The sequence below is a fragment of the Pseudomonadota bacterium genome (genome assembly GCA_039193195.1).
Taxonomy (GTDB): domain Bacteria; phylum Pseudomonadota; class Gammaproteobacteria; order Steroidobacterales; family JBCBZW01; genus JBCBZW01.
Genome location: JBCCWS010000028.1, coordinates 1 through 56,487 on the forward strand (window position 1 = coordinate 1; position 56,487 = coordinate 56,487).

Below are 56,487 nucleotides of genomic sequence, written 5' to 3' on the forward strand. Positions count from 1 at the left end.
GCCCGATCGTGACGACCGGCTCGATGTCGCTCACCGCCTACCTGCTCCACATCGTGATCGTCGTCGGCGTGTTCGACTACATCATCGCCCCGATGGGCTGGTCGGTCGGCGAGCAGGAACTCGTGTTCTTCGGGCTCGTCAGCCTGATGATCGGCGCCTGTGTCGCCTTCGCGGCGTGGAACCGGGTGGGTCCGGCCGAGCGGATCATGAAGCGCCTTGCCACCCCGAAGCGCTGACCGGCCCGGCCGGGGGGCCTCGCCCGGCGGGGCCCGCGAGTGTCTGTGGGTGGGCCGGGGGGGGCACCCGCCCCGCGGCCCGAACCACGACTGGTTCACAGTTTCCTCAGTCACTATGTCCATATCCGGTACCGGGTCGCCGCTTGTAGATGGCCCGTGTTGCTAGAGTTCGCCGAAGTCCTTTTCGTTCTCGAACAACAGAGAGAGCCTATGAGTACCGCAACCGACCACGTGGCTGAGCTAGCTAAAGTTCAAGAAGAGAAGAAGCGGTTCCGCATTTGGTTCGAGTCCGCCATGATGATGGTGGACAATACGCCAGCCCCACTAATGTGGGCGAATGCGGAGCAGGATTTCACCGTGTCCTATATGAACACGGCAGGTCGCAAGAGCCTCCAGGGGCTTAGCGAGCACACGGGCGTCTCGCCCAAGGACATGGACGGCGCGCCCCTTTCACGGTTGTTCGGTCCCCAGTCGGCGAAGTTGCCCAATCTGCATGATGCCAACCAGTTGCCATGGCAGACCCGAGTGGTGTTCGGCACGCAGACCCTGGACTTCCAGGTCCGCGCAATCCTGGATCGCAAGGAGCAGTACTGCGGCGCCATGATCACCTGGTCCGACGTGACCGATCGGGTGAACCTCATCCAGAGCTTCGAGCATGACGTGTATGGGGTAGCCAACGAGATCGGGCGCTCGGCCGATCAACTCATGTCGAGCGCGGAGATCGTGCGAAGCGGATCTCAGGAATCGGCTCAGGGGGCCAATCAGGTCTCAAGCGGGATCACCTCCGTGACTTCGCATCTGAATGACTTGACCACCGCCGGAGAGACCTTGGTCACCGCCCTATCGGAGATCGGCCGGCGCGGGAAGGAATCGAGTGACGCGTCCCAGCTCATCGCCCAGCAGGCGGGCAACGCCGATGAGAAGGTGCGGGTGCTCGCCGAGGGTACGTCGCAGATCGGTGAGGTTCTGCGCCTGATCACTGAGATCGCCAACCAGACCAATCTGCTGGCGCTAAATGCCACCATTGAGGCTGCCCGTGCGGGCGAAGCCGGCCGCGGATTCGCAGTGGTGGCAAAGGAGGTGAAGTCGCTATCGAACAAGACCTCGGAAGCCATTTCGAATATCGAGCATCAGATCCGCGGGATCGAGACCGCCACCACTGGTGCCGTAGCGGCCCTCGGGGAGATCCGCGAGTCTATTGGCTCAGTGACTGATACGGGCGAGCAAATCGGCTCGGCCGTCGAGGAACAGACCGACGCTACAGATCAGATTCAGCGCTTGATCAGCGAAATTCGGCGCCTCATGCAGGACGTATCTCGTCACACGCAGGGTGCTACCCAGCGCATCACCAGTGCGGGGGAGGCCTCGGAGAGCCTCCATGTGGACGTTGGTGACCTGCGTGAGGTCTCCAATCGTCTTCGCTCGCAGGTGGAGAACTTCCTGGCAGCCATTCGTGGTGGTGAAGGCTAGCTGCGCAAGGCTACGGACCGAGCTAGAGCGCGCTCGTGAGCCCTCGCGGCATTGGCCGCGGGGGCTTTTTCGTATGCGGGGATCTTGTTCGGTTCGCCGATGGATCGTTGAGGCTCAGAAAAGCAAAACGCCGAGGTCCCCGACGGCCCTCGGCGTTTGCCAGCCTTGACTAAGGGAAGGTCAGCTCACGAAGAACGACACATTCCCCATGCCGTAGCGCGGCACGTCCACCTTCAGGTGGGCGGCGTTGCCCGCGCTTACAATCTCATTGGCCGCGTCGTCCAGCGCTTCACCGGGAGGGTGGATGCCGCCGAGCTTGAGGTGCGGAGTTTTCTCATCCATCAGCAGGCGGGTGCAGAGGTTCATGACCTCGTAGAGATTGTCCACCATCGGCTTGCTGAGGTTGCCATCGGCGATGGCATCTTCGGCGCCGGCCTTGGGGATCAGCGATAGGGCCGAGCCGGCGAAGGCGCCGAACTGCGTATCGCACGCGCTGACGGCAACTAGCTTTCCTTCGTCGTCGACGAAGGTGGCCAGGTAGCCAACGGTCGGATCGACAGGTGATCCCTCGAAGATCTCCGTATCCTCGCCGAAGACCATGCCGAGCATCTCGGTGGTGGACTCGTTAGTCGGAACTAGGAAGTTTGGCACGTTACATTTCCTCGCTTTCGTCAGGCGATGATGCCCGTTAGGGCGTCTTTGAAACTATCCGGAGTGAAGGGCTTGGCGATTAGGAATGTGGCGCCCGCTTCGCTAGCACGGGCGCGCATCTCGCCGCTCGCCTCAGTGGTCACGAAGCCGAAGGTCAGGCCGAGGCCGTGCCCACCTTCCTCCTCACGCTCTTCCTTCAATTTCTCCAACAGCTCAATTCCGGTCATGTTGGGCATATTCCAGTCGGAGAGCACCACATCCGGCTTATCTTCGCCGATCGCGTTGTAGGCCTTGGCGCCGTCTTCGGCTTGGGCGATGTCGTGTCCGCCAAAGCCAGCCTGGCGCAGGCATCGAACCACCATCAGGCGCATTGCGATGCTGTCGTCCACAACCAGAATCTTCATTGTCGAGTCTCCTATCGGGGTGGTTGTCGTGCCTCAGGGCCGCACGAGCAGAGCGTTCTAGGTGATGAGCGAGCCTCGCCAGCGCGTCACCATCTGCAAGGGTGTCGGCTGTGCGCTGAGCAACTTGAGGCCAGACAGTCGATCGGGTCGAGGAACCGAGGGGGACTTGCTTCGGGTCGCCCGGTTGTGCCGATCAGCGCACAGATTCCTTACGCGTCAGAGGATTCCATACGCTCGTGCCTCGAATTACGCGCCGACGGGTCGATAGGATTTACCAGCGATCCGAGAACGCGCGGCTGCGAACGCTAAGGCGAAGCAGTTAGGTGCCCCCGACAGCTACCAGGAAATGAGGACCGATGGCCATCACCAACGAAGCAGCAACGGAGTCTGTCGCCGAGTCGACCACCAACCAGTATCTCACCTTCATGCTCGATGGCGCCGAGTACGGCGTGGACATATTGCGCGTGCAAGAGATCAAGGGGTGGGATACGGCAACCCGGATCCCCAACACGCCGGAATTCGTCATGGGCGTGATCAATCTGCGTGGCACTGTGGTGCCCGTCATCGATCTGCGTCGCCGCTTCCAGCTCGACCCGCTCGAGTACAGCAATACGACGGTGGTGGTGATCGTGAAGGTCCAGTCAGACGCCAAGCGCGAGCACACTTTTGGGTTCGTCGTAGACGCGGTCTCTGAGGTGTACTCCGTGCCTCACGAGAACATCAAACCGCCCCCTGAAGTCGGCACCTCGGTAAACATCGACTTCGTCAAGGGTCTGGTGACCGTGGATGAGAAAATGTTGATCCTGCTGGATATCGATAATCTGGTCGACTCGCACATGCAAGTGGATGAGGAAGAAACGGTTCACTAAGAAGCGCAATAGCAAGGGAACATCAAGCTAGCTAGGTGAGGGGCCGAAACAAGGGCGCACTAGACGCTCGCCCGCGGCCTCTTGACACGACACACGCAGGTACAGGAATTAGACGACGTGGCTAAGATTCTTGCGGTTGACGACTCGCCCTCCATTAGGCAGATGGTGACGTTGGTGTTGAAGTCTGGCGGTCACGATGTGGTGACTGCTGAGAACGGCGTGGAGGCACTCGAGTTCGCTCAGGACGAGGACGTGAACCTCGTGGTGACCGACGTCCACATGCCAGAGATGAACGGGATCACGCTGATCTCTCGCTTGCGAGAACTCGGCGGCTACCGTTTCACGCCCATCTTGGTGTTGACCACCGAGTCGAGTGCCGAGATGAAAGCCAAGGGGAAGTCCGCCGGGGCTACCGGCTGGATCGTAAAGCCCTTCAGTCCCGACTCGTTGCTCGCAACGGTCGACAAAGTGCTGTCTTGACCCCTAGGAGATAAGTCGCATGTCCGACTTCGACATGTCCGAAATCACGGACATTTTCTTCGAAGAAAGTGTGGAAGGGCTCGAGGTACTCGAAGCCGGACTCCTACGCCTAGAGCCAGGCGAACCCGATGCCGACACGGTCAACGAAGTGTTTCGCGCAGCGCATTCGATCAAGGGTGGCGCGGGTACCTTCGGCTTCGAGGCGATCGCCGAGTTCACCCATCACATGGAGACGCTCCTGGACCAGATGCGATCCGGTGAGCGCAATGTGACCGAACCGGTGGTGGCCCTTCTTCTTAAGTCAGTGGACTGCCTGCGTGACATGTTGGGCGCAGCGAAGGAAGGTGCTGCTCACGATACGGGCCGCGTAAGCGATCTGCAGCAGAAGCTGGAGGCAGAAGTCGCGGCCCTGGGGCAAGAAGGCGGCGATGGCGCGAGCGGAGGTGGTGAGGCCGCATCGGTCGATGGCACGCCCGCGGCCGCCGGTGAATCCAGCGCGAGCGCACCGGCAAACGTGGCCGCACAGGCTAGCGCGTCAGGCGATGCTTCGGCCACAGCTGGCGCAGCGTCCGGAGCCCAGAGCGCCGCCGACGCCAGCGACGATGCTGTTGACGGCCGACGGGACGTCACGATCAAATTCGCTCCTCACCCCAACATGATGTCCACGGGAAACTGTGTCCTGAGCCTGACGCGCGACCTTGCCGCGCTGGGCGCGGTCACCCCCTCCGTCGCCCTCGACAAGCTCCCAGCCTTCGGCGAACTGAATCCCGAGGTTTGCTACTTGGACTGGACGTTCGTGGTGCGCACGACGGCTAGCCTGCAGCAGCTGCGTGACGTCTTCGACTGGGTGGAGCTGAGCGCCGATATCGCTATCAGTGAGGGCGCGGTTGTGGGCGAGGTCGAGGCGCGAGGCGAGCAAGCGTCAGGTGGCGCGGCAAAGAGCGCTGCCCAAGGCCCGGCGATGGCGAGTGCGAACGCGGCGCCATCCTACGCCAGCAATCCCGTCTCCCCTGCGCCGGCGAGTGCCGGTGCCGCTGCCGCGCCCACGGCGTCTGCCGCCGCCAAGGCCGATGCAGCGCCGGCGAAAGCCTCTCCTCCGCCAGCGAAAGCTGCCGCAGCAGCAGGTGGTGGCGCTAAGGGCACCGCGGACGCACCGAAGAAGGCCGGCGGTGGTGGTGGCGGTGGCGGCGAATCCACGTCGATCCGCGTCAGTATCGATAAAATTGACAACTTGTTGAATCTAGTCGGTGAGCTCGTAATTACCCAGTCGATGCTGCGACGCTACGGTGCGGACGCTGACGACTCCCTCGGGGGGCTCAAAGACAGCCTGGCCCAGCTCGAGCGGCATACGCGCGAGCTCCAAGAGAGCGTGATGCAGATTCGCATGCTGCCCATCCGCTTCTGTTTCAGTCGTTTCCCACGCTTGGTGCGCGACCTCAGCGCTCAGCTCGGCAAGAAGATCGATCTGAAGCTCACCGGCCAGCAGACCGAACTCGACAAGACCGTCTTGGAGAAGATCGGCGATCCCCTGGTGCACCTCGTTCGCAACTCTCTCGACCACGGCATCGAACCGGTCGAGAAGCGTCGCGAGGCAGGCAAGCCGGAGACCGGTACGATCGAGCTGAGTGCCTTCCACGAGGGCGGCAACATCGTCATCCGTATCTCGGACGATGGCCAGGGCCTCGATCCAGAGAAGATCCTGGCCAAGGCGCGCTCGCGCGGCCTGGTCGGGGCGGATGAGCAGGTCTCCGATGAGCGCGCCATCCAGCTGATCTTCCAACCGGGGTTCTCTACCGCGGAGACCGTGAGCGACGTATCCGGTCGCGGCGTTGGCATGGACGTTGTGCGTCGGAACATCAAGGACCTCGGCGGGCGTGTCGAAGTGCATTCCGAAGTGGGCGTGGGCACGGTGTTTACGATTCGCCTGCCGCTCACCCTTGCGATCCTCGACGGCCAGCTGGTGCGCATTGGTGAGGAGACCTTCGTCCTGTCCCTGCTCTCTATCGTAGAGACGGTGCAGGTGCGGTCCGACGAGATCAACGAGTTTGCAGGCAAGCGCCGGGTATATCAGACGCGAGGCGAGTTCATCCCCGTCACCAGCTTCGATGATGCCTTCTACCGAACGCGATCCGACGTTCCCGATCAGGGACTGCTCGTGATCGTAGAGGCAGACGGGCAGCGGGTCGGCCTATTCGTGGACGAACTCCTGGAGCAGCAGCAGGTGGTGATCAAGAGCCTGGAGGAGAACTACCGCCAGGTGGAAGGTCTGTCCGGCGCTACGATTCTCGGCGACGGCACCGTCGCCCTGATCCTCGACGTGCCGGGCTTCGTGCACCGGTTCTACAACCGCGGCGAGGCACGCGGCGGCCGCGCGGCGGCCTAAGGCCGAGCGCACTAGGCGCGCAACGGTACCGACACAGGCTACGGGGAGAGGAGTCAGTACGATGGCAGAACAGGCAGCGGTTGTTGAGAATCTAGAGGGTGACGCTATCCAGGTGAATCTGCCTGGGCAGCTGACCATCGCCGGCAGCTCATCGCTTCACGAGGAACTCGCTCGCATCGTCGAGAGCACCGATGTGGTCACGCTCAACGCCAGCCATGTCGAGAAGGTCGATACGGCAGGTATTCAGTTGATTGCCGCCTTCGCCCACGAGCGTAGTGACCAGTCGCTGATTACCGAGCTTCGGCATCGCCCCGATCGGTTGACGGAAGCGCTAGCTATGCTGGGGCTCACGGCTGTCTTTTCCTGAGCGGGAATCGAGCGTGACCGAATCGACAAACGGGGTCGACCCCGAAGGCGTTAGCGTTTGCGATGACGCGGACGACACGGGTGGCGACCATCAACAGGCGATTCGGGCCTTGCTTGATCTGCAGCGCGCGCAACTCGAAGCGCTGCGCGAAGACGCCCAAGCGCGTCTGAATGAGCTTGCCGATGCGTTCAAGGTGATGGGGGCTGCTCTCGAACAGCACGGCGACGCAGATGCCGAGGCAAGGCTCAGTTCCGATGTGATCGTGAAGACCCTGCAGTTCGCCGACAACCAGTCGCAGCGCCTTGAGCATCTTATCCGCGCGATGGATCAGATGGGCTCGCTCGTCGCGTCTGCGGGAGCCGATTGTGGCGCCTCTTGGGTCGCCCTGCGTTCGGGTATGCGGGCGGACTATACGATGGCACGGGAGTGCGAGGTGTTCGATAGCTTGTTCGGGGCACCGCGCGATGCATCCGCTACATCATCCGCGGAGTCTGCCGAGTCGAGTATCGAGTTGTTCTAGCGAAGGAGCGCTACGCCGCCATGGCGTGGCCGCTCTGGCCAGGGTGAGAGGGGAGAGGCTTGAGCGCGAAATCTATGGGTAATTTGGCAGAGGATCCCTCGGCAGTTCGCCGACACTACTCGCCAAAGCATGACCGCGAGGTGGTGAACATCCAAGCCGGTGACTGCTACGTGACCGATACGGATGAGGGCATCACGACCGTTCTGGGCTCGTGTATTGCGGCATGCGTGCGCTCGCCCAGCCTAGGGATCGGCGGTATGAATCACTTTATGCTGCCCGCTTCGAACAGCGGTGGTCAGGCACAGGACCCTGGCTTTGCGATGCGCTATGGCGCCTACGCCATGGAGTACCTGATAAACGAGATACTTCGCCGCGGGGGCGACCGCGCCAGCCTTGAAGTCAAGCTCTTCGGCGGCGCGAGTGTGATGGCCTCCCTATCGGACGTAGGTGAGCGCAACATCGCGTTCGCCAGAGACTTTCTTAAGACCGAGGGGTTTAAGGTCAGCTCGGAGGATCTCGGCGATGTCAATCCGCGCCGGGTGATGTACTTCCCTGCCACGGGCAAGGCAATGGTGAAGCGACTGCAGGAGGTCTCCACTACTGAGATTGCTTCGCGTGAGCAAGAACACATGCGCGCGATTGCAAGTCCTCCGAAGCAACAGAGCACGCCCGACATTGAACTGTTCTAGGGAGAACCCGATGCGCGTCGTAATCGTCGATGACAGCCAGAGCATGCGTCATCTACTGAAGCAGCTGATCTCCCAGGACAGCGAGCTCGAAGTGGTCGGTATGGCGGAGGATCCCTACGAGGCCCGCGATATGATCAAGGCGACCAATCCGGATGTGATCACGCTGGATGTCGAGATGCCGAAGATGGACGGGCTCAGCTTTCTGCGCAACATCATGCGCCTGAGACCCATGCCCGTGGTGCTGGTGAGCTCGCTGGTCGGGCGCAACATCCAAGTGGCTGTGGAGGCCTTGGAGACTGGTGCTGTGGATGTGCTGACCAAGCCCTCCGGCGGGGTCACCCCTCAGTTCGGCGAGCAGCTACGGGAGAAGCTGCGTATCGCCGGCAGTCGCACCGTGGATCAACTCAAATGTGGAGCGGTCGCGTCCTCAACTGCAGCCCCCTTGCGCTCCACAGCGGTTGGTGAAGGCAGCAGCGGCGCTGTGGACCGCGTGATCGCCATAGGTTCTTCCACCGGTGGCACCTCGGCAGTGAAGGAGATCTTGCGCGAACTTCCCGGTGATCTCCCACCTATCATGATCTCTCAGCACATTCCCGAGAAGTTCTCCAAGGCCTTCGCGGACAGCGCGAATCGCTTGACGGCGCTTACGGTCATCGAGGCGCACGACGGCGACCCGGTAAAGCGCGGACACGTCTACATCGCCCCCGGCGGCTATCACCTCTCACTGGCGCGTGAGGGGGCAGGCTACGTCTGTCGCGTGATCTCCGGAGAACGCGTCAATGGGCATCGACCGTCCGTGGGCGTGATGTTCGATTCGGTAACGGAAGTGATGGGTCGGCGCCAGCTCGGCGTCATTTTGACGGGTATGGGCAACGATGGCGCCCATGCCATGGTGCGCCAGCGGGAGGCGGGTGCGTTCACGATCGCGCAGGACGAGGCGAGTAGTGTCGTGTGGGGCATGCCCGGCGAAGCGCACAAGCTCGGCGGGGCGTGCGAGACCCTGCCGCTGGCGGAGATTGCCAGCGCCGTCGTCGCCTGGTGCGATCGTCCCCTGAGCAAGTCCCGCGAGGCCAAACTGGCCGCCAACGGAGCATAAGTCATGGCAGCATCACCAGCCCAAAGCGGGCAAGACGACAACTTCGACTTCACCGATCAGCACTTCGAGACCATCCGTGAGGTCGTGACGTCCTCGATCGGTGTGCAGCTGCCCGATATCAAGCGCCAGCTCGCTTACTCGCGTTTCGCTAAGCGAATGCGCAAGATAGGCGTGAGTAGCTTCGATCAGTACATCGCCCTGCTGAAGGACCCTACCAGCGGTGAGATGGATGCACTCCCGAGTATCATCACCACTAACATGACCTCGTTCTTCCGCGAGCGTCATCACTTCGACTACCTTGCCGAAACCGTGCTGCCGGCACTGCGTGATCAAAAGCGCGTTCGCATCTGGTGCTCAGCGTCCTCCACGGGCGAAGAACCCTACTCGATCGCCAGCGTGGTGATGGACGTGTTGGGCGGGCCGTCTCGCACGATCCGCAACGACGTCAAGATTCTCGCCACAGACATCGACACGCAGGTGCTAGACCACGCCAAGGCGGGTATCTACCAGGAATCCAAGGTGCCGGCGGACTTCCGCAGTCGTTGGACACAAAAGCTGTCCAATGGCACCTACCAGATCGTTCCGGAGCTGCGCGAGCTGTTGACCTTCAAACGCCTGAACCTGCTTGGTGACTGGCCGATGAAAGGACCCTTCGATGTGATCTTCAATCGCAACGTCGTCATCTACTTCGACCTCGAGACCAAATCACGGGTGTTCCAGCGCCAATCAGACTTGCAGCGCCCTGGCGACACACTGATGATCGGTCACTCCGAGCAGTTGACTGGCCCAGCCGATCGCTACGAGCGCTTGGGGCATACGATCTACAAGCGCATCTGATCGCTCGGGCGGAGCGAGCGGGCCGTCAGATGGGCGACCCCGGCGGGATCGGATGACGCGGTCCCACAGCGACCTCGCTCGGGCGCTCCAGGAAGCGAGTGAGCTCAGCCTCGAGCTCCTGGCGATAGGGAGAGTCCTTCGCCGACGCCCACCGCTTGAGATCGCGCAGCGTGGTCATGACCGTGGTTCGCACGGGCTGGGATGCCGACCCATCGACGCTCAGGCGCTGTAGCTCGCGCACGAAGGTCCACGCGATCTCGCGTGCGGTCACATCCGCAGCCGACACACCGCTCCCCGTCACTTGGATCCGACGCTCGGCGATGCGCGCTAGCAGCGCGGGGAGTCCCGGTAGGGCAGGGTTCTGCGCATGTTGGAGGAGCATGCGTTCGGCGCGCTTAGCGTCCAGAAGCAGGGTGGCGGTCAATTGGGCGGCGGCCCTAACCGGGGCTTGCGGATCGAACACGCGCCCCGTGCGATGGGTGAAGTACTCGCGTGTGCGCGCTGACTCGCTCTCGGGGGGATGCATCAGGTGACGGATGTGATCGCCCACCTGAAGCGCATCGACGCTACTCGCATCGAGCACCGCCTCGATCGCGCGCAGCTGGCGTTCGCCACTCACCGGGCTTGGGCTCGGGACCGACTCCTCGCGTAAGCCGTAGCCGTAGTGGGTGCCGCCGATGAGCTTGGCCGCGGCTTCAAGCTGATAGCGGTGCAGCAGGTACACGGGCACCAGGCGCGCTTCGGCTTCGTACAAGGGACGATCCGGCCGCAGCACGGCAGCGGAGAAATCCTGTAGCGCTAAGGCGCGAATGCGCATTAGCTCATCTAGGCGGGACAGTGGGTCTGCGCCGTTGTCCCACAGGTGTGCGCCGGGGGCAGCGGCCGAAGGACTGCGCGCATCGGCGTCCGATAGGTAGGCGAGCTCAGCCCCTGACTCGATGATCTGGCGTAGTCCCCCGGCTTCCTGTGCCGCGGGGAAACTGCGATAGAGGTAGTCGATCGCGTGCAGGTCCCAGCGGCCGGCGCCGACCGAGTACGCCTTGGTGATGTCGATCTTGCCGCGCCCGTTGAGTCGTATGTAAGGGTGAGGATAGTCCATGACTGATGCATCGCCCTGGCCGCTCGCCGCGAAGTTGTGGGCGAGGCCGAGCGTATGCCCCACCTCGTGTGCGGCGAGCTGACGTAGGCGCGCCAGGGCCAGCTCACGAGCCGCCGCGCCGCCGTCACCACCTTCACCGAAGGGAGTTGTTAGGGCTTCGGCGATCAGTTGATCCTGGCGTACGCGCTGCGACCCGAGGGTGACATGCCCCTTGACGATTTCGCCGGTGCGTGGGTCGATCACGCCCCACCCGTAGGACCAACCGCGCGTTGCCCGATGCACCCACTGGATCACGTTGTAACGGATATCCAGGGGGCTCGCGCCCTCGGGGAGCAGCTCCACCCGGAAACCGTCCGGGTAACCCGCCTGGGCGAAGGCCTCGGCCCACCAGCCGGCGCCCTCCATGAGGGCAGAGCGAATGGGCTCCGGTGCACCCCGGTCGACGTAGTAGACAATCGGGTCGAGAGTGCGGCCGCTTAGGGAGTCACGCTGCAGACGATGGCGGGCCACGATCTGCTGGCGCAGGGGGCGATCCAAGGGCGCGGCGAAGTCGTAGAACACCCTTGAGTAGCCTCCCGATCGAGGGTGATAGGTACGGGCGCGAAAGTTGCCTTCGGGGGCGGCGATGAAATCGTGGCGGATGCGAACGCTCAGGGCGTGCGGCGTCGGCGTGACGTCACTCAAAAAGTCCCCCGCGTCGCTGCCGGAGAAGGTGAGCAGAGCCTCCACCATCGTGTTCTTGGGAAAGGACGCCAGCGCATCGCCCAACACCAGGCTGCGCCCCCGATCGAGCTTGTAGTTGCCCTGGCCGGTTGCTCGAAGGCGGTCGACGATGCCGTGTACGTCGGCCGTCGCGAATGCTGTGAGGTCAGCTAGCACGCGGCGTTCGTCGCGGGCCTTGATCGGTAGGGACGCGAGCACGGAGCTGGCGAAGGCTTCCGCCACGGCGCGGCGTTCATCCGCGTTATCCGAGCGCGCGCGGTACGTGAGGTTCGGCTGCACCACGAGCACGCGATCACCGTGCACCTGGAGCTGCACGTAGCGCGTGTTGCCTATTTGCCCCCGGTCAAGGCCGATGTCATTGGAACCCACGCCGGCTGCGAGGTAGTTCACGTACAGCGCATCGGTGCCCTCGGCAGGTACTGCGATGTACAGGGCGTGCTGCTGCGCAGAGAAGTACAGGTCGAGGAAGCCGGCGTGGTGAGCGAAGCCCGAGGTGAGCTCTTCGATCGAGGGCGTCTCGTCCGCCAGCGCCGCACAGGCGGCCATCAATGAAAGTGCCAGCGTGGCAAGCTGGGCGCGTGCCCGCAGCGGAAGCGGTTGCTGCTGCGGGACGCTGAACGAACGGTACAGCATCACTATCCTTAGGCAGAGTCGGGGGGTCATGCGACCCCTCGACACTAGCAGATAGCGATCGCGGACGCGGCAGGGAACGATGTCTCCTGGTGATCCTGGCGTGTCCGTGCGCGTGAGGCGAGTACGCGATCGAGGGCGGCATCGATGTCGCGCAGGAGGTCTTGCACGTCCTCGATACCTGCCGAGAGGCGAAGCAGGGAATCGCCGATGCCCGCTGCGCGGCGCGCCTCCGGCGCCATCGCTGCATGGGTCATGGTGGCGGGGTGAGCTACCAGGCTCTCCACTCCGCCGAGCGACTCGGCAAGGGAGAAATACTCGAGCCCGTCCAGGAAGACCTGCACCTCGTCGGTGCCGCCGACCAGCTCCACGCTGAGCATGCCGCCACCTGCTCGTTGTTGGCGTGCCGCGATCTCGTGGCCGGGGTGTTCTTCGAGGCCAGGGTAGTAAACCGCCTGGACGGCGCGGTGGCCCACGAGATGTCGGGCGATCGCCGTCGCGTTCTCAACGTGCAGGCGCATGCGTGCGTTGAGGGTTCGCAGCCCGCGCAGGGTCAGGTACCCATCGAAGGGGGAGCCGGTCAACCCAAGACAGTTGGCCCACCAAGCGAGATGCTCGTGCAGCTCGGTGTTGGCGGCGATCGCAGCCCCACCCACCACATCACTGTGGCCGTTGATGTACTTCGTGGTGGAGTGCACAACGATATCTGCGCCGAGCAGGATTGGGTTCTGCAGAGCCGGCGAGAGGAAGGTGTTGTCAGCCACTACCAGCGCGTCGCACGCCGCGTGCGCCTGCTGGCAGATGCGCTCGATGTCGACGATTCGCAGCAGCGGATTGCTCGGCGTCTCGACCAGCACCATGCGAGGCTCGCGTGCTAGGCCGTGCGCGAGTTCATCCGCATCACCCTGGTTGATGAAAGCAACCTCGAAGTGACCCTTGCGGCTCAAGGTGTCGAGGAGGCGATAGGTGCCGCCGTAGCAGTCGATGGGCGCAAGCAGCAGGTCACCGGGCTGCAGGAGGCTGCACACCAAGTGGATAGCGGCCATGCCGGAGCTCGTGATGGTGGCGCCGGCGCCGTGTTCTAGGCGCGCGAGCGCGACGCCGAGCTGGTCACGGGTGGGGTTGCCCGATCGCGTGTAGTCGTACTCGCGCTTCTGATCGTAGCCCTCGAAGGTGTAGTTCGAGGACAGGTAAAGAGGGGGAATCACCGCGCCGTGCGCAGTATCTTCGCAGATGCCCGTGCGGACGGCGGCGGTGCTAGGCCTAGCGTTCATGATCGCTCCTTCGAAGCAGGGCATTGGGCGCGTGCCTCGCGCGCCACCATGCCGGGGTGTCCGATACCAGGGGGGAAAGCGGACGTTCGCGCTGACGGAGTTGCCAGAGGGCGGGGCGCGGGGCCGCGAGCTGATCAGCCAGACCCTCCGCGCTGGCGCCGTTGTGACGGGAGCCCTGGGCAACGCGCCAGAGAAAGCAACGCCAGGTCATGCGCGCGCCAGTACGCGCCTGAGCTAGGGTCGAAGGGCCTTTACGTTGGGTCACACGGCGCTCCAAATCAGTCAGCAAGACTCGAGATCCTTGGAGGATTCGTGACCCGACACTGAGAGGTTGGGAGCGTGCCCGCTGCGGCGAACGCCTGGTGCAGGGCTTCCCTCATCTCTCGGTGGGACGGATCCCCCGTAGGATTTGGCACCGCTTCGGATTCGCATCCGATGGTTGCCCCGGCGTCTTCGGGCCTGTCCCTCAGCCGGTCTCGATGAGTGGAATCAGGGTAAGCGTAGGTTGTGCCGCGCGTCAATCCCACGCTCGCGACGCGGGTCACACCCCCGCGAGCTCGCCGGCATCGAGCTCTGGCATGCCAGCAATAAGGCGCCCGATGGCAGTCAAATGGCCCGCGCTTCAGAAAATCTGCCGGCTTAGGCCATTCGGGCCGTGCGACAGTGCGCGATCGGGGCTGGCCGATCGACGGGCCTGCTACGCCGAGGCAAGCGCCAGCATTATGGCGAGTGGTGAGCTGGTGGGTATCGATGCCTCATCCAGCCAGCGCGCGACTGCGAGCGCACGGCATCAATTCGGTACTTTCGCCGAACATACTGGAATAAAGCCCCCAATGCGGGTGCCTTCGTTACTGGATGTCCACCGCTGGCTGAGCGCCCCTGTTTCGCTCCACGGGCTCTCGCAGCCTCGCTTACGTGCCGCTGCGCAGGGCCGCATCACCGAGGTATCCCGATCGATCGCACCTACCTCGAACTGTGGATTTGCGCCTCAGGTTCGGGCCCTGGGCATTCACGTGCTGCGTGCGAGTGTCGATGTGGCAGGGCGGCGACGTCTTCCACAGGCGGCAGGGGGAAGGCAGCTGGGTTACCATCTGCGCTCTGGTACGGCTGGGGCGGTTCGGAGATTGGCCGTCGCGGGCGATGGGGATGCCGTCTCGCTCGAGCTTACCAGGCATACACAACTATATCGGGGTAGCCGAAATAATGACTCGTTCCAACTCTCTCGCAGCAGGCCTTTGGGCCGCCCTTGCGTTGACGCTGTCGGCTTCGACCGCGTTCGCGCACGGTGATTTGAAGCCGCGCTTCGTCGCGGTCGGTGGTGTGGACAGTGGCGACTGCACGGACGCAAGCGCACCTTGTGGCTCCATCATGTACGCCATCAAGAACGCCAGTAAGGGCGACTTCGTGGCGCTCTCTAAGGGCACTTACGAGTTCGATCCGAAGGAAGCGATCCTCCTGGTCAGCGATGTGGTGCCTGTCGTCGGCGGCTACCGCCAAGCGGATGGGTTCCTCAATCGCGACGTCGCCAGTCCCGACACCTACGTGATCGGTGCACCGGCGCGTATGCGCGAGCGACTCGCCGAGCGCGGTATCTCGCTGATCGCCGACCGCAAGGGCCTGTCGCCTAAGTTCTCGAAGTTCGAAGCGCAGATAAACGCCGTGGCCAACGCGCCGGCACGCGTGGACTGCGTGGGCGGTCGCGTCGGCCCCTTCGAGTGCGACAACATCAACCTGCTCGGCCTCAAGCAGCTCAGCACCTTCAGCACCAATCCGAGCGCGGCCAACGATATCTGGGGATTCGTTGATCTAAACAACGGTCGTGAGTACGCCTTGATCGGCCTGCGCAACGCGATGGCAGTGGTGGACATCACCCGTCCCCGGCGCCCGCGTGAGGTGGGCAGCATCTCCGGCGCCAGCACGACCTGGCGTGACATCAAGGTGGTACAGTCCTTCGACGAGAACGAAGGCCGCTGGAAGGGCTACGCTTACGTCGTGTCCGACGCGACCAGCGATGGTCTGCAGATCATCGACCTGTCCGGCCTGCCCTTCAGCATCTCGCTGGCGAACACCTACCGCGAGTTCAACAGCGCCCACAACATCTACATCAGCAACGTGGACTACACCACGGGCGAGATCTTCGAAGGTCAGACACCCTACGCGTACATCCTCGGCTCCAACCGCAACGGTGGGGCTTTCCGCGCGCTGGATCTGAGCGATCCCGTGAACCCCGTGGAAGTGACGCCGCCGCCGGCCGGATCGCGCTACGTGCACGACGCGTCGAGCATCACCCTGCAGGGTGAGGACGCTCAGCGCTGTGGCCCCGGCCGCACCGTGTGCGAGGTGTTTATCGACTACAACGAGAGCACCGTCGATCTGTGGGACACCACGGACAAGGCCAACCCGGTGCTGCTCAGCCAGACCTCCTATCCGCAGGTGGGCTACACGCACTCCGGGTGGTGGTCGAAGAATGCGGACTTCGTGCTGATTCAGGACGAACTCGATGAGAGCTTCTTCGGTCTGAACACCACCCTGCGTATCCTCGATATCCGCGATCTCACCAACCCGACCCTAGCCGGCGAGTGGGTGGGTCCGACCCGAGCCATCGATCACAACGGCTTCGTGAAGGGCGATCGCTACTACATGTCCAACTACCGTCGTGGGCTGACGATCCTCGATATCAGCAATCCCGCTGAGCCCACCGAGATCGGCTTCTTCGACACGTTCCCGGACAGTGACAGCGCGTCCTTCAATGGCGCCTGGGGCGTGTACCCCTACCTGCCGAGCGGCCGTCTGATCGTGAGCGATATCGAACGCGGTCTGGTGATCCTGCGTGAGGCCGATGGTGGCGATGGCGCGATTGGCGGCAAGCCGGTGTCTATCGGCAATTGATCCACGCACCAGGACCGTCGTCGACCCTCAAGGAGGTCTTCACCGTCCTGGACGTGGCTGGCGCTGCAGCCTCGGCACTGAGGCTGCAGCGCTTACCCCGCTGCGATGGCCAGCGGGTGCTTACCCTTCCGGGCTACGGTTTTGACGACCTATCGCTGCTTGCCCTGCGCATGCAGCTACGGGCACTAGGCGCCGATGCGAGCGGTTGGGGGCTCGGCATAAACCTCGGTCAGGTGGGCAAGCTGCTACCGCGGTTGGGTGCTCGCGTGCGCGAGCTGGCAGCCGCGGCACAGTCGCCTGTCTCGCTGATCGGCTGGAGTCTCGGTGGCTACCTGGCGCGCGAGGTGGCACGCGATCAGCCAGAGCTGATCAGCCGCGTAATCACCCTGGGCAGTCCCCTGCGTGGTGGTCCCCGATACACGGTGGTCCGCAGCGTGTATGAGCGCCTGGGCTACGATCTCGAGCAATTGGACGCGCAGATTCAGGCGCGTCAGCAGCAGCGCGCCTTAGCGGTGCCGGTCACCGCGGTCTACTCCAAACGTGATGGCATCGTCGCCTGGCGGGCCTGCATCGATGAGGTGGAGCCGGTGACGGAGCACGTAGCTGTCAAGGCCACTCACCTCGGCCTGTGCTACGCACCGGCGGTGCTGGAGGTGGTCGCCGAGCGGCTGGCTGCCGATCTTGAGAACGAATTCGTCGCCGTCCCTGCGACCAATGCTCAGGCGGCGCAACCCTCTGCTTCCGACTGAGCAGCCTCCGGCGCGCGCTCGTTCGTGCGCCCCAAATGACAAGCGAGTAGCGCACGATGGCAACTTACGTGGTGAGCGGATGCAATCGAGGTATAGGCTTGGAATTGTGCCGGCAGCTGCGGACACGCAATGAACGCGTAATCGGCCTATGTCGCCATGCTTCGAGCGCCCTCGTGAACTTGGGCGTGGAGGTGGTCGAGTCCATCGACGTAACCGAGGATGCGGCGATGTCTACCCTGCGCAAGGCGCTCCGCGGTGTGCAGATCGATGTCTTGATCAACAATGCAGGAGTGCTGTCGCGAGAGTCCCTAGACGATCTGGGCTGGGATCGTATGCGCCTGCAGTTCGAGGTGAATACGCTCGGGCCTTTGCGGGTGACGCACGCGCTCTTGGAGCAACTGCAACGAGGCGCGAAGGTCGCTATCGTGACCAGCCGGATGGGTTCGATTAGCGAGAGTTCCGGCAGCTACTACGGCTATCGTATGTCGAAGGCGGCCGTGAACATGGCCGGGGCCAGTCTGGCCGCTGACCTTCGTTCACGGGAAATCGCGGTAGCGCTCCTGCATCCCGGCATGGTGGCCACGGAGATGACGGGCTACCAGGGCATCGCGCCGGAGGAAGCCGCTGGCGGCATGCTCGAGCGCCTCGACGGCCTGACGTTGGCGTCTAGCGGGCGGTTCTGGCACGCCAAGGGCGAATTACTGGACTGGTAAACGCCTCCGCGCCGCCTCGCTCGCAGTCCGCCGGCGAGCTACGGGCCGGCGCTGCCGCGAGTGGAAATTTGTGACGTAGGCGCGTGCCCCGTTCTGGATCCAAGTTGCTGTTAGTTCAGTAAAAGACCCCATTTACATGGCTTTCGTAGCGCCCCCCAGTGGCATGTGCATGGTGTCGGGCGCTAATCCCCGGTTGCACATAAGAAAGTCGAAGGTTGACGGCGCCCCGCCCGCCTTAGGATGCTAGGGAAAAGGACACGCAGGAAGCGATCATGGATCGGGTCGGCATCAGGGCGCTGGTCGCCGCAGCGAGCTGCCTGCCCAGCGCCACCTTGGCGCTGGGACTGGGCAACATCGAGGTCAACTCGCGGCTCAACCAGCGGCTGGACGCGCGGATTGAGCTAGTCGGGGCGACCGCTGCAGATCTCGAGCAGCTCACCGCCGCGCTCGCCTCCAGAGAGGTGTTCGCCTCCCAGGGCGTGGACTACCCGTCCTCCTTCGCCACCATCGACATCCAGGCCCGTCGAGACGTGCGCGGGCGCGCCATCCTGCACCTCACGTCCCGCCAGAGTATCGTCGAGCCGATCGCTACCTTGGTGGTGCAAGCGGACTGGCGCCGCGGCCGCATGCAGCGGGCCTACACCATCCTGCTGGATCCCCCCGGCTTGGGGAGCGAGCGGACCCCAGCGCCGCCGTTAACGGCGGGCGTCACCCCGAGCGCCGTGGTCGCAGCGCCCCGCCGCGACCCCGTGACCGTACCCCCTGCAGCAACCGCCCTACAGATGACTCGAGAGCCGGTGCGCGCGGCCTCTTCGCGTGAGCCGATCGAACCCGGGATCGAGTACGGGCCCGTCGCGCGCGGTGAGTCCCTGTGGAAGATCGCCGTGCGGGTGCGCGGTGACGGCGTCAGCCTCGAACAGACCATGGAATCCATCTACCTAGCGAACCCACAAGCCTTTGCGGGCAGCATGGATCGCTTAGGGGCGGGCGCACTGCTGCGCATCCCCGCGGCTGTCGCCACCAGCAAGGCCCAGGCCGCCGCCAAGCCGCAAACGCCGGCGGGGACCACCCGGTCCTCCGTCGCGAGCCCCGCTGAGCAGGAAGCGTTGTTCGACTCAGCTCAAGGCCAGCTGGCCGCGCCAGCGACGTCGCCGAGTGACGGGCTGCTCTCAGCCGTAAGCCGCCAGATCGCGAGCACACGTGCCAGCAACGCGGAGCTGAACGAGGAAATCGACGCACTCAACTCTCGCTTTGCTTCCACCGCCGCGCTTCTACAGCGGCGCGAGGCCGAACTCGATCGGCTGCGTGGGGAACTCTCGAGCCTGCAACAAGATCGCGTAGGCCAGGCGCCAGGCCAGCTGGGGATCGAGTCGGCCACCGCGTCTCGAACCGTGCCATCGCTCGTTGACGCGGCCGAGGCCGCTGCCATCGAGTCAACGTTGCCCGACTCAGCCCCGTCGAGTCTTCGCGGGAGTCTGCTGAGCGGCGTCGCCGGTGCTGCACTGTGGTTCACCTTGGGAGCGCTGGCGGTCGGCCTCACGCGTTTGCGACGCCGACCTGCTGTAGAGACCGCTTCGGCGGTCGGCGATCGGATGCGGGCAACGCAAGTCACTCCCACCGAGGTAGCGACGGCCGCGGCGCTGGAGGTGGGTCCGATGCCGATCGAGAACGATACGGTCGCCCCCCCAGCGTTGTCCCTGCCGGCGTCCGCCGAGGGCCGGGTCCCGCACGCTGCGCAGCCAGCACAGCACGGGCTGCAAAGCGTGGAGGAGGAAGGCCCGGTCGATGCGGTGGCCGAAGCCGACATCCTGCTGGCTTACGGTCTGCACACTCAGGCGAGCGACCTGGTGCAAGCAGCGCTGGTACGTGAACCTCGCAGCTTGTCACTCAAGGCCAAGCTGCTAGAGGTCTACTTTGCGGCGAACAAGCCCAACGACTTTGCCCAGGCAGCGCGGGCGTACCAAGCGTCCCTTCGCGAGCACGCAACCTTCTGGCGCGGCGCACTGGCGATGGGGCGGCAGCTGTGTCCGCGGGAGGCCCTGTTCGCCACCGGCTCCACGACAGGGCGCGCGTCCGTCGAGGCGCCGACGGCGGATCCCTTTGTGGACTTCGACCTTGGCGAGCCGGACGAATTGCCTCTCAGCGACGACTTCCCCACGGTGCGGGCGAAGATCGTAAGTGACGAAGAAGTCGCTGCGGCCCAGCTGGCTGCGGCGAGCCAGGCCAGCGAAGACGAAGAAGCGACCGCTCGGGTGGAAGGGCCGGAATTTGCGATTGACGGGCTCGATACCTTGCCCGAGGAGCAGATCGCCGACCCGACGATCCGTTCGCGCACCTTGGCGGTGGACACCGTTACCCTGGCGGCCGAGGTGGCCGCCGCACAACAGGCCAGCGACAGCACCGACACGTCCATTTCCTCAACGGACATCCTGCACGGTGTAGATGATCCGTTGCGGGGAATTCCCGCCGAACAGGCCTTCGGTGCGACCGCCGATGAGGAAACCGTGCGCGTCGAGCGTGCCGCGTCGACGGACGCGACGACCCTGCGCATCACCATGGACAGGCTCGCTCGCGGTGTTGTCGAAGAAACCTACGACTCGCGGCGAGCCGACCCACGCGCGGCCTCAGACGGCGCCTCGAACGACACGCGCCCGAAACGGGCCTCTAGCGAGTAGAGAGCGCCCGCGCGGCGTGCTCGCCGGCTTAGGAGCCTCGCTCGAGCAGGTTCTTAAGATTGGTGAGGCCGCGCTCGTAGTCTCGCCCGATCGCCCCTTCCAAGACGAATGCGCCCATGTAGCGCTGCAAGATGTCACCGTCGAAGTCCATGTCGAGGTGCCAGATCACCCGCGTGCCGCCGCTCGGACTCGGGGCCAGTTCCAGCTCGGCCATGGCCGTTTGGTTGTAGCCGAACTGTAGGCGCAGGCGCACGCGGTCGTTCGGCTCACTAGCCACGATCACCTGCGAGCCGGACCCCACCTGGGGGCTTTGGCTGGCCCAACTCATGGCGGCGCCCACGCCCTGGCGTGGGCCTTGGTACTCGTAGCGCGTGTTCGGATCGAGCTCGGCCCAGGGCGACCAGCGGTTGAAGGCGCGCATGTCGTTCACCACGTTGAAGACGGCGGCTTCGCTGGCCGCGACGTCGATACTGCGGGTCACTCGTTTGTCATCCGGCAGCACCAACGCACCAACGGCGTAAATACCAACGGCAAGCAACATCACCAACGTGGTGATGCGAACGGTCCAGTTCAGCATGCGTCCTCCCAAACTCTCGCAAGCTCGCGGCAGCGCAGCGTAGACGTTCTGCGACAGCCGGCCCTCGGGTCCGTTAAGAACCCATTCAGATGGGTTCAGGCAGCGTTCAGCGTGCCAGCGGTAGCGTCTTTTCTCCAGTCACCCACTGCCGAGCGACGGAGCCAAGACCATGCCCCAACCATCCTCACCGCACACCCCGGATACCCCGCCCGGGCGACCACTTCGCAAGGGAACCGTCCTGTCGGTCGTGTCCCTGACCGCCTGCGTACTGCTCGGTGGCGTTGCCCGATCTGCCGATGGGACCGCGCCCACCATCCGTCTGTTCCCCACCACTGTGATCGAGGAGATTCGCCTGACCGGGCAGGTGGCCGAGCAAATGGAGTCCGGTCTGCAGGGGGTGATCGCTCGCCTTGAAGAGCAGGAGGCGCTCTACCGCGAGGCGCGCTGCGAAGGTGCTGAGGGAGATCCCGGTTGCAGCAGCATTGCCCGCAATCTCGGTGCTACATACCTAGAGATGCTGAACGTCATGGAGACCCAGCTGCCCGAGATGGAGCGAGCGGTGAATGCGACGCGCGTGGGTCTGGAGAAGCGGCTGCGCAACGAGCTGGGGCACAAGCTATCACCCTGGGCCTTGCAGGACACGCTGCTCGGTGGTGACGGAAGCGGAAAGGCCAATACGCGTGAGCGTCCTGCCATGCGCGGCAAGTCCGGCCTGCGCCTCTCCCAGCGGTTCCGCCAATACCATCAACTCGTTGCGACCAGCACGGGTGGCGCCGACGACTCCCTCGCGGTGGTTGCTGCTGACATCTACCTGGACATGCAGGAGGCCAGCGTGCTGATCGCCCAGACCCGCCAGGAAATCGCGCGCGCGACCTTGCTGGAGCAGCTAAATCAGTCCTTCGGCCAGATCACTCCCGAGATGCAGCAGGTGGTCGGCGGCGTCAAGGCCATCCTGTTTGGCGAACAGGACGCCGAGCCCATCCCCGGACCGCGCCCGAGCGGCGATGACGCCCCTTGGCGCAGTCCCCTCGAAATGTAGTCTCCAGGAGATCAAACCGATGAAATTCAATAACCTATCTTCTCTCGGCCGCGCCGCCGTGCTACTCGGTGCCCTGGCCGCTCTTGGCGGCTGCATGACAACCCCCGAGCCCCAGGTCTGCAGCATGCCTGGTACCCGCGATTTGGACGCAGCAATCGCCTTTACGAAGGATCAACTGGATGCCGGCTGTGAGGCGAGCTTCGACGCCTATCTCGACCACCTGCTCGCCATCGCTGAGGGTGATCCAGGCGCCGACAACAAGCGTCAGTTCAGCAGCTTCCTGATGTGGTCAGCAGACAACGGCGTGCTCAGTCGGCGCCAGGCCGAGCAGCTGTACAACCGCTACTTCAACATCAAGTTTGTATCGCTCTTAGGCGACTACAACAACTGCGCTTATACCTGCCCGCGCCAGGACGTGTTCATGGACGCCCTGCAGGATGAGCTGACCGACAAGGAGCGCGGCCTGCTCAAGGTTAGTGCTGACCGGGACTCGTACTACCGTGCAGATCGCCTGGCGCAGCAGGCGGAGCTGGTCATTGCGGCCACCTGTGAGGCCTGCGAGGGCGGCGCACCGTGAACGACGTCGGCCCCAGCGCCGCGCACGGCACCCCCTCAGGAGCGGAAGGCGCGGCGTTTCGCGACGGCCTGCTCTTCGGCGTGTTCGTGGCGCTGGTGAGCGCGGTGACCACCGCCTACCTGCTGCACGGCACCGCGTGGCTGACCCTGACCCGCGAGCCCGCGTCTGCGGTGCTGGGGTGGTTGGAGCGTAACCTCGGCAGCTCGGTGCCGGTCTTCGCCGCGCTGTCGCTCCTGTTCGCCGCCACTCTCGTGCGCCTTCGGCGCGTGCTCGCGGACCAGCCGCAAGATGTGGATGCAATTGCCCAGGCGGACCATCTGAGCGATCTGTGGACTAGCTTGTTCTTCGGCACCGGTGTGATCTGGACCGCCATCGGTATGCGCGGGGCGCTCCTGTTCGCCCTCGGAGACCCGGACGAGATCACCAGCGCCGGCGCCTTCGCGGTGCTGCAACGAATGGTCGATGGGGGGATTCTCTTGGCCCTCTCCAGCACGATCGTCGGCGGCGTCGGCGGTTACCTGTTGCGCACGGCGAAGACGCTGCTGTTCGGGCATGCCTTGAAGCAGGCCTACGCGGGCCAGGCGCGGCGCTCTGCGGAACACGTGCAAACGACCCTCGGCAACATCGAGCGCAAGCTGCGAGAGGGTAGGGCTTCGAGGGATCCTTCGCCTGCATCCGCGCCCGCTCGCCAAGCTCTGGCTGCGACGCAAGGGGAGTAGGCGACGATGCTACCCTGGCATTCCTACCCTTACCCGACTTCAGGCACCGAAGGTGGTGGCGGGGCCGAGGACCTGCAGACAGATGTCATGCGGTTCATGGCGATGTTAGGGCTTTGCCTAGTGGCGATCTTCGCTCTGGTGCAGTCCTTGCCGGCGACGCCGGTGGCCAGCGAAACGCTGCCGGAGGCAGGGTCGCCTGCCGTAGGGAGCGCTCAGGTGGCGAGGCCTGCGCCGCTGCCGGTGACGCGACCTAAGCGCGAAGTGGAGCGTCCCTCGCAGGTGTCGACTCCCGAGCCGCCGCCTACGCCCGATGCGGCCGCGATCTCGCCACCTGTCGCGAAGCTCGCGGCGAATGGGCCGATGGCACCGCCCTCCGCCCCACCCCTTGCCCCGGCTGATGTGCTGACCGCGACGCCGCCTCCCCTCAAGGCTCCGCTCGTGCCGGCGCACTCCCCGGCGCCACCCGCCCGTCTGGCGCAACCATCTCCCGCGCAGTCACCGATCACAGAGGAGCTCACGCCACCGCCGAGTGTTGCGCCGTCGGCGCCTGCGCCTATGCCGACCGCGCCGTCGCCGCCGCCCAGTACGCCGGCGTTCACCTTGCGCTTTGTCGACGCCTCGGCGCTGCTCGCTCTGGTCCAGCGCGAGGCCGTGAGCCTGTTCGCCGTGGACGGGCGAGGCACCAGCAGGCTCTCTGCTGCACGGGGACGCTACGCCTTCGAAATCACCCCTGCCCCTTCGCAGATGCACGAGATGGACCCGGCCAGCGTGCCGGCCCAGGTGCGCTCAGCGTATGCCCGCACCCGCGGGCAAAGTGCCGACGCCGTGCGCCGGTGGGGGGTCGTGCTGCCGACGAGCACGCGCCGTGCGATCGACGAACTGCTGCGAGACCCGCGCGGTGGAGAGCTGCAGATCTCGGCGGACGGTCAGGTGCGCTTGGTACCCGATCGATCTGTCCGGCCTGTGCCCGCCTACCCATCTATTCCATTAGTAAGAGGAGCTTCCTGATGGTCCGGTTCAGTCATCGACACAAACGACCCTCACGATCCGCAGTTCGGGTCGCACCCAAGGGCAATCGCCTGCCCCTGGCCGTGGCGCTGGCACTAGGGCTCCTTCTGTTGCTAGGGGCGGCATCGTCGGTACTTGCTCAAGAGCCGCGCACTGCGCTCATGACCTGGTTGACCCAGGATCTTGAGCCAACGCTAAGTCAGCGGTTCACGGAGCATCCACGTTTGCGCGGGCAGGCCGTGCAGGTGCTGGCCATGCGGGGAACGCAAGCCCGCGTTCGCAGCGATGCGCTCACCGAATCCATCGTCCGGCACCTGGGCAAGGCCCTCGCCGATCAGGCGGGTACGCGAGTCGTGCCAGTGGGAGCAGCGCCCTCGGCGCAGGCGTGTATGGCGCAGGCGGCGGTCGAGTATCGGATCGGCGTTGACGTGCGTGCACTTGGTGGCGAAGTACAGGTGGATGTGCGTGTGTTCGATGTGACCGAGGGCACCTGGGTGGGGGGCTTCGGTGGCAGCTGGAGCGGTGCGCTCACCGCGCGAGAGCGCAACGCTCAGGAGCGCGAGATGGTGGCCGAGTCCGCCCGCGGCGCGCGCGAGTTACCCTTTCAGGTCGGTCAGGCAGATCTGGTCGCCAAGGATCTCGCCGCACAGATCGACTGCATCATGGCTGGCGCCCGCCAGCGTGAACCTCGAGGGGCAGCCCTTTACTTGGCACCGGCCGCGCAGCTCGATCCCCATCTGCAGAAGGCGGGCCTGCTCCTGATGCACGCGCTGCGTGCAAACCACGGCTGGCATCAGGTCACCACGATCGATGAGGCCGATCTTCTTCTGGAGTTGCACACGCAGGGGCTCGACCAGGATCTGAGCGTGTTTTGGGTGACCTTGAGTCGGGCGTCCGCGCAAGCGGCGCGCGAGCGCCGTGAGGGTCTCGTGGCGAGTGCTAGCACCTATGTGAACGGTGAGGACAGGCAAACCCGTGTCGCCGGGCGCACCGTTCGGTTGCCGAGGCCAGAGCCGGTTGCGACGCCTGCGCAAGCAGCACCGCCTGCAGTGGTCAGCGCGCCCACGGCGACGACCTTGTTGTCGCGCCCTCGCATGGTGATGCGACGCTCCCCGCGGGCTTGCGCCCAGGCCGCTGGCGCTAGGGCGGGGCGTGAGCTCAAGGAAACGTGTGCGGTCGTGGAGGTGGCGGTGACGCGACCCGCCACCGTCTTCTGGCTGTGGCAACCGGCGAGTTGCCGACTGCAACCAAGTCCAGGGGGTGTCCTGCCGCGGGTGGTCAGTCGTCGAGCGAATGGTGCGGATACCCTGACTGCGCGGTTGCAGTCGACGGATGGCACTGCCTACGACAGCGTCTACGTCATCGCGGTTGACGCGCGCACGGATGCCGAGCGAGTGCGGGAGGTTCTCGAGCGCCATCCGGGAGGGAGTGGCTGCGATGCGCCGCAATGGGAACGCGACTTACGGCGCTGGGCCTTGGCCCTGGAATCCACCCTGCTGCGCCTTGGTGATGGAGCGGACTGGCAGGCGGTGCGCGCGCCGCGCCTGCCTACGCGGATGGTAAGTTCGGAGGCGCAGAGATGACAGTTCCAAGCCATACGGGCCGCTTCTGGCGTGGCGCAGGCGTCGGCGTAGTCTTGGGTCTGACGGCCGTCGTCGGTCTTGGCTGGTGGCTTGCTAGCGAACCGCAGACCGGTGGGCCGCCACCCGCGGTCACCCCCTTGGCGCCATCGCCCCCCGCCTCGCCGACGCCGATGCCAAGCTTCGCTCCGCCGGTCGAACGGCTGGCCGACCAGGACGCGCAGCCACCAGCAGCGTCGCAAGAGGCGGTCGCGATCGAACAGATGGCGGCCAGCGCGGCGGCGATGAGCCGAAGCGATGTCGTCGAAGCGCAAGAGCTCTCTGAAGAGGCGGTGGCGAGAGAGACGCCATCGGTCGTCGACGCCGCAGATAGGCGAGCGCTCGAAGTGGCTGAGGAACCCATCGAGCGGGATGCCCTACGTCTTCGTGATCGGTTCGACTCCTTGAGTGACGCGCTGCTTACGGAGGAGCAATCGCAAGTGACAGCAATATTGATTGATCCGATAGGTGGCGATCTTCTCGCGAGCGCGGAGGCATTGAGCGACCCGCCGCCTTCCTCAGGGCAGTGGATCGATGTCTGGCAGCCCTTCACCAGTCCGGTCTCAGCGCGAGGTTTCGCCGATCGTTTAGAGTTGTTGACGGGTTTTACCTATCGTGTGCAGCGTCGCCCTGGCGATGGGTTGCATCAGGTAGCGGTGCTGCCGGTGCCTGGCTATGCGCCCGAACAGATGTTGCGGCAAATCGCCGATCGCAGCGGCCTGGCGATGGCGTCGCCGTGATGCATCCACCGACCGCGCTCGCACGTGCCCTTGGCGCGTTTACGTCCCTAGCCGGGATGTTGCTGATGGCATCGGCTCACGCGCTTACCTCGGATCAGGCCTGGCAGCAGTTTTTGGCAGACGAGACGCGACATCTGCCCGCCTCTGGTTACCCTTACCAGCATTGCTTCGCCGAGTCGGCCCGACGCTACGACTTACCCGAGGCTCTGCTGCTGGCTGTAGGTCGCGGTGAGAGCGCCCTGGATCCTCTCGCAAGATCCCATGCCAACGCCTATGGGCTGATGCAGATTCAGTGGCCGGGGACAGCCAAGCACCTTGGGATCCACAGCGTACGCACGCTGCTCAACCCATGCCGCAACGTGGATGCGGGGGCGCGTTACTTAAGGGAACTTCTAGGCCGCTACGGAAGCTTGGAGCGGGCACTGGCCGCCTACAACGTGGGTCCAGGTCGAGTGTCTGAGCGAGCTGACGTGCCCCTTCCTGGTGCCGGTCATCGCTACAGCCAGTACATCTACCGGCAGCTGGCAAAGGGTGGAGACCGCGCTTCGCCGCCGCCGTTGAAGGCCGGGAAGGCGCCGGCATCGCCAACCGCGCCTACGGCGCGGGCCTATCCGCAAACCCACCATCTGGTTGTGTTCGATAGTCCTGTCCGTGCGCATTCACTCGCCCATGCCCTGTCGCGACGCTATCCACAGCTGGATGTTTCCGCGCAACGTCTCGATGCTCGTAACTTCGCCGTCACGGTGGTGTTGGCGAGTGAGGCGACCTCGCGCGCTAGCCGCGAGGCCCTGCGCCGTGCGGGCTTCGAGTTGCCTTGAGCAGATCGATCTACGGAGGACCACGTCCATGCTTGCGCTTAGCCACCGCCACTCTCTCCCCCTAGCGTTGACGATGGTGTTCGCGGTGCTGCTGGGGGCACCCGCGAGCGCGGACAATCGGTACCGCGTGGGTGAACGCTACGATCCCCCGCCGCGCGTGTACTACGACTACGCTCCCGTAGTCGACGTCAGGGCGCTGCGCGAGCAAGTGCCGGTGCCCGCCGCTTGCTTGCCTTCGACGCAAGCCGATGAGGCGACCTTACCGAACCTAGGGGTCGTGCGAGAGTTCGCGGCGTCGATTGCGAGCGCCATCGTGCAGGAAGCAGAGGCTCAGGCAGACGCGCGCGAGCAGGCGCGTGAGCGCCGTCACAGATGTGAGCGCGAGCGTGTGGAGCCGCGGATCACCGCCTACGAGGTGACGTACCGCTATCGGGGCGAGCAGTACCGCCGGGTGATGACGCGCGACCCGGGCGACGAGGTGCGCGTGCGCGTGGAAGTGCGCACGCACTAACGCTAGATGTCCTCGTCGTAGACGGCGGTCGGGGCAGGACCCGCAGGCGCCTGGGGCACGTTCACCCGATTGGGGGCCGCTCGGCGCTGTAGGAAGGGTGCCAACTCGCGCACATCGTTGATGAGCACGGGCTCGGCAGCTCCACCCTCCGGCGGCGGCTCGTCCGTCGGCAGCGTCAGGGTCATCAGGCCGCCCTCCACCTTGCCTACCACGCTGCCGAGCCGCTCGACCACCTCTGACATGTCGTCTTCCGCGTCCTTGTTGCGATCGATGAGCACGTCCACGCGCCGGTTGGCGGCCCGGCCGTCGCGCGTGTCGTTGGTCTCTACTGGTTCCGTATCGGCGTGGCCGACCACGAGCAATCGCGCCGGCTCGAGCACACTGTTGCCCAGCATCTCCTGGGTGACCGAGACGGCCCTGGACGCCGACAGCTCCCAGTTGGAGCGGAAGCGGGCAGTGGCGATCGGCACGTTGTCCGTATGACCTTCGACGCTGACCTGTCCCGACAGCTCGGCGAGCAGATCGCGGATACGATGAATGACAGGGACGAAGTCCTGCTTGAGATCCGCCGAGCCACTATCGAAGGAAGCCTTCTCCTGGATGTGGATGGTGATCGTGTCCTTATCCCATTCGAGCTCCAGTTCGCCGTCCTTGAGCTGCTGTTCCAGAGCCTCGACCACCTTCGCCACATCCTCGAAGTCCGCTCCCTGCTTCTCGAGCCACTTCAGGGAATTCTTGTTGGTTTGGATGGTGAACTGGCGAACGGATTTGATCGGCGTCGGTTCGGGCTTACCTGGACGGAACTCTCGCGCGATGATGCTGGTGCCGCGAGGCATGACGCGGGTCTCCACATCGGCCTGGACGCCGAAGGCGTTCTTGATCTCGCCGGCGAGCTCCTTGAATTTGTTGATGTCCATCTCCGAGAACGCCAGTAGGAGCACGAAGAAGCTCATCAGCAGTGTACTGAGATCGGCAAAGGTGGACATCCACAGCGGTGCGCCCGGTTCGCATTCGCACTCTTCGCCGGTGTCCTCATCCCCATCCATCGGTTCTTCCTCGCCCTAGTCCTTGCTGCCGCGCTGCTTTACGGGCAGGTAGTTCTCGAGCATGCCCTCGATGACGCGCGGGTTTTGGCCATCCTGAATGGCGATTAGCGCGTCGATGATGAGGGACTTCGAGTGCTTCTCTTCCTTCGAGCGCAGGATGAGCTTGTCGGCGATGGGGAAGGCCACCACGTTGGCGAGCACGGCCCCGTACAGGGTGGTGAGCAGGGCGACGGCCATGGCGGGACCGATTTGCTTCGGGTCGTCCATGTTGGAGAGCATCTGCACCAGGCCGATTAGGGTGCCGATCATGCCCATGGCGGGGGCGACGTCGCCGATGGCCTTGAACACGGCTTGCCCTTGGGAGTGGCGATCCACCGTGAGGGCAAGGTCCTTATTGAGGAGCGTCTTCACCGTCGCAGCGTCGTGGCCGTCGACCAGGTAGCCGATTCCCTTCTTCATGAAGTCGTCGGGAATCTCAGCGCTCTCCAGTGCCAGCAGACCACCCTGACGCGACATCTGGGCCAGCTCCACGGCCTTGTCGACGAGTGCTCTGGGCTCGCTGACCTTCACCATGATCGCCTTCATCGCCACGCCAGCGGCGGCGAGGAATTGGCCGATGGTGAACTTCGACAGCGCCACCATCAACGTGCCGCCGAATACGACCAGGATGGAAGGTGGGTTAATAAAGACGAGTGCGGAGCCGCCCAGCATGACGGCGAGTGCCATGACTGCAAAAGCCCCGACGAAGCCTACTATGGTGGCGAGATCCAACCCAGTCCCCCAAAAATTCGAGTGAGAACGACTGCTAGCTTAGTCGGCGGGGGGGACACGGACTTGACGGACGGCTCGCAGAAGTGAGACGGCGCGCTGTCAGGTGATGGCAGCTTTGCGAGCCTGTTCCCGTTCGAAGGTGGTTAGCGGCGGGGGAGTTGCCCGATCGTGCTGGAGAGGGCTCCGTCCGGGCCGTAGACCGGAGTGGGTGTCTCCTCGCCGGCAGCGGCGTGGAGTAAGAGGAGCGTCTGCTCGGCGCGATTGCGCAGGCGAGTGCTCAGCAGCCCGTTGCGCTCGTTCAGTTCCTTGCACTCTAATGTGAGCGCTTGCAAGGCCCGCCAACTCCCGGCGAGGGTGCCGTCTTGGTCTAAGGTGCGAAGATGAGCCTCCAGCCCCTCGGGGGTCGGCAAACCTTCGCCCGCTTGGTCGGCTAGGCGTTTGCGGGGATCCGCCTCGTGGAGGCGAGCAATGCAGTCACGCTTGCTTTCCAGCGCGCTGTCTAAGGCGTTTTGATCGCGCTGCTCGAGGGCTCTGCGTTCGGTGCGCAGCGTAGCCTTCAGTGCATCGGTCAGGGCAGCGCACTCGCGCAGACAGCGGCCAGCGAAGGACCGCGGGCTGTCGGGGTTGGGTGTTTCGGGCATTGCCATGCCGTCGACTAGTTCCGGTACAGCAGCGAGGCGATGCCACCTTCGGCGGCGAGCAGCTTCTCGGCGACGCGTTCGGCATCGATGCGGTACTCCCCGTTAGCCAGGGCCGTACGCACTTGCTCGACGCGCGCCGCATTGACCGCCGGCGATGCAGCGATCTGCTCGTCCAGCGCCTGCAACAGGGCGGCGTCCTCGGTAAGGGACACGGTCTCGGTGGTCGCTAGCGTGGACCGTGATGTCGCACCGGTGCCGGTGTTAGTGGATCGGGCGCTACGGTCGGGACCGATGATCCCCGGGTAGCTGCCGCTGGCGCCGCTGCTGCTGGGGCCCGTGATCTTGTCCGTCACCTCAGTCTCCAATAGCTTGTGGTGGGTAAGGGCATCATCCGACCGAGGAGCGCCACACTGGCGGCGATCCCCCGTCCTGTGACCTGGTTATCGGCAGGGGTCGCGCCGACTTTAGGGATTCTGTGAAGCGCGTCCGTGCAAAGGTCGCAAATTCGACAAAAACGGCACTGTAGGCGGCGCCCGTTGTCATTCCAGCAGCACCTCCACCACCTTGGCGCTGCGAATCACCCCCTCGACGACGACCTGGGATCGCAAGTTACGCACCCTGATGAGCTCCCCTCGGCTGCCATCCTCTAGCGCCTCACCGGGCATGCCCACGGCGACACCGCTCGAACTCGCCTTCAAGAGAACCTCTTGCCCCGCCACGATGTCGTGGCTGTGCCCGACGTTGCTAGGGGTGACCACCGCGCCGGCGGCAACCGGACGCAAGGTGGGTCGGCCGACAAGCTCCTCGTGGCGATGGAACCAGCCGTAGGGAAGCTGATCGATGCGCCGCTCCTCGAGGTAGAGATCCTCGCCCAACAGCCGCTGCCCACGGGCCAGGGGACGTCTGGCGATGATGACCTCCGCGTAGGTTTCCAAAGCCACTCTTATATACGCGGTCCACACGACCGGTGCCTCGCACTGGAGAGAGACCGTTCGGTAGGCGCCGGGACGTCGGCCAGGGTCGCGTATGGCTGCGGTGGGTGTCTCAGCGCAAGCCTGCAGCTTCAGGCGTGGATCGAGTCGCTGTGCCCTCACCACACGACGGTACCCATCGCTCGGTTGGGCGGCCCTCACTGTTCGCTCAGCTATCGCGCTGAGTGCCTCTAAGGGTTGCCAGTGGGTCGGCGGCGTCGTGGCTCCGGCGGCGGGTGTCAGCAGCATGGCGCCGACGCCGATCAGTGCCCAGAGCCGAATTGCTATCCCCATGGTCCTTCTCCGCGCGTAAGCCCTGATTCTTAAAAGGGCTAAGGTAATGGTCTATCGTTACACTGGACATGCCTGAGGTCACGTCCGGTCTACCAGGTAGATGCAAAGCGCGTGCCTATCAAATCTCTGCGCTTTCAGCCCACAGGCAGGGCGATCGCAGGCGTACCCCAGCGCCGCTCGTGGGCAAACCCTTGCCGCCCGTTGCCGCCCGACGGCAAGTCTCGTGTGCTTGCTAGGCACCCGTTGCCGTGCTCCCTGCGGGCTGGTTCACATCGCCCGTGAGCGCTGGTTCACAGGCCGCCCGCTCAGCGGTGAACTCCAGGACTGGCACGCAAGTTGCTCCTATCCCATGGGAGCGAAGCCGTGAGTCGCTCATTCAGCACTTGCCCGGAGGCACACGTGATATTTGATTTGGACAACTACCTGGGGCTCCACGCTCAAGCCATGAAGGTTCGCACCGACCGATCAAAGCTGCTAGCTGCCAATATCGCAAACGCAGATACGCCAAACTTCCAGGCGCGCGACGTGGATTTCCGGGAAGTGATGCGCAGCTACTTGGACGGCAACCAGCAGGGTACGCGCCTGAACCGAACGCGGGCCGGCCACTTCAGCGAGCCGACAGTGACTCGCAGCGGTGGCGAGGTGTCCTACCGAGTGCCCATGCAGCCAAGCCTTGACGGTAACACGGTGGAACCAGATATCGAGATCGCGGCCTTCGCCGAGAACTCCCTGCGCTACCAGGCCACCCTGCGCTTCCTTAGCGGGCGTATCACCGGTCTGCGCGATGCGATTACCGGAGGTCGCTGAGCATGTTCAACATCTTTGATGTGACCGGCAGCGCGATGGCTGCCCAGTCCGTGCGCATGAACGTGACCGCGAGCAACATCGCGAACGCGGAATCCGCGGGCAATTCGCCCAATGCTACCTACCACGCCAGATCACCGGTCTTCGCCACCATTCTTGACCAGAATTCGCGGGCTCGAGGCGGTGTTCAGGTGCGCGGCGTGGTGGAGGACTTATCGCCCGGGCCGCGGCGCTTTGAGCCTACCAATCCGATGGCGGACGAGGAGGGCTACGTCTACCTCAGTAACGTGGACGTGATCGCAGAGATGGTCAACATGATGTCCGCCTCTCGCACCTACCAGAACAGCATCGAGGTGCTGAATACCTCGAAAGAGATGATGTCCCGCACCCTGACCATCGGCCAGTAAGCGCGATCCCATAGGAGCCTTATTCGAATCATGATCATCTCAGATCCCCTAGCCCCGTCCTTCGATGTACCACCGTCGACACAGAACCCCTCGGGTATCGACGATGCGGAAGACAGCTTCCTGACCCTAATGCTCACGCAGCTGCAGAATCAGAACCCCGTGGAGCCGATGGACAACGGTGAGTTCCTAAGTCAGCTTGCATCCTTCGAGACCGCCTCGGGCATCCGCGACCTAGAGGACTCCTTCGCGGAGCTTGCCGACGCGCTCGCCGCGAATCAGACCCTGCAGAGCGCCTCGCTGGTTGGACGCGATGTGATCGCTGAGACGGACGCCGTCGTACTAGAGGAGGGCGGCACAGTCTCCGGCCGGGTACCCCTCGAGGGCTCCGTGGATGACCTGACGGTCGAGATCACTGACCCGGGAGGCGCGGTGATTCGCCGTCTGTCCCTTGGCGCCCAAGCGGGCTTGACTGACTTCACCTGGGACGGGCGCGATGAGGCCGGCGCACCCATGCCCGCGGGCACCTATCGGGTGAACGCCATCGGCACTGCGGATGAGGAGACCTTCAGCGCACCGCTCGAGATAGCGACTCGGGTCGACAGCGTGTTGCTCGGTGGTTTGGGCGGTGAGGTGGAACTCGCCCTTGCCAACGGCGACAAGGTGGCCGTCTCCCAGGTGAAGGAAATCAGCTGAATTGGGTTCGCGGGCAACCCGGCGGCGCTAGCGCAGCGACCCGACCCGCGAACCATCTAGTCAAGAAGAGGAAACTTCCATGTCATTTCAGATTGCACTCAGTGGTATCAACGCTGCCTCATCCGACCTCAGCGTCATTGCTAATAACATCGCCAACTCCGCCACTCTCGGCTTCAAGGAGTCGCGCCTAGAGTTCTCCGAGCTGGTCACAAAGGGCGTACAGCAGGCCGCGGAGACGCAGCAGTTCGGCTCCGGCACGATCGAGTTCACCGGCAACAACTTCGATATGGCGATCTCCGGAGAGGGCTTTTTCACCCTCGAGGACGAGGGCTCTCTCGTGTACTCGCGGTCCGGTGCCTTCGGGGTAGACAACGAAGGGTTCGTCGTCAACAGCTTCGGCCAACGGCTGCAGGTGTTTCCCGAAGCGGGACGTGGCGTGTTCGACATCGGCAACCTCGTCGACCTGCGTTTGGCTGTGGGCGAAGCACCCCCGCGCGCTACGACCGGCGGGGATATCGGTTTGAATCTGCCCGCCTCGGCAGGAGTGCCGGTGTCCCCCGTCTTCGATCCCCTCGATGTAGACAGCTTCAACAACTCCGCATCCACCACCGTGTTCGACTCCCTGGGTGCGCCTCATGTTGCCACCTTCTACTTCGTGAAGGGCGCCAGCAGCGGAGAATGGGCGACCCACCTCACGATCGACGGGGACGTCGTTGGCGGCCCCCAGTCCCTGCAATTTGATAGTGAAGGTCAGCTTCAAGCACCAGCTAACGGAGTCCTTGATTTTCCCCCGTATGCAATCGCGAGCGGTGCGAACGATCTCGATCTGAGCTTCGATTTCGACGCCAGCACCCAGTTTGGTGATGCTTTCACCATCACGCAGGTGTTCCAGGATGGCTTTGGCGTGGGTTTGCTCACCGGTATCGACACCGATACCAGCGGCGTCGTGTCTGCTCGCTTTAGCAACGGCACCACCCAGGCGCTTGGACAGATCGCCCTGAGCTCCTTTACCAATCCTCAGGGCTTGCGGGTGGATGGCGACAACACCTGGGTCGACACCACAGCCTCTGGCGAAGCGGTGCGCGGAGTGGCCGGATCGAGTCGCTTTGGTCTGGTTCAGTCCGGGGCTTTGGAGCAATCCAATGTGGATCTAACCACGCAGCTGGTGGACATGATCATCTCCCAGCAGTTCTTTCAGGCGAACGCCCAGATGATCTCGACCCAGGACGAGATCCAGCAGACCATTATCAACCTCTAAGGGGCCTGACCGATGGATCGTTTCCTCTACGTCGGCATGAACGGCGCCCGCCAGCTGATGATGGCGCAGGCCGTCAATGCGAACAATCTCGCTAATGCCTCCACTACAGGCTTTCGCGCAGATCTCCACGGCTTCCAGGCGCAGGAGAATCAGGGCTTCGGCTTCCATAGTCGCATCAACCCCTCGGCGACCTCCCAGAGCATCGATCTCTCTTACGGTTCCCTGCGAGAGACCGGTCGTCGCCTCGACGTGGCCCTGGCCGGGGATGGGTTTTTCGTGATGCAAGACCCGAGTGGGGCGGAGGGCCTCACGCGCAACGGCCAGTTCAGCATCGGACCTGGCGGCCTGCTCTCCACTAGCAACGGTGGTCTCGTCCTGGGCGAAGGTGGACCGATTTCCATCCCCCCTGGCGGGCAACCCTTTATCGAACCCGACGGCTCCGTGCTCGTCAGTCAGGATGGAGGCGCTGGTGCCGCGGTCGGACGCCTGCGCCTGGTCAATCCACCTGCCGCGTCGCTCTACCGTCGCGAGGACGGATTGCTGAACTCCTCCGAGGCCTTTGAGAACGACCCCGAGGTGCGTGTGCGTTCCGGCGCCCTCGAGCAGAGCAACGTCAACCCGGTGCACGAGATGGTGCGCATGATCGAGCTCTCGCGTCTGTGGGAGATGAATGTCAAGACCATGACCGCAGCGGAGGACAACGCGCGTGCCGCTGCCTCCGTCGCCGCCTTCGTACGATGATCTCGGGAGACGACTAGCATGACGCCAGCACTATGGGCCGCGCAAACGGGGCTCGATGCGCAGCAAACGCGCATGAGCAACATCGCCAACAACCTATCAAACTCCTCCACCACTGGCTTCAAGACCGGTCGGGTCGCCTTTGAAGACCTGCTCTACCAGAACATCAAACAGGTGGGCGGCTTGTCGTCGCAGCAAACCGAGCTGCCCTCAGGTCTCATGCTGGGCAGCGGCGTGCGGGTTGTGGCCACCCAAAAGATGTTCTTGCAGGGTCCCATACAGCCCACCGGTAACCCTCTCGACGTGGCGATCGAAGGGCAGGGGTTCTTCTCCGTACAGCTGCCCGACGGCACCCAGGCCTTCACCCGAGACGGCGCCTTTCAGCGAAACGCCAACGGCGACATGGTGACCTCTAGTGGCTACCTCCTAGATCCGCCCGTGAATATCCCTGAAGACGCGGTCTCCGTCACGATCGGCATCGACGGTACGGTCTCCGTGCAGCTGCAAGGCCAGCCGGCAGCGGTAAACCAGGGCAACATCCAAGTCACCACCTTTGCCAATCCGTCGGGGCTCATGCCGCGAGGAGAGAATCTCTTCGTGGAATCGGCAGCGTCCGGCGCTGCCACGCCTGCCGTACCAGGGCAGGCGGGCGCTGGGCAGCTGCGAGCCCAGGCCGTGGAAGGCTCGAACGTGAACGTCGTCGAGGAGCTGGTGAGCATGATCGAGACCCAGCGTGCCTACGAGATCAACTCACGCGTGATCTCTGCCAACGATCAGATGCTTCAGTTCCTGAGCAACAACCTCTAATGGGATATCGCCTAGCAACGCCTATAGAAAGAGGAGTGACCATGAGTGATCGGTGGCAACGATGGGGGCGCCCCACAAGCGCAGCGCTGCTCGGCGTGCCGCTGGCAGGTCTGATGGGTTGCGCTAGTACGAGCTCAGACGGAATGCCGCCCTGGCCCTCGGCGCCGCCGACGCAAATCGTCGCGCCGGCGGTGGCCGAGTCCGGCGCCATCTACACCTCTGGGCAGGACATTCGCTTTTTCGAGGACGTGAAGGCACGTCGCGTCGGCGACATGATCACGATCACCCTCGCGGAGCGTACCGATGCACGGAAATCGGCGAGTACCGCCACTAGCCGCGAGAGTGAGCTTGAGATTCCCGCACCCACAATCGCCGGCGGACCGGTGCCTCGTAACGGCACGCAGTTGCTCCAGAACGACGTGGATAGCTCGCGCGCGTTCTCTGGCTCCGGCGATTCATCTCAGAGCAACAGCTTGAACGGTAGTATCACGGTGACCGTAGTCGGCGTCACGCCGACTGGCAATCTGCTCGTGCACGGCGAGAAGTGGATTGAGATCAACCAAGGTTCCGAGCTGCTTCGAATCAGCGGACTGGTGCGCCCCGCGGACATTCAAACGGACAACTCCGTCGACTCCTTCCGTGTGGCCAACGCTCGAATCACCTATAGCGGGCGCGGTGCCGTCGCGCGGGCCAACACCCAGGGCTGGCTCGGACGCTTGTTCGACTCGCCCATCTTCCCCCTGTGATGCAACTGAGGAAGGCCTTGAGTATGCGAAATGCTGAGTCACTGTTGCTCTCCCATGCGCGTCGACGCCTAGCACTGCTGCTGACGGTAGTGCTGGTGTGCCTAATTGCGCCCTTGGGGGAGTTGCGGGCAGAGCGCATCAAGGACATCGCCTCGATACAAGGAGTGCGTACGAACCAGCTCGTGGGCTACGGACTCGTGGTGGGCCTCGACGGCACGGGCGATCAGACCGTGCAGGCGCGCTTCACCCAGCAGTCCATCATCAACATGCTGCAGGGCTTCGGAATCACTATTCCGCCCAACACCAATCTGCAGTTGACCAACGTAGCCTCGGTGATTGTCCACGCCGACCTTCCGCCCTTCGGCAAGCCCGGGCAACAGATAGATGTCACCGTCTCTTCCCTGGGCAATGCCGATAGCCTTCGCGGTGGCAGTCTCATCATGACACCCCTGAAGGGGGCTGATGGTGGGGTGTACGCCATCGCCCAGGGCAACCTCATCGCGAGCGGCTTCGGTGCCTCGGGCAACACGGGGACTAGTGTGAACGTGGGTGTGAAGACCGTGGCGCGGATCCCGAACGGCGCCACGATCGAGCGGACCGTACCCAGCGCCTTCGGCAATGGGGATAGCATTCGCCTCAACCTGCACACGCCCGACTTTACGACCGTGCGTCGGGTGACCGATTCGATAAACGCTTTCTTTGGACCAGAGATGGCGATGGCCGTGGACCAGAGCACCCTGGCCGTGCGCGCTCCCGAAGAGGCATCTCAGCGGGTGGCGTTCGTTGCAGAGTTGGAAAACCTAGAGGTGGAGCCCGGCGAGGCGCCAGCGCGAGTCATCGTAAATTCACGCACGGGCACGGTGGTGATCGGCTCCCACGTGCGGGTATACCCGGCTGCCGTTACGCACGGCACGCTCACGGTCACGATCAGCGAGCAACCGGGCGTCAGCCAGCCCTCGCCCTTCGGCGGTGGTGCGACCGCCGTCGTCGAGCAATCGGCGGTGGAGATTACCGAGCAGGAGAACGCCATGTTCCTGTTCGAACCGGGGGTTACCCTCAGCGATATCGTCACCGCGGTAAATCAGGTGGGCGCCGGCCCGAGTGACCTCGTGTCTATCCTGCAGGCTCTGAAGCACGCCGGTGCCTTGCGCGCAGAGCTGGTGGTGATCTGATGAACTCCCTCGCCCAGCACCTGACGCCGGTGGTTCTAGACGGTGTTTCGGCCGCAGCGCAAAGTGCGCGGGTGGCCGCCAACAGCGGTCGAGCATTGGATGCAGATCAGGCTCAGGCGGTGATCGAGCAGTTCGAGCAGATGTTCGTGCGCATGATGCTCAAGAGCATGCGCTCGGCAACCCAGACCTTGAGCGCCGATGGCGGCTTGGGTGGCGGTGGCGCCCTCGGTGGCGGTGCCGGGGCCAACGCGAGCTACCTTGAGATGTTTGACGGGCAGATCGCCCAGCGGCTGGTGCAGGGTCGCGGCCTTGGCATCGCCGAGCTGTTGCGTGAGCAACTGGGACTTGGTACGCCGGAACGGGGCGCGGAACCGGTGAGTGCGAAGCCTCTGCCCGAGTCGCGTGCCCTAGGCGGCGCGTCCATGCCGCCACCCATCGATCCGAAGTACCAGGTGCTTCCACGACCTGGACTGCGTGCACCAAGCGGGATGAGCGCGATGCAAGCTCCGCAGGGCGAGGCCGCTGTGCCCAGTGCTCGAGAAGCTGGACCTGTCTTCGAATCAGCAAGCGAATTCGTCAGCTCGCTCCTACCGCTCGCCCGCCAAGCGGCGCGTCGGCTTGGCGTCAGCGTGCGTGGACTGCTGTCCCAGATCGCGCTCGAGACCGGTTGGGGCCGCCACGTCCCACCGACGGCGGATGGCGCGAGCAGCCACAACCTGTTCGGCATCAAGGCCGGCACCGATTGGGCCGGTGGCCGCACCACCTTGTCGACGCTCGAAATGGACCACGGCGTGTTGCGCAAGACGATCGCCCAATTTCGCGTGTACGACTCGCCTATGCAGAGCCTGGATGACTACGTGCGGCTGCTCGAACGCAACCCGCGATACGCGGAGGCCTTGGGTACGGGCGAGGATGTCGCCGCCTTTGCCCGGGGACTGCAGAGCGGCGGCTACGCCACAGATCCGGCCTATGCACAGAAGATCGAATCCATCGCCAGCGGCAAGCTCTCGACGCTGCTGGATGACCTAGGAGTGACCCCATGAGCAGTATCTTCAACACCGGCGTGTCGGGCTTGCTGTCCTACCAGGCAGCGCTAGCCACGGTGAGCAACAATATCGCCAACGCCAGCAACGAGAACTACAGCCGTCAAGTGTCGGAGTTCGAAGCGCTTCCAGGGCAGGGTGGCGGTGCCGTTCGTATCGGATCTGGTGTGGAGCTCGCTGGGGTCCGACGGGTCTTCGATCAGTTCTTGACTCGCTCCCTTTTCAACGCGACTGAATCGGCGGCGCGCCTGAGCGCCATGAGCGAGCTCGGGGCGAGCGTCGACAGCGTGCTGATCAATGCCGAGTCCGGGGTGTCCGCCGGCATCCAGGGCTTCTTCGAGTCGCTCTCCTCGCTCACCACTGACCCCTCCTCCCTGGCCTCACGTGAGGATACGCTGGGCGCGGCCACCGCCATGATCGATCAATTCCGCGCCTTGGATACGCGTTTCCGTGAGGTGGAGTCACAGATTGACCAACGGCTCAGTATCGCCGTGTCCGACATCAACGCTCTCGCCCAATCGATCGCAGATCTCAACGATGAGATCTCGCGCACCTCGGGCAGCGCAGGTCGTGGACCCAACGATTTGCTTGATAGGCGCGATGCGCTGCTGCGCGAGCTCAGCAACTACACCAACGTGCAGACCTCCGAGAACGGTGACGGCTCGGTCACGGTGACCATCGGCGAGGGACTGACCTTGATCCGCGGTGTGGAGGCCGACAGCTTGGCAGTGGCGATCGACCCCGCAGACCCGCAGGTGCTGACCGTAACCCTGCGCACGGGTGACGGACCTGGCGCCACCACGATCGATATAGGCACTCGCCTGCGCGGCGGTGAGCTGGGCGGCTTGATCGACTACCGCCGCGATGTTCTCGTCGGCGCTCGCAACGAGCTCGGTGCTGTCGCCTACGCCTTGTTCGACCAACTGAACGAGGTGAACCTTGGCGGATTGACCCTGGATGGGCAGCTCGGTGAGGAGCTGTTCGCCTTCGGCGATGCTACGACGTTCATTCGTGATGGTGCTAGCCCTGGGCTCGGTGCTAGCGCGACCGTGACCGATACTTTAGCGCTGTCCGGACAAGACTACGATCTACGCTACGACGGCTCTGCGTGGGTGATACGCGATGCGGTGACCCTGCGTGAAGTGCCCTTCTCCGGCACCGGCGCGTCAGGCGATCCGCTCGTGGTAAACGGTGTGACTATCACGGTCACGGGTACGCCTGCCGCAGGCGATCGTATCCGCGTGCGACCCACCACCGATGTCATCAGCGGCCTGCAGCTGCTCACTGACGATCCTGCCGATCTCGCCATTTCGGCGCCCCTGGTGGCGAGCGCAAGCCTCGATAACATCGGCGATGGCACGATCGGCGATCTCAGTGTGTTGAACCGGAACGACCCCGCACTGTTCGACCCAGTGACCGTCACGATCATCGACGACACCACCTACAGCGTGAACGGCGGTCCCGCCCTCCCGTACACCCTGGGTCAACCGGTGTCCTTGAATGGCTATACGTTTACCTTCAACGGCGATCTGGTCGGCGGTGATAGCTTTACGATCGAGAGCAATGCCTCTGGTATCGGTGATAACCGCAACGGTTTGAGAATGCTCGACGTGCGCAACTTGCGCACGCTCAACGGTGGCACTACCACGGCGGAGGCCGGCTTCGACAACCTAGTGACTGGCCTTGCCGCTGAGAATCGCTCCATCAACTTGAGCGTCGATGCTGCATCATCGTTGCTGCTCAATGCAGAGCAGGAGCGCCTGGCCCTGTCTGGCGTCAACCTCGATGAGGAAGCCACCAATCTCCTGCGCTTCCAGCAGGCCTACTCGGCGTCGGCGGAGGTGATTCGCGCGGCGGACGAGTTGTTCAGCACTTTGCTCGGCATCGTCCAGTAATGCCGGCGACCCTCGACTAACGGAGTGAGACGATGCGAGTAGCGGAGCTTTCCAACCCTACCTTGATGATCGACCTCATCGGTCGCGCATCGGCAGAGCTGACTCGATTGCAGAGCCAGTCGGCCACCGGCAAGGCATTTCAGGCGCCCAGCGAAGATCCCTTCGGCGCCACCCGCAGCCTGCAGCTGACGCGCGCCTTGGAGCAGCTCGAGCAGTACGAGATCAACGCTGGCCGCGCGGAAGATCGCCTGACCTTGCAGGAAGTGACACTCGGCGATCTAGGCGATCAGTTTCGACGCGTTCGCGAGCTGGCGATCCAGGCGAACAACGGGATCCTATCCGATCCGGATCGACGGGCGATCGCAGCGGAGGTGGAGCAGATTCGCCAGGAGGTGATCGCTTTGGCCAACGCCGTCGATGGCGAGGGACGCTTCCTATTCTCCGGTACCCGGTCCAACGTTGAGCCCTTCGCAGACTCTGCGAGCGGGGTGACCTACCTGGGAGATCAGGTTGAGCGGCGCTTGCAGATCGGCCCTGGCCGTACCGTAAGCGATGGCGCTGACGGTGACGCGGTGTTCATGCGGGTGACTAATGGGAACGGCACCTTCGTCACCGATGCGGTGGATAGCAACACGGGGACAGCTGTCGTCGACGCCGGCAGTCTGATCGATTTGAGCGTCGTGATGGAGCAGACCTACGCCATCACATTCACCTCGCCCACCGACTACGAGGTCAGCGATGGCGCCTCGGTCATCGCCAGCGGCAGCTACGACGCGCAGTCCGGTGGAGATATCGTCTTTGCCGGTTTGCGGGTGGGCCTGAGTGGGGCGCCGGAGACGGGTGATTCCTTCGAGGTGAGCCCGAGTCGCAATCAGGATGTTTTCTCAACTCTGGATCAGTTGGTGGACGTGCTCAACACGCCGCAACCGACGCCGGCAGATCGCGCCGCGCTCAACAACGCCCTCAACTCGGCGCTCGTCAATATCGACCAGGCGCAGGAGAACTTCTCCGTACAACGGGCTAGGTCCGGGGCGCGCCTCAACGCCGTCGAGAGCCAGCGCGCGCTCAATGATGAAAGCGCGATCCTGCTCCAGGCATCCCGCTCGGCGGTGGAGGATGTGGACTTGGTCGAGACGATCAGCTCCCTCGAACTGCAGATCAGTACGCTCGAGGCCGCGCAACAGTCCTACGTGGCCGTGCAGCGGCTCTCACTGTTCAATTTCCTCTGATGCAGGTGCTTAAGCTAATGCAGCACATGGCCGATGCAGGAGCCGGGATATTGCGCCCGTCACCGCGTCGCCACGACTGGTCGACGAAAGTGACGAGGTTACGTCAAAAGGGAGGTCGATCGCCGCCCTAACCGCCCGGATTGCTATGAACTTTAGCGTCGGTGCTCGGAAATCGGCGCAACGTCTCGATCCTGATGACGGGAAGCGTGCATTCCTAAGGTTTGCATGGCCGCTCCCGATACGGGGTTCGAAGGCTGGCCTATGGCGCCCACACACCCGTGGTGCGTTGCTAGAGCCAGAAGCTTCGTTACAACCGCATCAGGAGTTCAATCATGGCTTTGACAGTCAACACTAACGTTCTGTCTCTGACAGCCCAGCGCAACCTCTCTAACTCCGAGTCGCTGCTGGGCTCGGCACTGGAACGTCTCGGTTCTGGCCTTCGCATCAACAGCGCCAAAGACGACGCTGCTGGTCTGTCGATCGCCGAGCGTCTGACCACGCAGATTCGCGGCCTGAACCAGGCCGTGCGAAACGCCAACGACGGTATTTCGCTGTCGCAGACGACAGAAGGTGCCCTCAGCGAGGTGGTCAACAACTTGCAGCGTATTCGTGAGCTGGCTGTGCAGTCCGCTAACGGTACCAACTCTAACGACGATCGCGGCGCACTGGATGCAGAAGTGCAGCAGCGTCTGGCGGAGATCGACCGTATCGCCACGCAGACCACCTTCAACGGCCTGGCCGTGCTCGACGGCACCTTCGGCAACGCTACCTTCCAGGTTGGCTCCGAGGTCGGCGACACGATCACCCTGGATCTGGGCACCAGCGCACGCACCAACTCTCTGGGCACCATCGCTCAGGGTACCGGTGGTTCCGCCGTCGACGCTAACGCGCTCGCGGCGGGCGACGTCACCATCAACGGCGTTGAGGTCGCAGCCTCTGCTGGTTTCGCTGGCTCCGAGAGCGGTCAGGGCTCTGACAGCGCCTTCGCCAAGGCTGACGCGATCAACAACAGCGGTATCACGGGCGTCGAGGCCAGCGTGGTCTCTGCTGTGGTCGATGGTGACGTTGCCGGTGGCATCACCCTGACGGACGCGGCTGATACCTTCCAGCTCGACATCAACGGCGTGACCGTGCTCAACGAGACCAACACCACGCTGACGGCTGATGAGGTGGTTGAGCAGATCAACGCCGTGTCGAGCCAAACCGGTGTGACTGCGGCGAACAACGGCGGCACGATTCGTCTCACCGCGGAAGACGGCCGCAACATCGAGACGGAAGCGTCCGTGACCGACGCCAACTCCAACTCCACCACGTTCTTCACCGATGACGGTGGTACCGCTGCGGTCGCTCGCGGCAGCATCCAGCTGACCTCGCCCACCGGTGCTATCACCGTGGGTGACGCCAACAGCCGTACGGGCTTCGGCGACACGGTCATCAACCTGGATAGCACCACGTTGAACTCCGTGGACGTGACCACGGTGGCGAACTCCGAGACCACGATCACCCGAATCGACGCGGCCCTGGCCGTGATCAACTCGGTGCGTTCGGACCTTGGTGCTACGCAAAACCGCCTCGAGTCGACGATCTCCAACCTGTCCAACGTGCAGGTGAACCTGGAAGCTTCGCGTGGTCGGATCACCGACGCTGACTTCGCTGCTGAGACTGCCAAGCTGACGCGCGCGCAGATCCTGCAGCAGGCCGGCATTTCGGTGGTGTCGCAGGCCAACGCTGCGCCCCAGTCGGTCCTGGGTCTGCTGGGCTAAACGCTCCAGTAGCTCCTCCAGGACGGGTCGGCGGCAGCCTCAAAGCTGCCGCCGACTCATGAAAATCAAGGGCTTCGCGAAGATCTCGCGGAGTCGTGTTGTCGTAATGGTCGAACTGAGAACTGGTTGGATTAGGCACTGAACAGAATCATAGGGGAGGGCCGATACATAAGCCGAAGCTTGGCGTGACGTGGTCGCGGTTCAGCCGTGATGGCCCTGTGCGCTGGGAACTTCTTCTAACCGTATCGGGAGTTCTAGACCTATGACGCTGACAGTCAACACCAACGTGCTTTCTCTGAACGCCCAGCGCAACCTCCAGTCATCCGCGGGATTGCTGGGGCAGGCGCTCGAGCGACTTTCCTCCGGCCTGCGCATCAACAGCGCGAAGGACGATGCCGCTGGCTTGGCGATTGCCGAGCGTCTGACCACGCAGATTCGTGGCCTGAACCAAGCCGTACGCAATGCCAACGACGGCATCTCGCTCTCGCAAACTACCGAAGGGGCGCTGTCCGAGGTGGTCAGCAACCTCCAGCGAATCCGCGAGCTCGCGGTGCAGTCGGCCAATGGTACTAACTCCGCCGAAGACCGCGCCGCGCTTGACTCGGAAGTGCAGCAGCGCTTGCAGGAGATCGATCGCATTGCCCAGCAGACCACCTTCAACGGCCTGAACGTGCTTGACGGCACCTTCGGCACGGCCACGTTCCAGGTCGGACCTGAAGTGGGTGACAACATCGCCCTTGATCTTAGTGCGAGCGCGCGCATCAACTCTCTTGGGCGGATCGCGCAGGCAACTGGTGGTGCCGCGGTGGATGCCAACGCCATCGCCACGGGCGAAGTCACCGTAAACGGCGTGGAGATCGCCGCCTCGACCGATTTCGCCGGCATCTCAGCCGGCCAGAGTGCCGACAGTGCCTTCGCCAAGGCGAATGCAATCAACTCCAGCGGCGTCTCTGGCGTGACCGCGCAGGCCATCAGTGCCACCGTCGCCGCCGACAACGCCGGTGGTGTGGTGCTGGTAGATCCCGCCGATACCTACACCTTCGAGATCAACGGCGTCACCGTGATCAACGAGAGCGGCGCAGTCACGCTCACGCTAGATGACGTGGTGGAGACGATCAACGGCGTCACCGGCGAGACTGGCGTCACCGCCACCAACAACGCTGGCACGATCGAGCTGACCGCTGAAGATGGCCGCAACATCACCACGGAAGCTACGCTCGTTGATGCGAACACCAACGCCACCGTGTTCTTTGATGACGACGCTGGCACAGCGGCAGTGGCGCGCGGCTCGGTTCAGCTGACATCGCCAGTCGGCGCGATCGCCGTTGTCGATGCGAACAACCGCACGGGTATCGGCAGCACCACGATTCAGCTCGACAACTCGAGTCTGATCGATGTTGACGTGACCACTGTGACCAACGCCGAAGAGACCTTGAACCGAGTCGATGCCGCCCTCGATGTGATCAACAATACGCGAGGCGATCTCGGTGCAGTCCAGAACCGTCTTGAGTCCACCATCATCAACTTGAGCAATGTGGTGGTGAACCTCGAGGCATCACGAGGTCGGATTACCGACGCGGATTTCGCGGCGGAGACGGCCAAGCTAACGCGCGCACAGATTCTCCAGCAGGCCGGCATTTCCGTGGCCTCGCAGGCGAACGCTGCGCCGCAGTCCGTGCTGGGGCTGCTGCAGGGCTAACGCCCTTATTGAGGAGGCTCTGGCCGATGCCCCACGGGTGGGCATCTAGGAGCCTCCCGCCCCAGCGATATGGGGAGATGATGAAGATGGATCTACTCAAGCCAACGAGCACCAGCCAGCCGCAACAGCAGCCGAGCACAGCGACGACGCCCGAGCGCGTGCCCAGCGGCGAGGCGAGCGCGAGCGCAGGAGCCCCCGGACGCCAGCGCGACGCGGTCAGCGTGGATCCGGCCGCGGTGCCCGCACCTGCGCCGGTCGGTGAAGTGGCGCGGGAGCAGCGGCGCACCGCGGAGCTCAACGCCGAGCGAATGCGTGAGCTTGCAAAGACGCTGAATCGTGAACTTGAGTTTCGGGTGGCCGACAGTGGTCGAGCCATCATCGATGTCGTCGATACAGAGACCGGTGAAGTGATCCGAACGATCCCACCCGACGATCAGCAGCGCTTGATCGACGCCCTCGCCGGGGGCGACCTATCGCTGCTGCCGGTCGATGGCGCCGCCTAGGAGAACCCCTAATGTCTATCACATCACTCGGTACCGGCTCCGGCCTCGATCTCGAGAGCCTCGTCAACGATCTCGTCAATGCGGAGATCGCGCCGCAGAGTTTCCAGCTAGATCAGCAGGAGTTTGCGCTGCAGACCGAGCTGTCGGCGGTGGGTACGCTGCGGGCGACGCTAGACAACCTGGCGCTGGTGCTCGAGGACTTTACGGACGCGAACGCTTTTCTCTCGCGCACGAGCAACTCCAGCAACGACGACCTGTTCACCGTGTCGGCGAACGAGACGGCCGTGGCTTCCAGCTACGAGGTGGAAGTCACCCAGCTGGCGCAGTCCCAGCGACTGCAGTCCGCCGCCTACGCTGATGAGGAAGCGGAGGTAGGCACGGGCACGCTGACGATACGCGTCGGCGACCTTCCCGCCGATGGCGAGCTGGATGATGAGGGCAACCCCGTCGAGCCTCGTGCCTTCGACATCACGCTTGTGGAAGATGCCAACTCCCTCGCCGATCTACGCGATGCGATCAACAGCGCGAGCGACAACCCGGGGGTGACCGCGTCCATCGTCACCGGTGATGACGGCGCCTTCCTGGTATTGAGCTCGGACGATACAGGGCTCGAGAACCGGCTGACGATTACCGCCTCCGACGGCAACGTGGGACTCGACGCACTGACCTTCGATCCGGACGACGTGCCCGGCAGCGCCCTCACGGAACAGACGCAAGCGCTCGATTCGATCGTTGTCATCGACGACATCACCGTGACCAGCAGCTCCAACACGGTGACCTCTGCGATCGATGGGGTCACCTTAAACCTGGTCTCCGCAGAGGTAGGGACTAGCGCCACGCTCAGCGTGGCGATCGATGAGGCAGCGGTCGAGAACCGCATAGACACCTTCATCTTCAACTACAACCAGTTGATCGATACGGTGAACGCGCTCACTGCCTTCGACGCAGATTCGGGCATCGCCGGTCCGCTGCTCGGTGACTCGACCGCTCGACTCCTGCTGGATCAGGTGCGTAGCGCCCTCGGGTCACGCACCGATGACCTGCAGGGGAGCTTTGACACCCTCTCCGACGTCGGCATCACCCTCGACTTCAACACTGGCCGCTTGCAGCGCGACCAGGTGGTCGGTGACTTCGATGGCATCGACACGGTGGCCGAGGCGATTGAGGCCGACCTAGTTGGACTGGCAGAACTTTTTACCTCAGAGAACGGTGTCGCCAACCAGTTGGCGGCGATCGTGGACGCTTATGTGGACACTGATGGGGCGCTACCGACGCGAATCGCGGGGCTCGAGGAGAGCATCGCCGAGATCGGCGAGGAGCGAGACGAACTGGCTGACCGGGCTGTGGCCCTGGAGGCGCAGTTGCGTGCCGAGTTCATCGCATTGGATCTGTTGGTCGCGGAGCTCAGTTCCACCAGCAACTTCCTGCAGCAGCAGCTCGCCTCGCTGGCGACGCCTGCGCAGCTGAACGGATCGTAGTTTGATTATTGCCTAGGAGAAGTGGCTTGCCTTCGAACAACCGCAATGGCGCCATGGCGACGTATCAGAACGTGGGTGTCTCCAGCGGCATCACAGATGCTGATCCCCACAAGCTGATTTCGATGATCATGCAGGGTGTACTCGACTCCCTTGCCCGCGCGCGAGGTGCGCTCGAGAACCAGCAGGTGGCGACCAAGGGTGAGCAGATCAGCCGCGCCATCTCCCTGGTCGAGCTGCTTCGCAGCTGCCTGGACCACGAGTCCGGGGGAGAGGTGAGCCGGAATCTCGAGAGCCTGTATGAGTACATGAGCACCCGCCTGCTCATGGCGAACGCCAATAGCAAGATCGAGTGGATGGACGAGGTCGCCTCGCTCATGCGTGAGATCAAGGCCGGCTGGGACGAGATTCCACCGGACGCTCGCGCCCTGCGACAGACCGATCCTGCCGACGCCCAGGGCGGCCCGTTGGTCGGCTCCAACGAGGTGATCGGGTCATGCTGAATCAAGCGCGGTCGGATGCGCTGGCCGAAATCCTGTCCCTGACTATCGCCCAGACCGAGGCGGCGGACGAAGGGGCTTGGGACCAAGTGCGCTCCATGGATCGGCGCCGATTGGAATTGCTCACCAACTTCTTCGACACCCCCGCTGGCCCTGGCGAGCGGGATGCTCTCAGCGAGCAGCTGGGCGCCTTGATGCTGGCGGATGCTCGCTTGCTCGAGGTGGCAACGCAAGCTCGCAACGGCATTGCCGACCGGATGTCTGCCCACACGCGGCAGCGATCCGGTGTGGCGGCCTATCGCAAAGCCAGTACCCATCTGTAGGAGGGGCCTGGCTAAGGAAGGACTCGTGCGCCCGGATGCGCAATTGAACTGACTGCCGGCTCGAGGCCGGCCTTTACGATCTGGGGATTTAACCGCTATGTCCGACATATCATCTAGTCTTAAACTGCCGTCGATCAACATAACCACCGCGCCCGCGCTGGACGGTGGTCCGGAGCGCGCACCCACGCCGCAGCCGCCGGAGTCTCAGGACTCGACCGTGGGTTATCGCGTTAGCATCAGCGATCGTGCTCGAGCGCTCGTTGCTAAAGCCCTGCAGGCGCGCGCAGAGGCGGCGCCCGTGCCGCCACAGGCGCGCGAGCTGCCGGAGGGCGTGGAAGTCAGCCGTGGCGGCGGCACAGTCGAGATCAGCCGTGAGGTGGAGAGCGCTAGGGGCGGTACACAGACTCGTGAGCTGAGTGTAACCGTCGACCCGCAGGCGCAGACCGTGAGCCGCGAGCGTAGCGTGACCGGTGCTGGCGGACGAAGCATCACTGTGAGTGGCTCCTTAACGCGCGTGGAAGGCGGATTTGAGAGCTCCTTCACCGTGACCGGGCCGAACGGCAACGAGTTCAACCGTACGCTCGAGCAGAGCTTCGACGCCGAAAAGGGTACCTTCTCCCGCTCAGTGGTCGTGACCGGTGACACCTACACCGTGAGCCGCAGCACCGAGGTAGAGCGCAACGACGGCGGCTTCGACGCTTCCTTCAACCTCTCCGTGGAGCGAAACGATCTGCCCCAAGCCCAGGGTGGCCCGGAGATCGAGAGCGACGCCTAGGCCCTCCGCCGAGGGCTCGCGCTGGACCGACCCGGCCCCGGGCCAGGTCGGTCCGCGTCAACCGCTTTGCGCTGATGTCTGCCACCGGTGACCGACACTCTCCTCACGCTACTGCGCCCGCCTGAGCGAACCCTCAGCCCTGCCAGCGCCGCGTCTGCGCTGCCTGGCCCCGCTCGAGTCGCATCCAGTCTCCAACCTGGGAGTCGCCTACTTGCCCAGGTGCTCGCAAGCACCGGCGACGGACAGGCCACCTTGAAGGTCGGTTCGCAGGCCTTCCAGGTGCGCACGACCACGCCCCTGCACGTAGGCGAACGGCTAAACCTCGAGGTAACTCATGCCGGGCGTCTCCTCGTGCTTGCGCGTCGTGAGGATACGGGCGGCTCGCCCCGCGCCATCTCTCACATAGCTAGTAATATACTTCGGCAAAAGCTCCCCGTGCAGCGCAGTCTCGGCGAGACGCTAGGAGCGATCGTGGCGCTAGCTGAGGCCACCCCTTCCGCCGCTACACCCCGCGATCTGCGCAACCTCGCTCAGCAATTGCTCGGCGCCCTGCCGCCTCGCGAGACGTTGACCAATGCAGCTGGGGTTGCTCGGGCGCTGCAATGGGCATCGTCCCGGTCGACGTGGTCTCCCGGCCTTGCAAGTGCCTTAGGAAAAGCCCTGGAGGCCTTGCCCTCTTCGCCAGGCCGGCAGGGCGCGGCGTCCCCTGCGGCGGGTACGGCCGATGAGCACCCGCCCCTCCCCGGTCAGCGGCCTGTGCCCCAACGGCGGGTGCCGGTACCCAGGGAGTTGCCTTCCCATGAAGCCCTGCGCCAACAGCTACAGGGTGCGAGCGCACGGGTAGACCTTCTGGCCCTGACCGCGATGTTCCCAAGAGCGAGGGAGCGGGCCGCGCTGGCCGCAGAGATCCCCCTCGTGAGCTCTGGTGAGTCGGCGCAGGTCGATGTGATCGGCGTGCGCATCGCGCACGAGGCTGTCCCCGCGCAGCCAGAAAGTGAGCAATCCTCTCGGCATGCCAGGGACGAAGGCGAGGCGCGCCATCGCTGGCGCGTGGAGCTCGCCTTCGATCTGCCTGGGCTTGGCCCGCTCAACGCAGTGGTCAAGCTGAGCGGTAAGCAGGACGTCGCGGTGCGCTTTCGTAGCCGTGAGGCACCGACTGCTCAGTACCTGCAGGGGCAGTTGCCTGAGCTCGATCGACGTTTGCTCGCGCGCGGACTATCGGTGCAGACCCTACTGGCTGGGGTGGATGCTGGGGCCGTCGACGGCCCCGGGGCGAGCGCCGGCGAGCAGCTGCTCGGCCCCATGGTGGATGAGCGTGTCTGAGCAAAGGTCGGGAGACGACTCCATGCGAGTGGCCGCGACCCTTCGCTACGAGCAGACGCTTGGAAATGCGCCCCGGGTGACTGCGTCCGGATACGAGGCACTTGCCGAGCAGATCATCGCCCTGGCGGAGGACGCCGGTGTCCCCCACTACCAGGACCCGCACCTAGCCCGCCTTCTAGCGCAAGGGGATCTAGGGGAAGAGATACCGCCCGCGCTGTACCAAGCCGTGGCGGAGGTCATCGCCTTCGTGTGGTCCTTGAATGACGCAGAGGACGACTCACCCGTCGTACCTTAAAGTGTGTTGTGCACCGATCTGGTGCCAACCGCCCCGTCTACGCCCCTCAGTAGTGCATAGGGCGGCCTGGCAACACCGTCGTGCCCTTGGATGGCACATCGCGAAGCGGTGGCGCGCTTCTTGCTATCGAACCCCCATGGAATAGCGCCGCCTGGCGCCGCGTGCTGCCTTAGGCGTCGCGGGGGCGACGGGCAACTCAGGGTGTGGGCGCGCCGCCGGCAAGCCGGCTGGGCGCGTGGAGGACAGGAAATGAAGCTCGTGACGGCCATCGTCAACCCCTACAAGGTGGAGGACGTGCGGGAGGCGATCGCCTCGCTGGGTCTGCAAGGGATGACCGTGACTGAGGTCAAGGGGTTCGGTCGCCAGCGGGGCCATGCGGAGTTGTACCGAGGCGCCGAGTACACGGTGGACTACCGGCCAAAGGTGAAGATCGAGATCGCAACGGCGGATGATGATGTCGACCGCCTCATCGAGGCGATCGTGCAGGCCGCGCGCACCGGCCGTGTCGGCGACGGGAAGATATTTGTGACCGGTCTTGAGCAGAGCGTTCGCGTCCGTACGGGCGAGGCTGGTAAAGCCGCGCTTTGAGGCGAGCGCAAGACCGGGCACATCGAAGGATCGTACAGGAGGAGACTGCCGGTGGAGTTACTCGAAGTCAGCTACGCGCTGGACACCTTTTACTTCCTAGTCATGGGCGCCCTGGTCATGTGGATGGCCGCCGGGTTCACCATGCTGGAAGCGGGCCTTGTGCGGGCGAAGAACACCACGGAGATTCTGACCAAGAACGTGGGGCTCTACAGCATCGCCTGCATCATGTACATGCTCTGCGGCTACGGCATCATGTACGGCGACGGCCTCAACGGGTTCATCCCAGGCATCGGCGTGTTGGGTGGCACGGACAACGAGGTGGAGGCCGTGTTAAGCGGTGCGGAGGACGCCCCTTACTACTCTCAGCTGGCCGACTTCTTCTTCCAAGTGGTGTTCGTGGCCACAGCCATGTCGATCGTCTCGGGGGCGGTCGCCGAGCGCATGAAGCTATGGACATTCTTCACCTTCGCCATCGTGATGACAGGGTTTATCTATCCAGTCCAGGGATTCTGGAAGTGGGGCGGCGGCTTCCTGGAGCAGGCAGGCTTCCTGGACTTCGCAGGCTCTGGGGTCGTGCACCTGTCCGGTGCTGCAGCGGCCCTGGCCGGTGTCCTGCTGCTCGGGGCACGCAAGGGCAAGTACGGCAACCGTGGGCAGATCAATGCGATCCCTGGCTGCAACCTACCACTGGCAACGCTCGGTACGCTGATTCTTTGGTTAGGCTGGTTCGGCTTCAACGGCGGTTCGGAGCTCCAGCTCACCGGCGTGGAGCATGCCAATAACGTGGCCAGGGTGTTCGTCAATACCAACATGGCGGCCGCTGGCGGCCTAGTCGGTGCACTTCTCCTGGCGCGCTTCTGGTTTGGGAAGGCGGATCTGACCATGGCGCTAAACGGGGCGCTTGCAGGCTTAGTGTCGATCACAGCCGAGCCTCTGACGCCGACCCCCGTGGCAGCTACGCTCATCGGCTTAGTCGGCGGCTTGCTGGTGGTCGCCTCGATCGTCACCCTTGACAAGCTGCGCGTCGATGACCCTGTGGGCGCTATCTCCGTGCATGGCACCTGCGGCCTGTGGGGGCTGCTCGCCGTTATCCTGACCAACCCCGAGGCCAAGCCGCACGTTCAGCTTCTTGGACTGGTAAGCATCTTCGTGTGGGTGTTCGGCGTCAGCTTCCTAAGCTGGTTTCTCCTGAGGCAGGTAATGGGGCTGCGCGTTGGTGAGGAAGAAGAGGTCGGTGGCTTGGACGTCGTCGACTGCGGCATCGAAGCTTACCCCGAGTTCACCAAGGGCAGCTGATCGCCCACGTCTTGGCAGGATCCGCCGTCGCCAGCCCTTCGGCCGGTGGCGGATCTTCGCCCAGGCGACCGCCCCCTGCCGGAGGTCATCGAGGCTTACAAGGGTTAGTGCGCGATTCACAAGGCGGTGTCCCGCAACGCAGTTAGGCAACACCCCTCGACGCAACCTGACCCTGGTGTGACCCGTTAGTCGGCGAAGAGGCGCTCCCTCAATAGGGTCCCCTAGGTGCGCCGTGCGCAGCGCCCTCCATCCCTTGCCATGCTAAGTGTCCTCAGATTTGTCCTCGCCTGGCTGGTAATCATCGCGCACCTCACGGAAGGGTCGGTGGGTACGGACCACCTAGGGCGCTTTGCCGTGTTCGGCTTCTACCTGCTGTCGGGCTACCTAATCACACTCATGCTGAACGACCGCTATGCCCTTTAGTGCCGTGCCGTTCTTTCTCAATCGGGTCCTGCGCATCTATCCGGTCTATTGGCTGATCGCGAGCGGTACGCTGCTGATGGTTGCTCTGTATCCGACAGCCTGCGCGTGGAAGGGGGAGTGGTGTAGAGAATCGACCGCCCTCGATTGGTCGGGCAATCTGCTGACTCTTCCCTTCGAGTGGTACGCAGCGGACTTTCGACTGGTGCCGCCAGCATGGTCGGTGGCCGTGGAGCTGATCTGCTACGCAAGCTCTGGGGAGCGCTGGCCAGAGCACGGTGGGTAGCCGCGGGAGCGGTGGTGCTGTTCGGCGCCTACCACGGGTGGATCTACCAAACGGCCGGTGCCTTCGAAGCGCGGTACGCACCAGTTCTGGCGGCGCTCCTACCCTTCTCTGTGGGTGCTGTGATCTACTTTTCGAGGCCCTTGGTCGATCGCTTGAGTTCAGCTTCGACGTCGATACTGCTCGTCGCGGGCTTGCTGAGCTGGCTGGTGAACTTGCTTGCTGCTGGCGCAGCCGGGGGCATGGCCTCAGGGCGAATCGACGTCCACTTCTACACCAACTTGGGGGCTCTGGCGGTGGTGGTTATGGCGCTGAGTCATCGGCGATATCGGCGCCGCGCAAGCGGATGGCAGAAACGGTGCGGCGATCTGTCGTACCCGGTGTTTCTAGTCCACTGGCAAAGCGGCTATGTGGTGAGCCACCTGCTGCTCATCGGCCAGGGGCGGGGATGGCAGGTGCTCGCCTGGGCCGCACCGCTGATCCTGCTGTTGGTCTGGCTTGCCGACGCGCTCGCGACGCGATCGCTCGAGCCCCTACGGGATCGGGTTGCACCCACTCGCAGCGCTCGCTCGGCGCGTGATGACTCAAGCAGGGTGAGCGGGCGGCGCTGAATTCCTACCCCACTGGGCGCCGGGCGCCGCTCGCGCAGGGCACATCGCCGTCGAGCTGATCGGCTTCGACGACAGTGTGCGTAGCATCCCTGGGGTGGTTACCGTCTGCTCCTTTACGGATTTCCCACACTCAGCTCGTAGACGTTCATGAAACAAGCGAATTCGCTCGTTGCGGCCCTGCCGCTAGCCCTTTGCTCGCTGCTCCTCTCCCACCAAGCGGCAGCGCAACTCTCCCTAGGCGGTGCCTTGACCTACGGGGAGGGGATCGAAGAGTTGGGGCTGCAGGCGCGGGCTGCCTACGCCTTTAGTCCGTCGCTGGCCCTGGCCGGCAAGTACTCGTTCTTCTTCGTCGATGATGGAGTGGACTTCTCGATGGTCGATGTAGACTTGCACTACACCTTCCTCGCCGACGGCAACGTCGCGTTCTACGGTCTCGGTGGCATCAATCTCTCCATCTTCGATTTCGACGACTTTTTCGTCGGCTTCGGATCGGAGACCGAGATCGGGCTCAACGTAGGGTCCGGCGTTACGGTCGGGCTAAACGACCAGATCGACTTCGTTGGCGAGCTCAAGTACGTGATTGGCGACGCCGACCAGCTGGTGGTCTCGGCGGGCCTGCGCGTTGGGTTCTGATGCTTGTCAGAGGGACGGATCAGGATCTCGCATCTAAGCGGCCCCTCGTGAGGCAAGTGACGCGTACGCGCTTGTTCGGCGACTCAGTATCGATCGAGCTGAGCCAGCACGGCTTCGCCGGCCTGCGCCGTGCTGAGGGCGCTAGGTGCGTGCGCCGCGAGGTCTCGCGTGAGCGCTCCAGCCGCGATCGCCTCGTCCACCGCTCGTTCCACTAGCAAGGCCTCGCGCGAGAGGTCCAGGGAATGGCGCAAGAGGAGGGCAGCACTCGCGATAGCACCGTAGGGGTTCGCGATGCCCTGCCCGGCGATATCCGGCGCGGATCCGTGGATCGGCTCGTACAGGCCGAGTGCCTCACCGTTGAGCGAGGCGGAGGGTAGGAGCCCCAGGGACCCGGCTAGCATGGAGGCCTCGTCCGTGAGGATGTCGCCGAACATGTTTTCGGTGACGATCACATCGTAGGCGCTCGGGCGATGAATTAGATGCATGGCCATGGCATCGACCAGCAGGTGCTCGAGGTCGAGGGCGGGGAACTCCTCGGCGAGCAGCTCCGTGGTCACCTGACGCCACAGACGGGAGGTGGCGAGAACGTTGGCCTTGTCCACGGACACGAGGCGCCCGCCGCGGTCGCTCGCGAGTTGAGCGGCGAGGCGTACGACACGCTCCACTTCTTTGCGTGTGTAGGTGCAAAGATCGCTGGCGCGCTCGGCGCCTTCCTCCTTCTCGCCAAAGTAGATACCGCCGGTGAGTTCGCGTACGACCATGATATCCACGTTGGCGATGCGATCTGGCTTCAGAGGAGAGGCGCCGGCGAGGGCTGGGTGCGTGCGAATGGGCCGCAGGTTGGCGTACAGGCCGAGGCCCTGGCGTAGGCGCAGGAGGCCTTGTTCGGGGCGCACCGTGGGGTGCGACGCCCACTTCGGTCCGCCGACGGCGCCAAGCAGTATCGCGTCCGCAGCTCGACAGGTCTCCAGCGTGGCCGATGGTAGAGGATCGTCAGTCTCGTCGATGGCCGCGCCGCCGATCAGTGCGGTCTCAAACGTGAAGTCATGGTCGAAGCGCGCGGCGACGGCTTGCAGCACTCGCACGGCCTCGGCGGTCACTTCCGGGCCGATGCCGTCGCCAG

At 63.9% G+C, this 56,487-nt stretch carries 59 protein-coding genes and 1 riboswitch (1 of these 60 only partly in view); of the genes, 48 read left to right on the forward strand and 11 right to left on the reverse strand.

Translation table 11 applies throughout. The annotated features are described in order from the left end of the window. On the forward strand, positions 1-236 hold a 236-nt coding region (locus AAGA68_18505; protein MEM9387060.1), incomplete at its 5' end, for a DUF418 domain-containing protein. Positions 237-446: 210 nt separating this feature from the next. Further along, entirely contained in the window at positions 447-1,706 is a 1,260-nt protein-coding gene (locus AAGA68_18510; protein MEM9387061.1) for a methyl-accepting chemotaxis protein, read from the forward strand. A 180-nt stretch (positions 1,707-1,886) separates the two neighbouring features. Here the strand turns inward: AAGA68_18510 and AAGA68_18515 are convergent, their stop codons facing one another. Next, positions 1,887-2,357: a hypothetical protein gene (locus tag AAGA68_18515; protein ID MEM9387062.1), complete on the reverse strand. Its 471-nt coding sequence runs from the start codon at positions 2,355-2,357 to the stop codon at positions 1,887-1,889. A 20-nt stretch (positions 2,358-2,377) separates the two neighbouring features. Then, positions 2,378-2,761 carry a response regulator gene (locus AAGA68_18520; protein MEM9387063.1) on the reverse strand — a complete coding sequence of 128 codons (384 nt, stop codon included), beginning with the start codon at positions 2,759-2,761 and terminating at the stop codon, positions 2,378-2,380. Positions 2,762-3,117: 356 nt separating this feature from the next. On the opposite strand from AAGA68_18520, the gene AAGA68_18525 reads away from it, so the two are divergent. From AAGA68_18525 to AAGA68_18560, 8 genes are all read left to right on the forward strand, one after another. Then, on the forward strand, positions 3,118-3,630 hold the full coding sequence (locus AAGA68_18525) for a chemotaxis protein CheW (protein ID MEM9387064.1): 513 nt from the start codon (positions 3,118-3,120) through the stop codon (positions 3,628-3,630). A gap of 117 nt (positions 3,631-3,747) precedes the next feature. Continuing rightward, a complete protein-coding gene (locus AAGA68_18530; protein ID MEM9387065.1) occupies positions 3,748-4,110 on the forward strand; it encodes a response regulator in 363 nt (120 codons plus the stop codon). Between the two features lie 19 nt (positions 4,111-4,129). Further along, the gene (locus AAGA68_18535; protein MEM9387066.1) at positions 4,130-6,493 is read left to right on the forward strand and encodes a chemotaxis protein CheA; all 2,364 of its coding nucleotides are present in this window, start codon (positions 4,130-4,132) and stop codon (positions 6,491-6,493) included. Positions 6,494-6,554: 61 nt separating this feature from the next. After that, positions 6,555-6,860: an STAS domain-containing protein gene (locus tag AAGA68_18540; GenBank protein ID MEM9387067.1), complete on the forward strand. Its 306-nt coding sequence runs from the start codon at positions 6,555-6,557 to the stop codon at positions 6,858-6,860. 13 nt (positions 6,861-6,873) lie between these two features. Next, positions 6,874-7,380 (forward strand): hypothetical protein, encoded by a 507-nt coding sequence (locus AAGA68_18545; protein MEM9387068.1) that lies wholly within the window; start codon positions 6,874-6,876, stop codon positions 7,378-7,380. Between the two features lie 59 nt (positions 7,381-7,439). Further along, positions 7,440-8,069, forward strand: a complete 630-nt coding sequence (locus AAGA68_18550; protein MEM9387069.1) for a chemoreceptor glutamine deamidase CheD — start codon at positions 7,440-7,442, stop codon at positions 8,067-8,069. Between the two features lie 10 nt (positions 8,070-8,079). After that, positions 8,080-9,165 carry a chemotaxis response regulator protein-glutamate methylesterase gene (locus tag AAGA68_18555; GenBank protein ID MEM9387070.1) on the forward strand — a complete coding sequence of 362 codons (1,086 nt, stop codon included), beginning with the start codon at positions 8,080-8,082 and terminating at the stop codon, positions 9,163-9,165. Between the two features lie 3 nt (positions 9,166-9,168). Continuing rightward, entirely contained in the window at positions 9,169-10,002 is an 834-nt protein-coding gene (locus AAGA68_18560; protein ID MEM9387071.1) for a CheR family methyltransferase, read from the forward strand. Between the two features lie 25 nt (positions 10,003-10,027). Here the strand turns inward: AAGA68_18560 and AAGA68_18565 are convergent, their stop codons facing one another. Both AAGA68_18565 and metB read right to left on the reverse strand, forming a co-directional pair. Next, positions 10,028-12,457 carry a zinc-dependent metalloprotease gene (locus AAGA68_18565; GenBank protein MEM9387072.1) on the reverse strand — a complete coding sequence of 810 codons (2,430 nt, stop codon included), beginning with the start codon at positions 12,455-12,457 and terminating at the stop codon, positions 10,028-10,030. Between the two features lie 44 nt (positions 12,458-12,501). Next, positions 12,502-13,728, reverse strand: a complete 1,227-nt coding sequence (metB, locus tag AAGA68_18570) for a cystathionine gamma-synthase (protein MEM9387073.1) — start codon at positions 13,726-13,728, stop codon at positions 12,502-12,504. 373 nt (positions 13,729-14,101) lie between these two features. Next, positions 14,102-14,214, reverse strand: a riboswitch (SAM riboswitch). Between the two features lie 717 nt (positions 14,215-14,931). On the opposite strand from metB, the gene AAGA68_18575 reads away from it, so the two are divergent. From AAGA68_18575 to AAGA68_18590, 4 genes are all read left to right on the forward strand, one after another. Then, entirely contained in the window at positions 14,932-16,617 is a 1,686-nt protein-coding gene (locus AAGA68_18575) for a choice-of-anchor B family protein (protein MEM9387074.1), read from the forward strand. Further along, complete coding sequence (locus AAGA68_18580) at positions 16,614-17,366, forward strand: alpha/beta hydrolase (GenBank protein ID MEM9387075.1); 753 nt, start codon at positions 16,614-16,616, stop codon at positions 17,364-17,366. Before AAGA68_18575 ends, AAGA68_18580 begins: the two co-directional genes overlap by 4 nt. Before the next feature lie 56 nt (positions 17,367-17,422). Next, positions 17,423-18,079 (forward strand): SDR family oxidoreductase, encoded by a 657-nt coding sequence (locus tag AAGA68_18585; GenBank protein MEM9387076.1) that lies wholly within the window; start codon positions 17,423-17,425, stop codon positions 18,077-18,079. Positions 18,080-18,351: 272 nt separating this feature from the next. Next, positions 18,352-20,754: a FimV/HubP family polar landmark protein gene (locus tag AAGA68_18590; protein MEM9387077.1), complete on the forward strand. Its 2,403-nt coding sequence runs from the start codon at positions 18,352-18,354 to the stop codon at positions 20,752-20,754. 28 nt (positions 20,755-20,782) lie between these two features. Here AAGA68_18590 and AAGA68_18595 read toward each other — a convergent pair whose 3' ends face one another. Next, positions 20,783-21,331 (reverse strand): SRPBCC family protein, encoded by a 549-nt coding sequence (locus tag AAGA68_18595; GenBank protein ID MEM9387078.1) that lies wholly within the window; start codon positions 21,329-21,331, stop codon positions 20,783-20,785. A gap of 169 nt (positions 21,332-21,500) precedes the next feature. Between AAGA68_18595 and AAGA68_18600 the strand changes: the two genes are divergently transcribed. The 8 genes from AAGA68_18600 to AAGA68_18635 are packed head-to-tail and all read left to right on the forward strand — an operon-like array spanning position 21,501 to position 28,362. After that, positions 21,501-22,370: a hypothetical protein gene (locus tag AAGA68_18600; GenBank protein MEM9387079.1), complete on the forward strand. Its 870-nt coding sequence runs from the start codon at positions 21,501-21,503 to the stop codon at positions 22,368-22,370. A gap of 19 nt (positions 22,371-22,389) precedes the next feature. Continuing rightward, positions 22,390-22,947, forward strand: coding sequence for a hypothetical protein (locus AAGA68_18605; GenBank protein ID MEM9387080.1), 558 nt, complete (start codon positions 22,390-22,392; stop codon positions 22,945-22,947). Then, positions 22,944-23,666 carry a hypothetical protein gene (locus AAGA68_18610; protein MEM9387081.1) on the forward strand — a complete coding sequence of 241 codons (723 nt, stop codon included), beginning with the start codon at positions 22,944-22,946 and terminating at the stop codon, positions 23,664-23,666. The genes AAGA68_18605 and AAGA68_18610 overlap by 4 nt, the downstream gene beginning before the upstream one ends. 6 nt (positions 23,667-23,672) lie before the next feature. Then, positions 23,673-24,674: a hypothetical protein gene (locus AAGA68_18615; protein MEM9387082.1), complete on the forward strand. Its 1,002-nt coding sequence runs from the start codon at positions 23,673-23,675 to the stop codon at positions 24,672-24,674. Then, entirely contained in the window at positions 24,674-26,257 is a 1,584-nt protein-coding gene (locus AAGA68_18620) for a hypothetical protein (protein ID MEM9387083.1), read from the forward strand. The genes AAGA68_18615 and AAGA68_18620 overlap by 1 nt, the downstream gene beginning before the upstream one ends. Next, entirely contained in the window at positions 26,254-27,033 is a 780-nt protein-coding gene (locus tag AAGA68_18625) for a hypothetical protein (protein MEM9387084.1), read from the forward strand. The genes AAGA68_18620 and AAGA68_18625 overlap by 4 nt, the downstream gene beginning before the upstream one ends. Next, positions 27,033-27,851, forward strand: a complete 819-nt coding sequence (locus AAGA68_18630) for a transglycosylase SLT domain-containing protein (GenBank protein MEM9387085.1) — start codon at positions 27,033-27,035, stop codon at positions 27,849-27,851. The genes AAGA68_18625 and AAGA68_18630 overlap by 1 nt, the downstream gene beginning before the upstream one ends. 28 nt (positions 27,852-27,879) lie before the next feature. After that, complete coding sequence (locus AAGA68_18635) at positions 27,880-28,362, forward strand: hypothetical protein (GenBank protein MEM9387086.1); 483 nt, start codon at positions 27,880-27,882, stop codon at positions 28,360-28,362. Between the two features lie 2 nt (positions 28,363-28,364). Here the strand turns inward: AAGA68_18635 and AAGA68_18640 are convergent, their stop codons facing one another. From AAGA68_18640 to flgA, 5 genes are all read right to left on the reverse strand, one after another. Next, positions 28,365-29,408, reverse strand: coding sequence for a flagellar motor protein MotB (locus AAGA68_18640; GenBank protein MEM9387087.1), 1,044 nt, complete (start codon positions 29,406-29,408; stop codon positions 28,365-28,367). A 15-nt stretch (positions 29,409-29,423) separates the two neighbouring features. Beyond that, positions 29,424-30,179, reverse strand: coding sequence for a flagellar motor protein PomA (gene pomA, locus AAGA68_18645; protein ID MEM9387088.1), 756 nt, complete (start codon positions 30,177-30,179; stop codon positions 29,424-29,426). Between the two features lie 143 nt (positions 30,180-30,322). Further along, positions 30,323-30,826 carry a flagellar protein FlgN gene (locus tag AAGA68_18650; GenBank protein MEM9387089.1) on the reverse strand — a complete coding sequence of 168 codons (504 nt, stop codon included), beginning with the start codon at positions 30,824-30,826 and terminating at the stop codon, positions 30,323-30,325. An 8-nt stretch (positions 30,827-30,834) separates the two neighbouring features. Then, positions 30,835-31,173, reverse strand: a complete 339-nt coding sequence (flgM, locus tag AAGA68_18655; protein MEM9387090.1) for a flagellar biosynthesis anti-sigma factor FlgM — start codon at positions 31,171-31,173, stop codon at positions 30,835-30,837. 186 nt (positions 31,174-31,359) lie between these two features. Next, positions 31,360-32,085, reverse strand: a complete 726-nt coding sequence (gene flgA / locus AAGA68_18660) for a flagellar basal body P-ring formation chaperone FlgA (GenBank protein MEM9387091.1) — start codon at positions 32,083-32,085, stop codon at positions 31,360-31,362. A 399-nt stretch (positions 32,086-32,484) separates the two neighbouring features. Here flgA and flgB point away from each other — a divergent pair, with 399 nt between their 5' ends. The 26 genes from flgB to AAGA68_18790 all read left to right on the forward strand — a co-directional run bounded on the left by flgB (position 32,485) and on the right by AAGA68_18790 (position 55,364). Next, positions 32,485-32,892: a flagellar basal body rod protein FlgB gene (flgB, locus tag AAGA68_18665; protein ID MEM9387092.1), complete on the forward strand. Its 408-nt coding sequence runs from the start codon at positions 32,485-32,487 to the stop codon at positions 32,890-32,892. 2 nt (positions 32,893-32,894) lie between these two features. Further along, entirely contained in the window at positions 32,895-33,296 is a 402-nt protein-coding gene (flgC, locus tag AAGA68_18670; GenBank protein ID MEM9387093.1) for a flagellar basal body rod protein FlgC, read from the forward strand. 30 nt (positions 33,297-33,326) lie between these two features. After that, positions 33,327-33,989, forward strand: a complete 663-nt coding sequence (locus AAGA68_18675) for a flagellar hook assembly protein FlgD (GenBank protein ID MEM9387094.1) — start codon at positions 33,327-33,329, stop codon at positions 33,987-33,989. 79 nt (positions 33,990-34,068) lie between these two features. Then, positions 34,069-35,247, forward strand: coding sequence for a flagellar hook protein FlgE (flgE, locus tag AAGA68_18680; GenBank protein ID MEM9387095.1), 1,179 nt, complete (start codon positions 34,069-34,071; stop codon positions 35,245-35,247). Between the two features lie 12 nt (positions 35,248-35,259). Next, complete coding sequence (gene flgF / locus AAGA68_18685; protein MEM9387096.1) at positions 35,260-35,988, forward strand: flagellar basal body rod protein FlgF; 729 nt, start codon at positions 35,260-35,262, stop codon at positions 35,986-35,988. An 18-nt stretch (positions 35,989-36,006) separates the two neighbouring features. Next, positions 36,007-36,792 (forward strand): flagellar basal-body rod protein FlgG, encoded by a 786-nt coding sequence (gene flgG, locus AAGA68_18690; protein ID MEM9387097.1) that lies wholly within the window; start codon positions 36,007-36,009, stop codon positions 36,790-36,792. 41 nt (positions 36,793-36,833) lie between these two features. Further along, the gene (gene flgH / locus AAGA68_18695; protein ID MEM9387098.1) at positions 36,834-37,538 is read left to right on the forward strand and encodes a flagellar basal body L-ring protein FlgH; all 705 of its coding nucleotides are present in this window, start codon (positions 36,834-36,836) and stop codon (positions 37,536-37,538) included. 23 nt (positions 37,539-37,561) lie between these two features. Beyond that, positions 37,562-38,710, forward strand: coding sequence for a flagellar basal body P-ring protein FlgI (locus tag AAGA68_18700; protein MEM9387099.1), 1,149 nt, complete (start codon positions 37,562-37,564; stop codon positions 38,708-38,710). Next, entirely contained in the window at positions 38,710-39,753 is a 1,044-nt protein-coding gene (gene flgJ, locus AAGA68_18705) for a flagellar assembly peptidoglycan hydrolase FlgJ (protein MEM9387100.1), read from the forward strand. The genes AAGA68_18700 and flgJ overlap by 1 nt, the downstream gene beginning before the upstream one ends. Further along, positions 39,750-41,648, forward strand: a complete 1,899-nt coding sequence (gene flgK, locus AAGA68_18710) for a flagellar hook-associated protein FlgK (GenBank protein ID MEM9387101.1) — start codon at positions 39,750-39,752, stop codon at positions 41,646-41,648. Before flgJ ends, flgK begins: the two co-directional genes overlap by 4 nt. Positions 41,649-41,680: 32 nt before the next feature. Then, positions 41,681-42,877: a flagellar hook-associated protein FlgL gene (gene flgL, locus AAGA68_18715; GenBank protein ID MEM9387102.1), complete on the forward strand. Its 1,197-nt coding sequence runs from the start codon at positions 41,681-41,683 to the stop codon at positions 42,875-42,877. A 332-nt stretch (positions 42,878-43,209) separates the two neighbouring features. Continuing rightward, entirely contained in the window at positions 43,210-44,640 is a 1,431-nt protein-coding gene (locus tag AAGA68_18720; protein ID MEM9387103.1) for a flagellin, read from the forward strand. 262 nt (positions 44,641-44,902) lie between these two features. Next, complete coding sequence (locus AAGA68_18725) at positions 44,903-46,339, forward strand: flagellin (GenBank protein ID MEM9387104.1); 1,437 nt, start codon at positions 44,903-44,905, stop codon at positions 46,337-46,339. An 86-nt stretch (positions 46,340-46,425) separates the two neighbouring features. Beyond that, the gene (locus AAGA68_18730; GenBank protein MEM9387105.1) at positions 46,426-46,842 is read left to right on the forward strand and encodes a flagellar protein FlaG; all 417 of its coding nucleotides are present in this window, start codon (positions 46,426-46,428) and stop codon (positions 46,840-46,842) included. A gap of 11 nt (positions 46,843-46,853) precedes the next feature. After that, on the forward strand, positions 46,854-48,320 hold the full coding sequence (fliD, locus tag AAGA68_18735; protein MEM9387106.1) for a flagellar filament capping protein FliD: 1,467 nt from the start codon (positions 46,854-46,856) through the stop codon (positions 48,318-48,320). A 26-nt stretch (positions 48,321-48,346) separates the two neighbouring features. Beyond that, entirely contained in the window at positions 48,347-48,820 is a 474-nt protein-coding gene (gene fliS, locus AAGA68_18740; GenBank protein ID MEM9387107.1) for a flagellar export chaperone FliS, read from the forward strand. Beyond that, positions 48,814-49,140 (forward strand): flagellar protein FliT, encoded by a 327-nt coding sequence (gene fliT, locus AAGA68_18745; GenBank protein ID MEM9387108.1) that lies wholly within the window; start codon positions 48,814-48,816, stop codon positions 49,138-49,140. The genes fliS and fliT overlap by 7 nt, the downstream gene beginning before the upstream one ends. A gap of 97 nt (positions 49,141-49,237) precedes the next feature. Then, the gene (locus AAGA68_18750; GenBank protein MEM9387109.1) at positions 49,238-49,915 is read left to right on the forward strand and encodes a hypothetical protein; all 678 of its coding nucleotides are present in this window, start codon (positions 49,238-49,240) and stop codon (positions 49,913-49,915) included. 87 nt (positions 49,916-50,002) lie between these two features. Next, a complete protein-coding gene (locus AAGA68_18755; GenBank protein ID MEM9387110.1) occupies positions 50,003-51,238 on the forward strand; it encodes a flagellar hook-length control protein FliK in 1,236 nt (411 codons plus the stop codon). A gap of 22 nt (positions 51,239-51,260) precedes the next feature. Continuing rightward, entirely contained in the window at positions 51,261-51,533 is a 273-nt protein-coding gene (locus AAGA68_18760; protein MEM9387111.1) for an EscU/YscU/HrcU family type III secretion system export apparatus switch protein, read from the forward strand. A 249-nt stretch (positions 51,534-51,782) separates the two neighbouring features. Then, positions 51,783-52,121: a P-II family nitrogen regulator gene (locus AAGA68_18765; GenBank protein ID MEM9387112.1), complete on the forward strand. Its 339-nt coding sequence runs from the start codon at positions 51,783-51,785 to the stop codon at positions 52,119-52,121. 51 nt (positions 52,122-52,172) lie between these two features. Next, positions 52,173-53,417, forward strand: a complete 1,245-nt coding sequence (locus AAGA68_18770) for an ammonium transporter (protein ID MEM9387113.1) — start codon at positions 52,173-52,175, stop codon at positions 53,415-53,417. 258 nt (positions 53,418-53,675) lie between these two features. Then, on the forward strand, positions 53,676-53,840 hold the full coding sequence (locus tag AAGA68_18775) for a hypothetical protein (protein MEM9387114.1): 165 nt from the start codon (positions 53,676-53,678) through the stop codon (positions 53,838-53,840). Further along, positions 53,830-54,123, forward strand: coding sequence for a hypothetical protein (locus AAGA68_18780; protein ID MEM9387115.1), 294 nt, complete (start codon positions 53,830-53,832; stop codon positions 54,121-54,123). Before AAGA68_18775 ends, AAGA68_18780 begins: the two co-directional genes overlap by 11 nt. Before the next feature lie 14 nt (positions 54,124-54,137). Then, entirely contained in the window at positions 54,138-54,731 is a 594-nt protein-coding gene (locus AAGA68_18785) for a hypothetical protein (GenBank protein ID MEM9387116.1), read from the forward strand. Positions 54,732-54,878: 147 nt separating this feature from the next. Next, on the forward strand, positions 54,879-55,364 hold the full coding sequence (locus AAGA68_18790) for a hypothetical protein (GenBank protein MEM9387117.1): 486 nt from the start codon (positions 54,879-54,881) through the stop codon (positions 55,362-55,364). A gap of 83 nt (positions 55,365-55,447) precedes the next feature. On the opposite strand, the gene leuB is transcribed toward AAGA68_18790, so the two are convergent. Beyond that, positions 55,448-56,487: the 3' portion of a 3-isopropylmalate dehydrogenase gene (gene leuB, locus AAGA68_18795; protein ID MEM9387118.1), read on the reverse strand. Its footprint extends 37 nt past the window's final position; the window shows 1,040 of its 1,077 coding nt (coding positions 38-1,077); its start codon lies off the right edge, out of view — the gene reads right to left on this strand; the stop codon is at positions 55,448-55,450.

Coding starts and splice junctions, on each gene's coding strand:
- AAGA68_18510 (MEM9387061.1), top strand. CDS start 447: ATGAGTACCGCAACCGACCACGTGGCTGAGCTAGCTAAAGTTCAAGAA.
- AAGA68_18520 (MEM9387063.1), bottom strand. CDS start 2,761: ATGAAGATTCTGGTTGTGGACGACAGCATCGCAATGCGCCTGATGGTG.
- AAGA68_18525 (MEM9387064.1), top strand. CDS start 3,118: ATGGCCATCACCAACGAAGCAGCAACGGAGTCTGTCGCCGAGTCGACC.
- AAGA68_18535 (MEM9387066.1), top strand. CDS start 4,130: ATGTCCGACTTCGACATGTCCGAAATCACGGACATTTTCTTCGAAGAA.
- AAGA68_18540 (MEM9387067.1), top strand. CDS start 6,555: ATGGCAGAACAGGCAGCGGTTGTTGAGAATCTAGAGGGTGACGCTATC.
- AAGA68_18555 (MEM9387070.1), top strand. CDS start 8,080: ATGCGCGTCGTAATCGTCGATGACAGCCAGAGCATGCGTCATCTACTG.
- AAGA68_18560 (MEM9387071.1), top strand. CDS start 9,169: ATGGCAGCATCACCAGCCCAAAGCGGGCAAGACGACAACTTCGACTTC.
- AAGA68_18565 (MEM9387072.1), bottom strand. CDS start 12,457: ATGCTGTACCGTTCGTTCAGCGTCCCGCAGCAGCAACCGCTTCCGCTG.
- metB (MEM9387073.1), bottom strand. CDS start 13,728: ATGAACGCTAGGCCTAGCACCGCCGCCGTCCGCACGGGCATCTGCGAA.
- AAGA68_18575 (MEM9387074.1), top strand. CDS start 14,932: ATGACTCGTTCCAACTCTCTCGCAGCAGGCCTTTGGGCCGCCCTTGCG.
- AAGA68_18585 (MEM9387076.1), top strand. CDS start 17,423: ATGGCAACTTACGTGGTGAGCGGATGCAATCGAGGTATAGGCTTGGAA.
- AAGA68_18590 (MEM9387077.1), top strand. CDS start 18,352: ATGGATCGGGTCGGCATCAGGGCGCTGGTCGCCGCAGCGAGCTGCCTG.
- AAGA68_18595 (MEM9387078.1), bottom strand. CDS start 21,331: ATGCTGAACTGGACCGTTCGCATCACCACGTTGGTGATGTTGCTTGCC.
- AAGA68_18600 (MEM9387079.1), top strand. CDS start 21,501: ATGCCCCAACCATCCTCACCGCACACCCCGGATACCCCGCCCGGGCGA.
- AAGA68_18605 (MEM9387080.1), top strand. CDS start 22,390: ATGAAATTCAATAACCTATCTTCTCTCGGCCGCGCCGCCGTGCTACTC.
- AAGA68_18615 (MEM9387082.1), top strand. CDS start 23,673: ATGCTACCCTGGCATTCCTACCCTTACCCGACTTCAGGCACCGAAGGT.
- AAGA68_18620 (MEM9387083.1), top strand. CDS start 24,674: ATGGTCCGGTTCAGTCATCGACACAAACGACCCTCACGATCCGCAGTT.
- AAGA68_18625 (MEM9387084.1), top strand. CDS start 26,254: ATGACAGTTCCAAGCCATACGGGCCGCTTCTGGCGTGGCGCAGGCGTC.
- AAGA68_18630 (MEM9387085.1), top strand. CDS start 27,033: ATGCATCCACCGACCGCGCTCGCACGTGCCCTTGGCGCGTTTACGTCC.
- AAGA68_18635 (MEM9387086.1), top strand. CDS start 27,880: ATGCTTGCGCTTAGCCACCGCCACTCTCTCCCCCTAGCGTTGACGATG.
- AAGA68_18640 (MEM9387087.1), bottom strand. CDS start 29,408: ATGGATGGGGATGAGGACACCGGCGAAGAGTGCGAATGCGAACCGGGC.
- AAGA68_18650 (MEM9387089.1), bottom strand. CDS start 30,826: ATGGCAATGCCCGAAACACCCAACCCCGACAGCCCGCGGTCCTTCGCT.
- flgA (MEM9387091.1), bottom strand. CDS start 32,085: ATGGGGATAGCAATTCGGCTCTGGGCACTGATCGGCGTCGGCGCCATG.
- flgC (MEM9387093.1), top strand. CDS start 32,895: ATGTTCAACATCTTTGATGTGACCGGCAGCGCGATGGCTGCCCAGTCC.
- AAGA68_18675 (MEM9387094.1), top strand. CDS start 33,327: ATGATCATCTCAGATCCCCTAGCCCCGTCCTTCGATGTACCACCGTCG.
- flgE (MEM9387095.1), top strand. CDS start 34,069: ATGTCATTTCAGATTGCACTCAGTGGTATCAACGCTGCCTCATCCGAC.
- flgF (MEM9387096.1), top strand. CDS start 35,260: ATGGATCGTTTCCTCTACGTCGGCATGAACGGCGCCCGCCAGCTGATG.
- flgG (MEM9387097.1), top strand. CDS start 36,007: ATGACGCCAGCACTATGGGCCGCGCAAACGGGGCTCGATGCGCAGCAA.
- flgH (MEM9387098.1), top strand. CDS start 36,834: ATGAGTGATCGGTGGCAACGATGGGGGCGCCCCACAAGCGCAGCGCTG.
- AAGA68_18700 (MEM9387099.1), top strand. CDS start 37,562: ATGCGAAATGCTGAGTCACTGTTGCTCTCCCATGCGCGTCGACGCCTA.
- flgJ (MEM9387100.1), top strand. CDS start 38,710: ATGAACTCCCTCGCCCAGCACCTGACGCCGGTGGTTCTAGACGGTGTT.
- flgK (MEM9387101.1), top strand. CDS start 39,750: ATGAGCAGTATCTTCAACACCGGCGTGTCGGGCTTGCTGTCCTACCAG.
- flgL (MEM9387102.1), top strand. CDS start 41,681: ATGCGAGTAGCGGAGCTTTCCAACCCTACCTTGATGATCGACCTCATC.
- AAGA68_18720 (MEM9387103.1), top strand. CDS start 43,210: ATGGCTTTGACAGTCAACACTAACGTTCTGTCTCTGACAGCCCAGCGC.
- AAGA68_18725 (MEM9387104.1), top strand. CDS start 44,903: ATGACGCTGACAGTCAACACCAACGTGCTTTCTCTGAACGCCCAGCGC.
- AAGA68_18730 (MEM9387105.1), top strand. CDS start 46,426: ATGGATCTACTCAAGCCAACGAGCACCAGCCAGCCGCAACAGCAGCCG.
- fliD (MEM9387106.1), top strand. CDS start 46,854: ATGTCTATCACATCACTCGGTACCGGCTCCGGCCTCGATCTCGAGAGC.
- fliT (MEM9387108.1), top strand. CDS start 48,814: ATGCTGAATCAAGCGCGGTCGGATGCGCTGGCCGAAATCCTGTCCCTG.
- AAGA68_18750 (MEM9387109.1), top strand. CDS start 49,238: ATGTCCGACATATCATCTAGTCTTAAACTGCCGTCGATCAACATAACC.
- AAGA68_18760 (MEM9387111.1), top strand. CDS start 51,261: ATGCGAGTGGCCGCGACCCTTCGCTACGAGCAGACGCTTGGAAATGCG.
- AAGA68_18765 (MEM9387112.1), top strand. CDS start 51,783: ATGAAGCTCGTGACGGCCATCGTCAACCCCTACAAGGTGGAGGACGTG.
- AAGA68_18775 (MEM9387114.1), top strand. CDS start 53,676: ATGCTAAGTGTCCTCAGATTTGTCCTCGCCTGGCTGGTAATCATCGCG.
- AAGA68_18780 (MEM9387115.1), top strand. CDS start 53,830: ATGCCCTTTAGTGCCGTGCCGTTCTTTCTCAATCGGGTCCTGCGCATC.
- AAGA68_18790 (MEM9387117.1), top strand. CDS start 54,879: ATGAAACAAGCGAATTCGCTCGTTGCGGCCCTGCCGCTAGCCCTTTGC.